At 63.4% G+C, this 56,143-nt stretch carries 54 protein-coding genes, 1 tRNA gene and 1 pseudogene (2 of these 56 running past the window's edge); 19 read left to right on the plus strand and 37 right to left on the minus strand.

Annotated elements, in window-relative coordinates; genetic code table 11:
• On the plus strand, positions 1-236 hold the end of the coding sequence (gene hmgA, locus QU596_RS11375) for a homogentisate 1,2-dioxygenase (protein ID WP_308515626.1). It extends 1,039 nt beyond the left edge of the window; 236 of the gene's 1,275 nt are visible here — the last part of the coding sequence; the start codon falls outside the window, past its left edge; it ends in the stop codon at positions 234-236.
• Positions 233-1,516, plus strand: a complete 1,284-nt coding sequence (gene fahA / locus QU596_RS11380) for a fumarylacetoacetase (RefSeq protein WP_308515627.1) — start codon at positions 233-235, stop codon at positions 1,514-1,516. Before hmgA ends, fahA begins: the two co-directional genes overlap by 4 nt.
• Here fahA and QU596_RS11385 read toward each other — a convergent pair.
• From QU596_RS11385 to lptF, 4 genes are all read right to left on the minus strand, one after another.
• Positions 1,508-2,425 carry a ketopantoate reductase family protein gene (locus QU596_RS11385; RefSeq protein WP_308515628.1) on the minus strand — a complete coding sequence of 306 codons (918 nt, stop codon included), beginning with the start codon at positions 2,423-2,425 and terminating at the stop codon, positions 1,508-1,510. The two genes, fahA and QU596_RS11385, sit on opposite strands and share 9 nt — an antisense overlap.
• A 59-nt stretch (positions 2,426-2,484) precedes the next feature.
• The gene (locus tag QU596_RS11390; protein ID WP_308515629.1) at positions 2,485-2,895 is read right to left on the minus strand and encodes a hypothetical protein; all 411 of its coding nucleotides are present in this window, start codon (positions 2,893-2,895) and stop codon (positions 2,485-2,487) included.
• 267 nt (positions 2,896-3,162) lie between these two features.
• Positions 3,163-4,260, minus strand: coding sequence for an LPS export ABC transporter permease LptG (gene lptG, locus QU596_RS11395; protein ID WP_308515630.1), 1,098 nt, complete (start codon positions 4,258-4,260; stop codon positions 3,163-3,165).
• Positions 4,257-5,471 carry an LPS export ABC transporter permease LptF gene (gene lptF / locus QU596_RS11400; RefSeq protein ID WP_308515631.1) on the minus strand — a complete coding sequence of 405 codons (1,215 nt, stop codon included), beginning with the start codon at positions 5,469-5,471 and terminating at the stop codon, positions 4,257-4,259. Before lptF ends, lptG begins: the two co-directional genes overlap by 4 nt.
• 80 nt (positions 5,472-5,551) lie before the next feature.
• Here lptF and QU596_RS11405 point away from each other — a divergent pair, with 80 nt between their 5' ends.
• The gene (locus QU596_RS11405; protein ID WP_308515632.1) at positions 5,552-6,640 is read left to right on the plus strand and encodes a diacylglycerol/lipid kinase family protein; all 1,089 of its coding nucleotides are present in this window, start codon (positions 5,552-5,554) and stop codon (positions 6,638-6,640) included.
• Between the two features lie 10 nt (positions 6,641-6,650).
• Entirely contained in the window at positions 6,651-7,511 is an 861-nt protein-coding gene (locus tag QU596_RS11410) for a hypothetical protein (protein WP_308515633.1), read from the plus strand.
• Here QU596_RS11410 and QU596_RS11415 read toward each other — a convergent pair.
• From QU596_RS11415 to obgE, 5 genes are all read right to left on the minus strand, one after another.
• Positions 7,468-9,468: an ATP-binding protein gene (locus QU596_RS11415; protein ID WP_308515634.1), complete on the minus strand. Its 2,001-nt coding sequence runs from the start codon at positions 9,466-9,468 to the stop codon at positions 7,468-7,470. The genes QU596_RS11410 and QU596_RS11415 overlap by 44 nt on opposite strands.
• 67 nt (positions 9,469-9,535) lie before the next feature.
• Positions 9,536-10,738 (minus strand): serine palmitoyltransferase, encoded by a 1,203-nt coding sequence (spt, locus tag QU596_RS11420; RefSeq protein WP_308515635.1) that lies wholly within the window; start codon positions 10,736-10,738, stop codon positions 9,536-9,538.
• Positions 10,735-10,977 carry an acyl carrier protein gene (locus QU596_RS11425; protein WP_308515636.1) on the minus strand — a complete coding sequence of 81 codons (243 nt, stop codon included), beginning with the start codon at positions 10,975-10,977 and terminating at the stop codon, positions 10,735-10,737. The genes spt and QU596_RS11425 overlap by 4 nt, the downstream gene beginning before the upstream one ends.
• A 62-nt stretch (positions 10,978-11,039) precedes the next feature.
• A complete protein-coding gene (locus QU596_RS11430) occupies positions 11,040-11,945 on the minus strand; it encodes an NAD-dependent epimerase/dehydratase family protein (protein WP_308515637.1) in 906 nt (301 codons plus the stop codon).
• Complete coding sequence (obgE, locus tag QU596_RS11435) at positions 11,942-12,985, minus strand: GTPase ObgE (RefSeq protein ID WP_308515638.1); 1,044 nt, start codon at positions 12,983-12,985, stop codon at positions 11,942-11,944. The genes QU596_RS11430 and obgE overlap by 4 nt, the downstream gene beginning before the upstream one ends.
• A 130-nt stretch (positions 12,986-13,115) precedes the next feature.
• Between obgE and QU596_RS11440 the strand changes: the two genes are divergently transcribed.
• Positions 13,116-13,283, plus strand: a complete 168-nt coding sequence (locus QU596_RS11440) for a hypothetical protein (RefSeq protein WP_308515639.1) — start codon at positions 13,116-13,118, stop codon at positions 13,281-13,283.
• A 4-nt stretch (positions 13,284-13,287) separates the two neighbouring features.
• Here QU596_RS11440 and QU596_RS11445 read toward each other — a convergent pair whose 3' ends face one another.
• Together QU596_RS11445 and QU596_RS11450 are read right to left on the minus strand one after the other, a co-directional pair.
• Positions 13,288-13,698 (minus strand): low affinity iron permease family protein, encoded by a 411-nt coding sequence (locus tag QU596_RS11445; protein ID WP_308515640.1) that lies wholly within the window; start codon positions 13,696-13,698, stop codon positions 13,288-13,290.
• A gap of 68 nt (positions 13,699-13,766) precedes the next feature.
• Positions 13,767-14,354: a TetR/AcrR family transcriptional regulator gene (locus tag QU596_RS11450; RefSeq protein ID WP_308515641.1), complete on the minus strand. Its 588-nt coding sequence runs from the start codon at positions 14,352-14,354 to the stop codon at positions 13,767-13,769.
• A 27-nt stretch (positions 14,355-14,381) separates the two neighbouring features.
• Here QU596_RS11450 and QU596_RS11455 point away from each other — a divergent pair, with 27 nt between their 5' ends.
• The gene (locus tag QU596_RS11455; RefSeq protein WP_308515642.1) at positions 14,382-15,254 is read left to right on the plus strand and encodes a metal-dependent hydrolase; all 873 of its coding nucleotides are present in this window, start codon (positions 14,382-14,384) and stop codon (positions 15,252-15,254) included.
• On the opposite strand, the gene QU596_RS11460 is transcribed toward QU596_RS11455, so the two are convergent.
• From QU596_RS11460 to rplU, 3 genes and pseudogenes are all read right to left on the minus strand, one after another.
• Positions 15,251-15,808 carry a GNAT family N-acetyltransferase gene (locus QU596_RS11460; protein WP_308515643.1) on the minus strand — a complete coding sequence of 186 codons (558 nt, stop codon included), beginning with the start codon at positions 15,806-15,808 and terminating at the stop codon, positions 15,251-15,253. The two genes, QU596_RS11455 and QU596_RS11460, sit on opposite strands and share 4 nt — an antisense overlap.
• 166 nt (positions 15,809-15,974) lie before the next feature.
• A complete protein-coding gene (gene rpmA, locus QU596_RS11465; RefSeq protein WP_308515644.1) occupies positions 15,975-16,244 on the minus strand; it encodes a 50S ribosomal protein L27 in 270 nt (89 codons plus the stop codon).
• Between the two features lie 203 nt (positions 16,245-16,447).
• A pseudogene (gene rplU / locus QU596_RS11470) lies at positions 16,448-16,807 on the minus strand (50S ribosomal protein L21); the annotation flags it as partial.
• A 258-nt stretch (positions 16,808-17,065) separates the two neighbouring features.
• Between rplU and QU596_RS11475 the strand changes: the two are divergent.
• Positions 17,066-19,912: a TonB-dependent receptor plug domain-containing protein gene (locus QU596_RS11475; protein WP_308515646.1), complete on the plus strand. Its 2,847-nt coding sequence runs from the start codon at positions 17,066-17,068 to the stop codon at positions 19,910-19,912.
• Positions 19,913-19,967: 55 nt separating this feature from the next.
• On the opposite strand, the gene hspQ is transcribed toward QU596_RS11475, so the two are convergent.
• Entirely contained in the window at positions 19,968-20,342 is a 375-nt protein-coding gene (gene hspQ / locus QU596_RS11480; protein WP_308515647.1) for a heat shock protein HspQ, read from the minus strand.
• 87 nt (positions 20,343-20,429) lie between these two features.
• Here hspQ and QU596_RS11485 point away from each other — a divergent pair.
• Positions 20,430-20,519 (plus strand) — tRNA-Ser (locus tag QU596_RS11485).
• Between the two features lie 15 nt (positions 20,520-20,534).
• On the opposite strand, the gene QU596_RS11490 is transcribed toward QU596_RS11485, so the two are convergent.
• From QU596_RS11490 to QU596_RS11515, 6 genes are all read right to left on the minus strand, one after another.
• Complete coding sequence (locus QU596_RS11490) at positions 20,535-20,966, minus strand: PilZ domain-containing protein (RefSeq protein ID WP_308515648.1); 432 nt, start codon at positions 20,964-20,966, stop codon at positions 20,535-20,537.
• A 62-nt stretch (positions 20,967-21,028) separates the two neighbouring features.
• Complete coding sequence (locus QU596_RS11495; protein ID WP_308515649.1) at positions 21,029-22,078, minus strand: PrsW family glutamic-type intramembrane protease; 1,050 nt, start codon at positions 22,076-22,078, stop codon at positions 21,029-21,031.
• A gap of 10 nt (positions 22,079-22,088) precedes the next feature.
• Positions 22,089-25,226 (minus strand): hypothetical protein, encoded by a 3,138-nt coding sequence (locus tag QU596_RS11500; RefSeq protein ID WP_308515650.1) that lies wholly within the window; start codon positions 25,224-25,226, stop codon positions 22,089-22,091.
• A 23-nt stretch (positions 25,227-25,249) separates the two neighbouring features.
• Positions 25,250-26,779 carry a hypothetical protein gene (locus tag QU596_RS11505; RefSeq protein ID WP_308515651.1) on the minus strand — a complete coding sequence of 510 codons (1,530 nt, stop codon included), beginning with the start codon at positions 26,777-26,779 and terminating at the stop codon, positions 25,250-25,252.
• Positions 26,780-27,303: 524 nt separating this feature from the next.
• A complete protein-coding gene (locus QU596_RS11510) occupies positions 27,304-30,390 on the minus strand; it encodes a CHAT domain-containing protein (RefSeq protein WP_308515652.1) in 3,087 nt (1,028 codons plus the stop codon).
• Positions 30,391-30,421: 31 nt separating this feature from the next.
• On the minus strand, positions 30,422-32,221 hold the full coding sequence (locus QU596_RS11515; protein ID WP_308515653.1) for a ShlB/FhaC/HecB family hemolysin secretion/activation protein: 1,800 nt from the start codon (positions 32,219-32,221) through the stop codon (positions 30,422-30,424).
• Positions 32,222-32,475: 254 nt separating this feature from the next.
• Here QU596_RS11515 and QU596_RS13700 point away from each other — a divergent pair, with 254 nt between their 5' ends.
• The 3 genes from QU596_RS13700 to pgl all read left to right on the plus strand — a co-directional run bounded on the left by QU596_RS13700 (position 32,476) and on the right by pgl (position 34,112).
• A complete protein-coding gene (locus QU596_RS13700) occupies positions 32,476-32,577 on the plus strand; it encodes a KGG domain-containing protein (protein ID WP_420030981.1) in 102 nt (33 codons plus the stop codon).
• Positions 32,578-32,656: 79 nt separating this feature from the next.
• Positions 32,657-33,394 (plus strand): energy transducer TonB, encoded by a 738-nt coding sequence (locus QU596_RS11520; RefSeq protein ID WP_308515654.1) that lies wholly within the window; start codon positions 32,657-32,659, stop codon positions 33,392-33,394.
• A 16-nt stretch (positions 33,395-33,410) separates the two neighbouring features.
• Positions 33,411-34,112 carry a 6-phosphogluconolactonase gene (gene pgl, locus QU596_RS11525; RefSeq protein WP_308515655.1) on the plus strand — a complete coding sequence of 234 codons (702 nt, stop codon included), beginning with the start codon at positions 33,411-33,413 and terminating at the stop codon, positions 34,110-34,112.
• A 4-nt stretch (positions 34,113-34,116) separates the two neighbouring features.
• Here pgl and QU596_RS11530 read toward each other — a convergent pair whose 3' ends face one another.
• From QU596_RS11530 to QU596_RS11540, 3 genes are all read right to left on the minus strand, one after another.
• Positions 34,117-35,772 carry an MFS transporter gene (locus tag QU596_RS11530; RefSeq protein WP_308515656.1) on the minus strand — a complete coding sequence of 552 codons (1,656 nt, stop codon included), beginning with the start codon at positions 35,770-35,772 and terminating at the stop codon, positions 34,117-34,119.
• Between the two features lie 142 nt (positions 35,773-35,914).
• Positions 35,915-36,445 (minus strand): hypothetical protein, encoded by a 531-nt coding sequence (locus tag QU596_RS11535; protein WP_308515657.1) that lies wholly within the window; start codon positions 36,443-36,445, stop codon positions 35,915-35,917.
• Positions 36,446-36,545: 100 nt separating this feature from the next.
• Positions 36,546-36,956 (minus strand): hypothetical protein, encoded by a 411-nt coding sequence (locus QU596_RS11540; RefSeq protein ID WP_308515658.1) that lies wholly within the window; start codon positions 36,954-36,956, stop codon positions 36,546-36,548.
• 92 nt (positions 36,957-37,048) lie between these two features.
• On the opposite strand from QU596_RS11540, the gene QU596_RS11545 reads away from it, so the two are divergent.
• The 3 genes from QU596_RS11545 (at position 37,049) to QU596_RS11555 (ending at position 38,365) form a co-directional block, all read left to right on the plus strand.
• Positions 37,049-37,384 (plus strand): hypothetical protein, encoded by a 336-nt coding sequence (locus tag QU596_RS11545; protein ID WP_308515659.1) that lies wholly within the window; start codon positions 37,049-37,051, stop codon positions 37,382-37,384.
• A 120-nt stretch (positions 37,385-37,504) separates the two neighbouring features.
• Positions 37,505-38,050 (plus strand): hypothetical protein, encoded by a 546-nt coding sequence (locus tag QU596_RS11550; RefSeq protein WP_308515660.1) that lies wholly within the window; start codon positions 37,505-37,507, stop codon positions 38,048-38,050.
• A gap of 162 nt (positions 38,051-38,212) precedes the next feature.
• Positions 38,213-38,365: a hypothetical protein gene (locus QU596_RS11555; protein WP_308515661.1), complete on the plus strand. Its 153-nt coding sequence runs from the start codon at positions 38,213-38,215 to the stop codon at positions 38,363-38,365.
• A 120-nt stretch (positions 38,366-38,485) separates the two neighbouring features.
• Here the strand turns inward: QU596_RS11555 and QU596_RS11560 are convergent, their stop codons facing one another.
• The 7 genes from QU596_RS11560 to QU596_RS11590 all read right to left on the minus strand — a co-directional run bounded on the left by QU596_RS11560 (position 38,486) and on the right by QU596_RS11590 (position 46,780).
• Positions 38,486-39,526, minus strand: coding sequence for an aspartyl protease family protein (locus QU596_RS11560; RefSeq protein ID WP_308515662.1), 1,041 nt, complete (start codon positions 39,524-39,526; stop codon positions 38,486-38,488).
• A gap of 110 nt (positions 39,527-39,636) precedes the next feature.
• Complete coding sequence (locus tag QU596_RS11565; RefSeq protein ID WP_308515663.1) at positions 39,637-40,113, minus strand: DUF3833 family protein; 477 nt, start codon at positions 40,111-40,113, stop codon at positions 39,637-39,639.
• 45 nt (positions 40,114-40,158) lie between these two features.
• Positions 40,159-42,081 (minus strand): acetate--CoA ligase, encoded by a 1,923-nt coding sequence (gene acs / locus QU596_RS11570; protein ID WP_308515664.1) that lies wholly within the window; start codon positions 42,079-42,081, stop codon positions 40,159-40,161.
• Complete coding sequence (locus QU596_RS11575) at positions 42,078-43,166, minus strand: NAD(P)-dependent alcohol dehydrogenase (RefSeq protein ID WP_308515665.1); 1,089 nt, start codon at positions 43,164-43,166, stop codon at positions 42,078-42,080. The genes acs and QU596_RS11575 overlap by 4 nt, the downstream gene beginning before the upstream one ends.
• Positions 43,167-43,178: 12 nt before the next feature.
• Positions 43,179-44,009, minus strand: a complete 831-nt coding sequence (locus tag QU596_RS11580) for an HpcH/HpaI aldolase/citrate lyase family protein (protein WP_308515666.1) — start codon at positions 44,007-44,009, stop codon at positions 43,179-43,181.
• Positions 44,006-44,458 carry a MaoC family dehydratase gene (locus QU596_RS11585; protein WP_308515667.1) on the minus strand — a complete coding sequence of 151 codons (453 nt, stop codon included), beginning with the start codon at positions 44,456-44,458 and terminating at the stop codon, positions 44,006-44,008. Before QU596_RS11585 ends, QU596_RS11580 begins: the two co-directional genes overlap by 4 nt.
• A 9-nt stretch (positions 44,459-44,467) precedes the next feature.
• Positions 44,468-46,780 (minus strand): transketolase, encoded by a 2,313-nt coding sequence (locus QU596_RS11590; protein ID WP_308515668.1) that lies wholly within the window; start codon positions 46,778-46,780, stop codon positions 44,468-44,470.
• A gap of 462 nt (positions 46,781-47,242) precedes the next feature.
• Between QU596_RS11590 and QU596_RS11595 the strand changes: the two genes are divergently transcribed.
• Positions 47,243-47,791 (plus strand): hypothetical protein, encoded by a 549-nt coding sequence (locus tag QU596_RS11595; protein WP_308515669.1) that lies wholly within the window; start codon positions 47,243-47,245, stop codon positions 47,789-47,791.
• A 17-nt stretch (positions 47,792-47,808) separates the two neighbouring features.
• Here the strand turns inward: QU596_RS11595 and QU596_RS11600 are convergent, their stop codons facing one another.
• The gene (locus QU596_RS11600) at positions 47,809-48,084 is read right to left on the minus strand and encodes a hypothetical protein (RefSeq protein WP_308515670.1); all 276 of its coding nucleotides are present in this window, start codon (positions 48,082-48,084) and stop codon (positions 47,809-47,811) included.
• Between the two features lie 56 nt (positions 48,085-48,140).
• Entirely contained in the window at positions 48,141-48,515 is a 375-nt protein-coding gene (locus tag QU596_RS11605; RefSeq protein WP_308515671.1) for a winged helix-turn-helix transcriptional regulator, read from the minus strand.
• A gap of 128 nt (positions 48,516-48,643) precedes the next feature.
• On the opposite strand from QU596_RS11605, the gene QU596_RS11610 reads away from it, so the two are divergent.
• The 3 genes from QU596_RS11610 to QU596_RS11620 all read left to right on the plus strand — a co-directional run bounded on the left by QU596_RS11610 (position 48,644) and on the right by QU596_RS11620 (position 50,173).
• A complete protein-coding gene (locus QU596_RS11610) occupies positions 48,644-49,195 on the plus strand; it encodes an FMN-dependent NADH-azoreductase (protein WP_308515672.1) in 552 nt (183 codons plus the stop codon).
• 176 nt (positions 49,196-49,371) lie between these two features.
• Positions 49,372-49,617: a DUF6582 domain-containing protein gene (locus QU596_RS11615; RefSeq protein ID WP_308515673.1), complete on the plus strand. Its 246-nt coding sequence runs from the start codon at positions 49,372-49,374 to the stop codon at positions 49,615-49,617.
• A gap of 85 nt (positions 49,618-49,702) precedes the next feature.
• Positions 49,703-50,173 (plus strand): nuclear transport factor 2 family protein, encoded by a 471-nt coding sequence (locus QU596_RS11620; RefSeq protein ID WP_308515674.1) that lies wholly within the window; start codon positions 49,703-49,705, stop codon positions 50,171-50,173.
• Here QU596_RS11620 and QU596_RS11625 read toward each other — a convergent pair whose 3' ends face one another.
• From QU596_RS11625 to QU596_RS11635, 3 genes are read right to left on the minus strand one after another with little or no spacing between them, the layout of a single operon-like run.
• Entirely contained in the window at positions 50,174-51,463 is a 1,290-nt protein-coding gene (locus QU596_RS11625) for a dihydrolipoamide acetyltransferase family protein (protein WP_308515675.1), read from the minus strand.
• Entirely contained in the window at positions 51,463-52,476 is a 1,014-nt protein-coding gene (locus tag QU596_RS11630) for an alpha-ketoacid dehydrogenase subunit beta (RefSeq protein WP_308515676.1), read from the minus strand. The genes QU596_RS11625 and QU596_RS11630 overlap by 1 nt, the downstream gene beginning before the upstream one ends.
• Positions 52,476-53,744, minus strand: a complete 1,269-nt coding sequence (locus tag QU596_RS11635) for a thiamine pyrophosphate-dependent enzyme (RefSeq protein WP_308515677.1) — start codon at positions 53,742-53,744, stop codon at positions 52,476-52,478. The genes QU596_RS11630 and QU596_RS11635 overlap by 1 nt, the downstream gene beginning before the upstream one ends.
• Positions 53,745-54,100: 356 nt before the next feature.
• On the opposite strand from QU596_RS11635, the gene QU596_RS11640 reads away from it, so the two are divergent.
• Positions 54,101-54,586, plus strand: a complete 486-nt coding sequence (locus tag QU596_RS11640) for a SixA phosphatase family protein (RefSeq protein WP_308515678.1) — start codon at positions 54,101-54,103, stop codon at positions 54,584-54,586.
• A gap of 1 nt (position 54,587) precedes the next feature.
• Here the strand turns inward: QU596_RS11640 and QU596_RS11645 are convergent, their stop codons facing one another.
• Positions 54,588-56,143: the end of an amidohydrolase family protein gene (locus QU596_RS11645; RefSeq protein WP_308515679.1), read on the minus strand. 1,768 nt of this gene lie beyond the right edge of the window; only the last 1,556 of its 3,324 coding nucleotides appear in the window; the start codon falls outside the window, past its right edge; its stop codon occupies positions 54,588-54,590.

The following is a 56,143-nucleotide window of genomic DNA, read 5'->3' on the forward strand; positions in this document are numbered from 1 at the left end:
ACGGCTTTCAGCCCGGCGGCCTGTCGCTGCACAATTTGATGAGCGGGCACGGCCCCGACGTCGAGAGCTGGCGCAAGGCCAGCGAGGCGGAACTAAAGCCGGTCAAGATCGACGGCACGATGGCATTCATGGTCGAGACCTGCTGGCCATATCGGCCAACGCATTACGCGCTCGATCGCGCGCAGCCCGATTACGATCTTGCGTGGAACGGCTTTCCGAAGGCGCAACTACCATGAATGACGCAACCAACGATCCCGCCCTGTCCAGCTGGTGCGAAAGCGCGCAAGGCAGCGACTTTCCGATCCAGAACCTCCCACTTGGAATTTTCTCCGTCGGCGAGCGCCGTCGACGTATCGGTGTCGCCATCGGCGATTTCGTGCTGGACCTTCGTGAACTGCTGGATTTGTTCGACGAGGATTGGCGCGAGGATTTGTCGCAGCCGGTATTGAACGCCTGGCTGTCCCGCGGACCGGCGGCGCAGGATGCATTGCGGGAGCGGCTGCAGGAAATTCTATCAGATGAGCGTTATCGCGACGAGGTAGAGCCGGAGCTGATCGGGCAAACCGAGGTGCGGCTGCACGTGCCGTGCCTGATTGGTGACTACACCGATTTCTACGTCGGCATTCACCACGCGACCAATGTGGGCAAGCAGTTCCGCCCCGACAATCCGCTGCTGCCGAACTATAAATATGTCCCCATCGGTTATCACGGGCGCGCAAGCTCGGTCCGCGCTTCAGGCGAGCCGGTGATCCGCCCATCAGGGCAGCGCAAGGCACCGGACGCCGACGCTCCTGAATATGGGCCGAGCCGGCGGCTCGATTATGAGCTCGAGCTTGGGATCTGGATCGGCGCGGGCAACGAGTTGGGGAGCCCAATCCCGATCGCCGAGGCTGCCGATCACATCGCGGGCTACTGCCTGCTCAATGATTGGTCGGCGCGCGACCTTCAGGCGTGGGAGTATCAGCCGCTCGGTCCATTCCTCGCGAAAAACTTCCTGACGAGCGTCTCCGCATGGGTGGTCAGCCCGCAGGCGTTGGCGCCGTTCCGCAAGGCCATGCCGCCACGGCCGGAAGGTGATCCCGCGCCGTTGCCCTATCTCTCAGATGCCGTGGACCAGGCGAGCGGCGGGTTGCAAATCCAGTTGGAAGTTACGCTGACGACCGGGCGAATGCGCGCCGAAGGGACAGCGCCGCACGTGCTTTCCCGAGGTTCGGCGGATGCAGCCATGTACTGGAGCGCCGCACAGATCGTCGCGCATCACAGCGCCAACGGATGCAATCTTCAGCCCGGTGATTTGATTGGCACGGGGACGCTTTCAACCGACAGTGAAAACGGCCTGGGATCGCTGCTGGAAATTAGTCAGGGCGGCAAGCGACCGGTTGATCTGCCGACCGGTGAAACACGCACGTTTCTCGAGAATGGGGACGAAATCACGCTGAAGGCCTGGTGCGAGAGCGACGGCGCGGTACGGATCGGCTTCGGTGAGTGCGTAGGACGGGTGGTCGCGTCAGCTTAGGCTTTCGCCGAGCAATTTGGTCGTCGCGTACAGCCGGTCGAGGGCGGGTGTCGCAATGCCGCGCTCCCTGGCGATTTCCCGCGGCGCGCCGAGCAGCGCTTCGAGTTCGAGGGGCCGCCGGGCCTCGATATCCTGCAGCATCGAGGTCTTGAATGCCCCGAGCTTCGCGGTGACCGCCATTCGGTCTTCGCCGCTTTCCTCGATCGGGCAGCCAATGGCCGCGCCGATCGCTGCCAGTTCCATCATTCCTTCGAGCATCCATTGCCGGCATTCGGCGTTCGCCAGGATTCGATCACAGGTCGCACGGGTCAGCGCCGAAAGCGGGTTGATCGTGGCGTTGCCCCACAGCTTGTACCAGATCGCGCGCCGAATATTGCTGGTGGGGTCAGGATTGAGGCCCGCGCGAGCGAACAGGGCATTCAGATTCGCCAGCTGCTCGCTGGCTTCGCCGTCGGGGTTTCCGATGATGAGTCTGTCTGCATGCTTCACGACTACCTGCCCGAGGCTGTCGCGGCTGCACGCTGCGTGGACAACGCAACCTATGACTTGGTCGATTGGGAGGGCCGAGCCGATCGCGCCGTCCGGGTCGACGGAAGCAAGCGGCTCTCCGTTGATAAACCACCAAGGCACGCCGTTTAGCATCGGCAAGATTGTCGTGTGGCGCCTGATCCATGGGGCCGCGGCTTTCGATGCGGCACTGAGCGCTGTTGCTTTGGTGGCAAGGATGAGCAGATCCGCGACTTCATCGTCTCTGGAGAAGCCCACCTCGCTCGGCCGGCCTCGTTCGACCAGCGTCAAGCTCTCCAGCGGCCCGTTTCTGCCTACCGCCCTCACGGTTTCGCCAGCCGCGACGAGTTTCGCCGCCACCCAGCCGCCGATTGCACCAGCGCCCACGACACGAATTTTCATGCAAAGCCCGATGGGCGATCTATTGGCGGTTGGGCAATAGTTGGACCGTGCAGCGGTACCTAACGTTCGTTGTCCCAGATCATGTGAATGATGCGCCAGCCGTGATGGGAATCCTTGAAAAGCTGGATCGAATTGACACCCCGGCGCTCGGGCAATGCATCATCGAGTGAATGGCGGGCTTCGTAGTGGCTCCAGACGTGCGCCACGTTGCCGAAGCAGTCGATGCGCCGATCGGTCTCCACCTCAAAGAACGGATTGGCGGCAAAGAATGGCGTTGTGTCAGCCCTATACTCATCGAGCGTCATCGATTTCTTCGTGGCTCGGCCGTCCTGATCGATCCACGTGCGAACCTGCCTCGCTTCGGGGAGGAAAATGTCGAGTTGCCGCGACCAGTCTCGTGGCCCGGCAGGGCCGGAAATCATGGCGTACATCGCGTCGATCACCGCGCCGATCGCGGCTTCGTCGCTCATGAGTGGGTGGGAATAGCCATCTGATCGGCGCGACGACGGTAGTCATCCGCAAGCGCCAGATGCCGTTCCCGGGCGGCGTCGGTCAGTGCGCGCATAGCCGCCTGACGCTCCCGTGCCGCCTGTCGATTGAAGAAATGTACGCTGGGGTACACCGCGATCCTCCCCTTCGGTCCCGCGCACAATCGAACCCGAAAATTGCCAGACTGCAAGTTTTATTGTCCGTTGAATCGCGGCCGGAAAATGCGCTGTGAACGGGTCTCGCTCCGGCTATTCCTCAGTCCTGATCAGGACGGTCTCGCCAATAAGCAGGAATAGCACGAACGGCGCCCAGGCGGCGATCAGCGGCGGGTAGGTGCCCGCGTTTCCCATCGCCAGACTGAAGTTATCGACGACGAAGTAAGCGAATCCGAGTGCCATGCCGATCACCGCGCGAACCATCACCTGGCCGCTACGCGCAAGGCCGAATGCAGCGACGGCAGCGAGCAGCGGCATGAGTACGGTTGAGAGCGGGCTCGCGATCTTGTGCGCAAGGCCCGAGCGCGCTTCTTCCGCGGGCCTTCCTGCCACCTCAAGTTCGCCGATGCGGTTCTTCAAAGTCCAATAGTCGAGCTCGGTCGGATCGACCTTGGCAAGGGTTAGTTGAGCGGGCGTGATGCCGTTCATTGCCCTCAAGGCCGGCAGGTCGCGCTCGACATTCATCGTGGCGTCGTAGACTTTCACGTCCTGCAGCAGCCAGTCATTCCGGCCAGGGTCAGGGATAGCTCGTGCTGCGTCGATCTTGCGCTGAAGTACGCCGCCGCCGCGATCGTAGATCGTTACGCGTTGCGCCGTGAAAGGGCGGCCGCCGACGGTACCGGCGCGGATCAGATCATCGCCATTCAGCACCCAAACGTTACCCATAATCCCGCTGGCCGGGGGGATCGGCTTATAATCGTTGTCGCTCCACGCAGTAACCGTTCGCGTCGAGTTCACGACGACACCTTCGTTGAAGGCGAACAGTAGCCCTGCGATGCCGATGCTGGCGACCACCAGCGGCGCAAGAATCTGGTGCGCCGAAAGTCCCGCCGCTTTCATCGCGACGACTTCGCTGTTTTGATTGAGCCCGACGAACGCAATGAGCGCGCCGAGCAGAACCGCGAACGGCAGGAAGCGGGAAATGAGCATCGGTATTCGAAGGGCGACGTAGCGCCAAAGGTCGGCATCGCCGTTGCCCGGAACAGCAAGAATTTTGCCGGATTCACCAAGCAGATCGAGCGTCATCAGGATGAGCACGAGTGCGAAAAGCACCGCCAGGCTGCGAGTCAGAAACAGCCTCACCATGTAGAAGGCAAGGCGGCGCGACGGGAAAAAGCCAAAGTTGATCATGCCGCGGGGGTCGCTTGCCTGGGCTTCGGCAGGAGGTTGCGGAGCCGCTTGGCGAACCCGGCGAAGAACCATTCGAGCGCGCCGATCGGTTGCCCTCCCGGACGATGAGCAAGCACGTGATACATCCAGTATATCAGCCCAGCTAGGACGAAGAGCGGTAACCAAAGGCCCAGCGTCGGATCGAGCCGGCCGCTGGCGGCGGCGGCCTCAGCATATTGATTGACCTTGTGGTAGGCGACCACGATCAAGATCGAAATGAAGATGCCCAGACCCGACGAACTGCGCTTCGGGGGCACGGCGAGGGCAATGGCCAGCAGCGGCAGCATCAGCATCATGACAACTTCGACCATGCGAAAATTGAAATGCGCTTCGGCGGCGATGCGCTGCGCATGGGTTTTGCCGCCGCCGCCGTAGCCGAGCTGCCACAGCTCGTGCAGGTAAAGCTCCTCGGTTTCGCCGACGGCGCGTCGACGGAATTGATCGATCGCTGGCAAGCTCACCGGAAGGTCGTAACTATCGAAGGCGAGCGTGCGCGGTGTCGCGAACTTGGGGCTGTCCTGAACCAGCCGCCCCTTGGTGAGCCGGAAGAGGATCTTGTCGGGGTCGTCGGTAGCCAAAAACCGTCCATGTTCGGCAGTGGCCGCGACCGACATGCCCTTACTGTCCTCGCTTTGCACGAATATGCCGTGGAGCTGCGTCCCCTTATTCTCACTGCGATCGATGCGGAGGGTCAGATGCTTGCCGAGCTGGTTGAACTCTCCAACCTTGATCGCCGCTCCGAGCGCGCCCGACTTAAGGTCGAAGCGAAGGCCCTCGTAGCGATAATGCGTGAAGGGCTCGAGATAGCCGACGATGAACAGGTTCAGCGCCGCGAGCGGGATCGCATAGGCGAACGGCACCCGCAGGAGCCTTCCGTAACCAATGCCGATGCCGCGAAGTGCGTCCAGCTCAGAGGACAAGGCCAGCTTCCGGAAGGCAAGCAAGATGCCGAGCATAAGCCCGATGGGAATGCCGAGGGACAGATATTCCGGCAGCAGGTTTGCAAGCATCCGCCAGACCACGCTGACTGGCCCGCCGGCGTCGACGACATATTGGAACAGCCGCAGCATCTTATCGAGCACGAGCAGCATTGCCGCCAGAACGAGCGAGCCGAGCAAGGGCACGGCAATCGATCTGGCGAGATAGCGGTCAATCAGGCCGATCTGCGGCAAATTCGGTCGTCCCCGCACCATCATTTGGCCGCAAAGGCAGCCGATATTGCACCTTGGGACGGATACAGCCGGCTTGCCGGATGCGCCGTTCCGCTGGTCCCTATAGCGAAACGGTGCGCGGATTCATGTCGAAAGTGGAATTGCTTTCGGGAGACATTGCGGAAGGGCAGGGATGCCCACCGCAAGGTCGCCGATCGCGCCCGCGTATCGCGCTGCTTTCAAACCCGAAGTCGACCGGCAATCTCGCCCAGTTGCCGCGGATCCGGGAATTCTGCGCCGAGCATCCTGACCTGTTCCACTACGAAGTTGAGCATGCCAACCAGATTGGAGAGGCGATCAAGTCGATTGCCCGTGTTCGACCGCGGGTGCTGGTCATCAACGGCGGCGATGGCACCGTCCAGGCGACGCTGACCGAACTTCACAACGGCGGACATTTTGGGGACGAGGTCCCGCCGGTGGCAGTTCTGCCGAGCGGCAAGACGAACCTCATTGCGCTCGACCTTGGCGCGCGCGGCGATCCGGTTGAAGCGCTGGAGCAATTGCTGCGACTAGCGCGCGAGAACAAACTCGCTGAGTACACGGTTGCCCGGGAACTGATCGCGCTTCGCCACGGCACGAACGATCGACCGGTGATCGGCATGTTCATGGGCGGTGCGGGCCTCGCGGACACCATGCTGTATTGCCGCGACAAGATTTACCCGCTGGGGCTGCCCAACGGCATAGCGCACGTGATTACCGCCTTTGCGCTTCTGATGAAGCTCATGCTGCGGCTCAAAGCGAGCTTCCTTCCTCCGGACCCGGCTCCGTTGAGCGTTTCGCTGCGGGAGAATGGGCATCGGCTCGATGGCCGCTTCTCGCTGCTGGCGGTCACGACGCTGGAAAAATTGCTGCTGGCGAGCAATCTGGGCATGCAGCGTGGCGGTGCTTTGAAGATTCTGGCGGTCGAAGAGCGCCCGTCATCAATCCTGCGCGGCTTGTTCGCCGGCTTCTTCGGACGGCTTGGTCGCGACAAAGTCAGTGGCGTTCATTTCGAGTCGACCGACAGGATCACTATTGAAGGCGACAATTCGAACGTCATTCTTGACGGCGAGATGTTTCGCGCGGAGCGGGGGTTTCCGATCAACCTGACGCCAGCTCAGCCTTTGTCATTCGTCAAACTGGCTGCCTGAACTCGTTCTCGTGACCGAATTGCAAACCCTTGTCGCCGAGGAACTCGGCCTGCCGGTCGACGCGCGAGTAACAGCCATGGCAGAGGCGATTGCGAAAGAGCATGCTGAGGCGTCGCGTGCCGTACTGTTTTACGGCTCGTGCCTAAGGCAGCGGCAGCTCGAAGGCCTGATGCTGGATTTCTATCTGATCGTTTCCGATTATCCCGCGGCTTACGCCAAATCGTGGCTTGCGACCGCAAATCGCCTGATCCCACCGAACGTTTTTTATTTCGAGCACGCTGGTTTGGTGTCGAAGTACGCCGTGCTGAGCGAGGCGGACTTTCACCGTCTTTGCGGGCCTGAAACCGCAAACGTTTCGGTTTGGGCGCGATTTGCCCAGCCATCGCGTCTGGTGTGGGCATCCAGCGAAACGTCGCGTGAACGCGCGATCGGCGCCGTGGCGCGTGCGGCGCCCACCCTGCTAGCTGCGGCGGGCGTCAAGCCCGGTGAACCTGGCCTGGACCTTTGGCGCCGCGCATTCGCCTTGACCTATTCAGCCGAGCTGCGAGCCGAGCGGGCAGGCCGCGCGAGCTCGGTGGTCGATCTGGAGCCTGAACGATATGAGCGGTTCACTGGCCCGGCGTTGTCGATCGCGAAGACGACGCGTCCATCAGCGAGTTGGGCTCGGCGGCGGATTGAGGGCAAAGCATTGTCCGTCCTGCGCCTTGCCAAAGCGAGCCTGACGTTTGCCGGCGGCGCTGATTACATCATCTGGAAGATCAATCGGCACGCGGGGACCGATATTCGCCTCAAGCCATGGCAGCAGCGCCATCCGCTACTGGCAGGGATCAGCCTGCTACCCCGGCTGCTGAAGAGCGGGGCGATCCGCTAGAGCGGGCCAAGGCCGCAGCTACAGCGCTCGCGAGTGCGCCCACTGTGAATGGCTTGCGTAGCAATTCGTAACCGCGAAGATCGTCAGTCTCTCCCTCACCGACGTAGCCTGTGACGAAGAGCACGGCGAAATCGTGCCGGCTGGTCTCCTTGAGGTATTTGATGAGTTCCGGCCCCGACATTTCAGGCATGATGACGTCGGTGATTACGAGATCGAACAACTGCGAGTTGAATATCTCGATCGCCTCGGCTCCGCTGCCACATGCAATCGGCTCGTAGTCGAGATCCTCAAGTGCCCCGACGGTCGCTGTGCGGACGCGGGGGTCGTCCTCGACCAGGAGGATGCGCGCACCCGCGACGTGCAAATCGGCAGTTTCCGTCCGCTGGGCGGCCGGGTGCAATCGCACTGGCGCCGCCGCCTCGGTCCGCGGGAGGTAGATAGAGACGGTAGTTCCGCGTCCGACTTGGCTGTCGATGCCAACCTCGCCGCCTGACTCGTGCGCGAAACCGAAGATCTGGCTGAGGCCCAAGCCGGTGCCCTTGCCAACCGGCTTGGTGGTGAAGAACGGCTCAAATGCCCGCTCAAGGACCTTCGGAGGCATGCCACAGCCGGTGTCGGTGACACTGATGCGCACGTAATCGCCAGCGCGGATGTCGCCGATCTGGCTAGAGGTCACTGTCACATTTTCGGCGGCAATCCGCATGTGGCCCTCGCCATCCATCGCATCGCGCGCGTTCACCGCGAGGTTCACGATGGCGTTCTCTAGCTGATGCGGATCGACGTAGGTCGGCCAGGCATCGGCCTTGGCGTCCACGTCAATGCGGATGCGCTCGCCGAGGGTGCGGTCGAGGAGGTCCGACATGCCCGCGATCAGTTCGGCCGGCTCGACGCGTTCGGGCAGTAAGGGCTCGGACCGGGCGAAGGACAGGAGCCTGCGAGTCAGCGCGGCCGCTCGGGTGGCGCCCTCCATCGCATTGTTGAGGTGCATCATCACCTCGCGTCGCGGGCCGTTCAGACGCCGCAGGGCAAGATCAATGCCGCCGACGACCACGGCCAGCATGTTGTTGAAATCGTGCGCAATGCCGCCCGTCAGCTGACCGACCGCTTCCATCTTTTGGACCTGGCGGAGCTGCGCTTCTGCAGCCTCGCGCTCCTTGGCCTCTTCTTTCAGAGCTTGGTTGGCATCCCACAGCTCCTGCGTGCGCTCCCGAACCGCCATCTCCAGGATTTCAGCGCGCTCTGCCTCACTTTCCGCCTGGCGCCGCGCCGCGGCGTTTTGGCGAAGCGCCTGAACGGCGACCACGCCCAGGAAAACTGCGCCGACGCCAACCACGATTCCAAGCCAGCTCAGATAATCGGTGAGCCGGTCCGCTTGAGCAGTGAAAAACTGACTTTGCACCATCCGCGAACGCAGCGATTGTCTTTCACTCCGGATGATCTCCTCAAGCTTGTTATCGAGCAGGCGTCCGGTGCTCGGATGCCCCTTCTCCTCACGGGCAGCAGCATAGAAATAGCTGATTCCCGCATCGCCCTGCTTTTCGAGGGCGGCGCGCGCGGCTAACGCGAGTTCGCCGCCGCGCTTTTCGTAAAGCCGTTGGACCTCCGCCGCCCGGACTTGCTGTTCCGGATTGTTCCGCTCAAGCGCCCTTAACTGCCCAATCTGGTAGCCGGCATCCCGCCACGCGCTGACGTAGATATTGCCGTTGGGATCGATCTTCTCGTCGAGTACGAAACGGGCCAGTGCTGCTTCAGCTCTAGCGACGTTCGCGCTGACGTTACGAACAACCAACGCAACTTGGTTCGCTTGACGCTCTGCCCCGAGGGCGCGTTCACGCGCGTCATTCGCCAATTTGACCAGGAACACCATGGCGACGAGGATGAGGGCCGCAACCAGACCTGCGGCCGCAGCACCACCGCGGCGCCAGTCAAACCTGACGTCCTCCCCATCGCCCACCATCAGGCCTATGTAGCCGTGTTAACCTTTGGGTGAAAGCCGCTGCCGAGGAAGTTCCGCGAGAAGCGCCTCAGTTGATGCAACCCGTTGCACGGCCCGCCGCAGCGAACATGCCGAGAATTTCCTCGACCTGCTCGCTGCTGTGAAGGGCGCAAAGCGAGCATCGAAGCAGCGTCATGCCGGCAGGCGTCGCCGGCGGACGGGCCAAATTGACGTACAGGCCCTCGTTCAGCAGCGCTTCCCACATCGCCGCGCCGGTCTCCAGATCCGGCATGATGACGGCGATGATGGCCGACTGCGGCTCTTCGGTTCCGAGCTTGAAGCCAAGCTCGCGAAGGCCAGCGTGCAGGCGCTTGCTGTTTTCCCACAAGTGCGCGCGCTTGTCGGCGCTGGTCATCAGTTTGCGGATCGACGTTGCCGCCGTGGCGACGACGGAAGGCGGCAGCGACGCGGTGAACACATAGGGCCGGCACACCAACCGCAGTATCTCGAACTTCGGATGGTTCGAAACACAGAACCCGCCGACCGTGCCGACCGATTTCGAGAAGGTGCCGATGATGAAGTCGACATCATCGATCACACCTTGGGCCTCCGCGACTCCCCGGCCGTGCTCCCCGATGAAGCCCATCGAATGCGCTTCATCGACCAGCACCATCGCACCGTTCGCCTTGGAGATTGCGATCATTTCCCTGAGTGGTGCGATGTCGCCGAGCATCGAATAGACGCCCTCGAGGACGACTAGCTTGCCGGCACCCTCGGGAATCCGCTTCAGGCGCTTTTCGAGCGCGTCGAGATCATTGTGGCGGAAGGGCACGATTTGCGCGTTACCGAGCGCGCAGCCGTCGTAAATCGACGCATGGCTGTCGATGTCGAGGACGATGTAGTCGTCCTTCCCGGCGATGGTCGAAATGATGCCGAGATTGGCCTGATAGCCGGTCGAAAACACCATGGCGTGATCCATGGCGTAAAAGTCCTTGAGCGCGTCCTCGCACGCCTTGTGGCCGGCGTAGGTGCCGTTAAGGACGCGGCTTCCGGTAGTGCCGGATCCATAATCATCAAGCGCTTGCTTGCCCGCGGCGATGACGTCCGGATCGAACGTCATGCCCATGTAATTGTAGGTGCCGAGCAGGATAGTCCGCTTGCCGTTGCAGATTGCGACGGTGGGGCTTTCGACCCGCTCCATGACGAGTCCGAACGGGTCCGCCCCGCCACTGGCGAGCAGTCCCTCGCGAAGCGCGATGACGTCGTCGAACTTGCTGAACAGGTCGCTCACGCCTGGAGCTTCTCCAGTGCGTCGACGAGCTGGCCGACGGTCTCGATCTCGGCCTGCATGTTCATGCTGATGATGACATCGAATTCGTCTTCGATGTTCGCCACGAAATCGAGCACGGTCAGGCTGTCCCACTCCAGATCCTGCGCGAAGCGCGTGGCTTCGGTCACGGCGACGCCTTTCTTATTGAAGGGCTCGATCTGCTCGAGGACTTTGGCGAAGGTTTGGCTGCGGTCGGGCATGGCGCTCGTCGTTAATGTTCCGGCGCCGCTTAAGCAACGCAATGGGGCGCGATTGCGGCGCTTTAGAGCCAGCCCTGGGCGCGGTACCATGCGGCGGTCTCGGCGAGCCCCTGCGGCGTCGCGATCCGCGGTCGCCACAAGGATGGTGGAGCCGCACGATCGGGGCTCGCAACCCAGTCCCGGTGACTGAAATAGGCGGCGCGGTCGACCGTCAGCTTCGCCTTACTTCCTCGAAACCATTGGTCGGCGCGGGCGGCGACGCGCAGCAAGGGTCCAGGTGACGAGATCACGGCTGCTTTAGTGCCCACCGCCGCAGCAAGCGTCTGTGCGAATTCGCGATGAGTCCATCCGCGCCCTCGACCATCGTCGGGTTCCAGGACGACCCCGACAGGTGCCGCTGGCTCGGCCAGGGCGAGGAGCAGCCGCCCAAGGTCATCGACGTGAATGACCGACAGCTTTCCCTTCGGCGGCATGAGCATCAGGCCGAGCTTTGCCATCCGAAACAGTTCCAGCGTTTCCTTGTCGCCCGGGCCGTACACGGCAGGCGGTCTGACGATTGACCAATCGAGTCCCGAGCTCTGAACCAAATCTTCCGCGCGCGCCTTTGACCCGCCGTAGAGAGACAGCTCGGGCTCTCGGGCTGCAAGCGACGAAACATGGACGAACTTGTGGATTCCCCCCGCGGTGGCGGCGGCCAACATCGCCAGCGTTCCCGAAACATTGCCGGCGTCAAATTCTGCGGCGTCGCGGGCGCTGATCGTGCCGGCGATATGGATCAGGGTATCCGCGCCTTCGACGAGGCGCTTCAGCGCATCACGGTTGGCCAGATCGCCGGGGATCCAGGTCAGGCCGGTCCGTACCGGCTGATCGCGGCGGGTGAGCGCCTGGATTTCGTGCCCGCCGGCCAGCGCCGCGTCGATGACATGCGAACCGACGAAGCCCGTGCCGCCGGTGACCGCCAGCCTCATAGCGGCGACCAAGGCCTCTTGTCGGGCGCTTCCACCGCTTCATTGACGACAGGATCGGCCAAGCGCTGAATGATGGCATCGAGCAACGGCTCCATTCCCTCTTCCAGCGGGGCGGAAATTGGAAAGACGGTCGCCCTGCTCTCATCGGAAAGCTCGCGAACGAGTTCGGCACGCCGCTGCTCGTCGAGCAAGTCGGCCTTGGTCAGTCCAATGATCTCGGCCTTGTCCTCCAGGCCCTCGCCGTAAGATTCAATCTCACCCCGCACGATCCGCCATGCGGCGAGCGGGTCTTCGGCCGACCCATCGATCAGGTGAAGAAGCAGACGCGTCCGCTCGACGTGGCCCAGGAACCGGTCGCCAATTCCGGCGCCTTCGGCCGCCCCTTCGATAAGACCCGGGATGTCCGCAACGACGAACTCCCGACCTTTGTGGCGAACGACGCCAAGCTGGGGTCGGAGCGTCGTGAATGGGTAATCGCCAACCTTTGCTGCAGCATTGCTGACCGAATTGAGGAAGGTCGATTTGCCCGCGTTCGGCAGACCCACCAGGCCGACGTCCGCAAGCAGTTTCAGCCGCAGCCACACCCACATTTCCTCGCCGTCCTGGCCGGTCTGGTGCTGGCGGGGCGCGCGATTGGTGGAGGTTTTGTAGCTCGCGTTGCCGCGTCCGCCCATTCCGCCTTCGAGAAAAACCTGACGCTGGCCGACCTTGGTCAGGTCAACCAGCAGGCTGCGGTCTTCGTCGTCGGCCAACACCTGCGTCCCAACTGGAACCTTGATGACCAAGTCTCTGCCGCCCGCGCCGGTGCGGTTCGACCCGGAACCGCCCTTTCCCCGAGGAGCGCGGAAGTGTTGCGTGTAACGAAAGTCGATCAGCGTATTGAGCCCGGGGACGGCCTCAAACACGATATCTCCGCCTTTGCCGCCGTCGCCGCCGTCCGGGCCGCCGAACTCGACGAACTTCTCGCGTCGGAAACTGACGGCGCCGGGGCCCCCGGCACCGGAGCGAACGTATATCTTGGCCTGATCGAGAAAATGCATTGCGCGCCGCCTAGGACATTCGGGGACGCCCCGCCAGTTCGCGGGGAATCACCGTTATTGTGGCGAAACTATAGGCACTAAGGCTGTATGTCGGCGTTTAGCTCGCAAAACATGGTTACGGAGCCTTGGAATGAACGAGCGCATCGTGGCCGTCGGCCTGCTTACCAGGCACGATCTCAACCTGTTAGGCCCGACCTTCAATCGGGTCTGGCCGGTGGAGGACGCGCCATCGTTCAACCAATTGCTCCGCGCGATCGACGACGCGGACAATCGGTTACAGCAGGATCGGCGGCGCTGAAGTTCTAAAAACGATCCAGAAGGCGGTCGACGGTGTCGTCGGCCGTCTTCTGCTTGCCGTTTTCGGCCTTTGCGTGACGCTCCAGCGCCGTCCGGATGAGTTCAATCTGTTTGTCGCTTAGATGCTCGATGCCGATGAACTGGGATCGGGCCTTGTCGACGGCGCGCAGCAATTCATCGAGCTTCGCCTGAATGGCGGCGCCGTCGCGGTTTTGGCTGTTCTGAATCAGGAACACGGCAAGGAACGTCAGAACCGTGGTCGCGGTGTTAATGACCAATTGCCAAGTGTCCGAATAGTGGAAAACCGGACCCGACACTGCCCAGATGATGCAGAACAGCAGGGATCCGATGAATGCACCGGGCTGGCCCATCCAAATGGCGGTTTTGGTGGCAATAGTCGAAAACAGCTTTCGCATAGTCGCACGGAAACGCGTGACTACGGCCTTAGTGCCGTAGGCGTAATATTCTCCAGCAGACCGGTGTGTCAGCCGCCGTGGTGCTCTATTTCGAGCCGATGACGGAGGCGCTGCGCGGCGAGTTCGCGTGCCGCATCGCGCGGTAGGCCGAGGGCTTCGGCAATTGGCGGTCCCAGCAGTGAATCGCCGAGCGCATTCAAAACGAGGGACAAGGTGCTTTCGGCGACATGATGTTGATCGTGTCCGGCCGACAATTGCGAGACAAGCCGACGGATTGAATCGAGGATCGGATTAAGTGCGTCGCGATTGCCGGTGATGATCATCCAGGCGGCGAGCGCGCCAGCACCTTCTCGACCAAAAGCATCGAAGCACTGGTCGACGATGATGCGCGCATCGGCCTCGCCTGCGCGCGCTTGCTCGACGGCCTCGGCGATACTGGCGTTGACGTTGTCGGCAATCGATTTCGCCAGTTCGCCTTGCAGTCCTGCGGCCGATCCGAAGTGATGAAGGAGGTTGGCGTGTGTACGCCCGATCTCGGCGGCGACGGCCTTCAACGTTACCGCTTGCGGGCCCTGGTCGAGCAGCAGCTTGCGCGCCGCTGTCAGCGCGACGGAACGGCTCTCCTCGGGGCTAAGGCGGGTACGTCTTATTGACACAGGTGTAAGTTAGTCTATCTTCCCAGTATGACCGCGACAATTCTGCCGACCCCGGCCGACCTTACCATCACGCCGCGCGACCGGCGCTTTGGACGCGAAACGGCGGCGCCTCGCTTGTGGCACGGTGGCCGCGTCGAAGCGACCGCAATCTACAACGCGCTATCTACGACGTTTCCGGAAGGGGAGGCTTTCTTTGTCGAGAGCGTTCGCAAGTTCCGCCACAACGCGCCGCCCAAGCTAGCCGAAGATATCAAGGGCTTCACCACCCAGGAAGCTATTCACAGTCGCGAGCATGACGCATTCAACAAGCGCGCGACCGACAGCGGTTACGCGCTGGGCAGGCTCGAAGCGCAAGTTCTCAAGCGGCTCGCGGTGACCAAGGGACGACCGCCGATTGTCAGTTTGGCGGCGACCATGGCGCTTGAGCATTTCACCGCTATCCTTGCCCATGAATTGCTTGCCGACCCACGGCATCTGGCGGGAGCGGAACAGGCTACCGCGGACCTCTGGCGATGGCATGCGGTCGAGGAGATCGAGCATAAAGGCGTCGCCTACGACACCTGGCTCCACGCAACTCAGGACTGGTCGCGGTGGAAGCGATGGAAGGTCAAGGCTAAGGTCATGCTGTACGTGACCCGGAACTTCGTCGTCGACCGAACCGCGGGCGCGCTTGACCTCATGCGTCAGGACGGAGTTACCGGACTGCGCGCCTGGAGTTCTCTGCTTTGGTATCTCTGGGTGCGCCCGGGCATGTTTCGCAAAATCGGCGGCGCGTGGCTCAAGTTCTTCCTTCCGGGCTTCCATCCCTGGAATGAAGACGACCGACATCTGCTGCGCGACTACGAAGCGAATGTTGTGCCGGGCTCAGCGCCCGCCCGAAAGGTGCGCCACGCGGCTTAGGCCGCGAGCGCTTCCTCTTCGCCTTCGAGCATCGTCGTTGCGGCACTGAGTTCCAGGCGCATCAGCCGTGCCGGCGCCTCGGCGCCGCGCGCACAGCTATACCTCGGCGCTACGATCCCGAGCGGCTCGAAGCCCAGCTTTTCGAGGACCCGGGCCGATGCCGGATTGTCCACGAAGTGAGATCCTTCGAGGCTTTGGAATCCGAGCGTGCGGGCAATGTCGACCAGTGCCGTGCAAGCCTCCGTCGCGAAACCGCGGTTCCAGAACGGCTGCGCAACCCAGTAGCCGAGTTCGACCGTTCCCGACGGCCGCCTGCCAAGCCCGCATGCGCCGACCAACTGCGGGGCACCCGCGCCACGTTCGAAAATGAGCAGTGATGGCAAGACCGGATCGCGCGGCTTCGCGAGATAGGCCTCGGCATCACGGATGGAGTAGGGCCACGGCGCTGTTGCAAGGTTACGGACAACCGATTCATCGGCAATCGCGCTCATCAGCGCCATTGCGTCTTCGGGAAACCCGGGCCGCAGCAACAATCTCGGCGTTCTCGCGAACATCACCCTTCTCCTCGTCGGGCCCCTAACGGCGGCCCATGACAGTTTCGGGAGAAGGCAAAGAAAAAGGGGAGACCCCTTCCGGGGCTCCCCTTCTCCCTTTTTGGTCTCGATCCTTAGGATCTCGTCCGGGCCGCCCCTTTCGGGAACGGTCCCTTTATGACCGTTCCTATGCTTGGTTCTCGCTAATCGGCATCACGTGGACGTATTTGCGGCCAAGCTTGCCGTCGCGGAACGCGACTTGCCCGTCGGTAAGTGCAAAAAGCGTGTGATCCTTGCCCAGGCCGACGTTGTCGCCCGGGTGCCACTTCGTACCGCGCTGACGCACGATGATATTGCCGGCAACAGCCGTCTGGCCGCCGAACAGCTTCACGCCGAGCCGCTTGCTCTCGCTGTCACGTCCGTTGCGGGACGAGCCGCCTGCTTTCTTATGTGCCATGACGAATAAACTACCTGATAAATCTGAAAGTCTGATTACTTGGCTTTCGGAGCCTTCTTGGCTTCCTTAGCGGGTGCAGCATTTTCTGTCGACCCGGATTCGGCCCTGGCCTTGGCGGGTTTAGCCGCCTTTTCCGCACCGGCCGCCTTCTGATCGGCGGGCGCCGGGTTCTCGGTCGGCTTGTCAGCCGCGGGCGCAGCCTTCGCAGGCGCAGCAGCCTTGGGAGCAGCTTCGGCCTTCGGCGCCGCCTTCTTCTGTTCCTTGTGATCGCCGATCGATACGATCTTCAGGATCGTATGCTGCTGGCGATGGCCCTTCTTACGGCGGTAATTGTGGCGACGGCGCTTCTTGAACACCGTAACCTTTTCGCCCTTGGCCTGGGCAACGATCTCGGCCGCGACGGTCAAGCCGTCAGTCGACTTGAGATCCGACCCGTCACCGGCGAGCACGATGTCGCCCAGCGTGATGCGGTCGCCCGCGTTGCCGTCGAGCTTCTCGACGACGATCTTGTCTCCGGCGGCGACGCGATATTGCTTGCCGCCCGTGCGCACGACTGCGAACATTGGCTTTGTCTCTTTCAAACGAATTTCGGTCCCACGCGCGAGCGGGCGCAAGCCGGGACAAGCGCGGGGAAGGCGTGCCGCCTATGGCAGCGGCCCCATGCTGTCAACCGCCGGGCGGTACTCTGTACGATGTGGCGCGGGCGCAACAGCACTGACACATTTCTGTAAAGCGACGTAGCAAGTGCTTGCTTCGAAGCGCTTTTAATCTTTCCCTGCAGCGCTTGGGCCGTGTTCTCGGCCGTAGGGGGATTCGCTGTCATGAAAATCGGTATTCGTTCGACCCTGCTTGCCGGCCTTAGCGGGCTTGCAATCTCCGCTTCCGCCCAGGCTCAGACCAGCCCCGCGGCACAGGAGAATGCACAGGCGCAGGAGCAGGCTCAGGTCGCGGCCCAGGGCCAGACGCCGGTGAGTAACGAACAGACCATCGTTGTTACGGGGACGCGCACGGCCAACCGCACCGTCGCCAACAGCCCGGTTCCTGTGGACGTCATCGGCGCCGACCAGATCGCGACGACCGGCCAGACCGAGACCAACCGCATCCTCAATCAGCTGGTGCCGTCGTTCAACTTCCCGCAGCCGTCCATCGCCGACGGCTCGGACACGCTCCGCCCCGCCACGCTGCGCGGCCTGGCGCCCGACCAGACTTTGGTGCTGGTCAATGGCAAACGCCGCCACGTCGCCGCCCTGCTGAATGTTAACGGCACCGTCGGCCGCGGCAGCGCAGCCGTCGACATGAACCTTATCCCCGGCATCGCTATCGGGCGCGTCGAAGTGCTGCGGGACGGCGCCGCCGCGCAATATGGCTCGGACGCGATCGCGGGCGTCATCAACATCCAGCTGAAAAGCCAGAACCACGGCGGTCGCGCCAGCGCCACCTGGGGCGAGTACATTACGACGATCAACGACGTCGCGCAGGTCACCGGTCTGCAGCTGAACTCGGCGGGTCAGCCGCAGCTCAACCCAACCGACCCGCGCTATTTCCTCGCCAACACCGACGGGGACCGTAAGGTTCAGGATGGCGCGCAGCTGACGCTGGCCGCCAACCTTGGTCTGCCATTGGGCGGCAAGGGGTTCGTCAACCTCAGCGCGGAATTCCGTCATCGCGACGACACCAACCGCGCCGGTTACGACCTTCGCCCGAACTACACGCTGGGCGTCACCTCAGCGACGACCACGTTCGATTCGCGCGAAATCGGTTTCGATCGGCTTGAGTTCCGGTTCGGCGATCCGCGCTCCAAGGATTACAACCTTGTCCTCAACAGCGGCTTCGACATCACGCCGGATTGGCAGCTCTATGCGTTCGGCACCTACGGTCACCGCAACGCGACCAGCGCCGCCAACTGGCGCCAGTACAACAATACGTCGGCCAACCGCGACTTCAGCGTCCTTGCGCCCAACCAGGTGCCCAGCAACGCCAACTTCGTTCCGCTGACGCCGAACGGGTTCCTTCCGCTGATCGAAACGACGCTCAAGGATTATGCGGGAACGGTGGGGTTCCGGGGCTCGCTCGCCGGCTGGAACGTAGACCTGTCCGCCGGTCATGGTCAGGACCAGTTCGACTACCAGGTCCACAATACGCTGAACGCGTCGTTTGGCCCGCAAAGTCAGCACGATTTCGATGCCGGCGGTCTGAAGTACGCGCAGAACCTCGTGAACCTCGACCTCACGCGCGACTATCAGGTCGGCTTCGCGAAGCCGCTGACGATCGCCGCAGGCGCAGAGTATCGCCACGAGCAGTTCAAGGAGCGGCCGGGCGACACGCAATCCTATGCCATCGGTCCGTATTTCCGCCCGGCGGTCACGAACACGACGGCGGCCAACTGCACGGCGCTCGGCGGCCGGTACGGCTCCGTTGCAGCGACGACTTGCGATTTTCCGGGACGCGCGGCGCCGGCCGGCGCCCAGGGCTTCCCCGGCATTCCCGAAAATAGCCGCACGAACGCCAAGCGTCACAGCTATGCCGTTTACGCTGAACTCGACACCGATCCGGTGCAGGGCCTGACGACGACGGTCGCTGGGCGTTACGAACACTTCTCCGACTTCGGCTCGACATGGAATGGCAAGCTCGCGGCCCGCTACGAGTTCATTCCGGGCTATGCGGTCCGCGGCGCCATTTCGAACGGCTTCCGCGCGCCGTCGCTGCAGCAGCAGTACTTCACGACCACGTCGACGAACTTCATCGGCGGCGTGCCCGTGGACATTGCGACGCTGGCGGTGAATGCGCCGGCAGCGGTCGCCATCGGGGCGAAGCCGCTGAAGCCCGAGAAGTCGGTCAACATGAGCGTTGGCGTGACCGCCAACCCGCTCCGCGGCCTGACATTCACCGCCGACTATTACCACATCAAGATCAAGGACCGGATCGTTCTGACCGAGACCTTGGGCAATGGCGGGACGGGCAACACCTCGACCGTTCAGTCGGCGGTTACCAACTTGCTGGCCGCCTCGGGCTTCCCGCAGGTTGCTGCAGCCCGGTTCTTCATCAACGGTCTCGACACCACCACGCAGGGTATCGACATCGTCGCGGCCTACCGGCTCGGCCTCGGTTCCTACGGCAAGTGGAACCTCACCGCCGCCTACAACCATAACAAGACGAGCATCGACAAGCGGCTCAACGCCGTCGGTTCGCTCTCGCAGATTCCGGGCATCGTCCTCTTCGGCCGTGTCGAAGGAATCCGCTTCACCGACGGTCAGCCGCACGACAAGGTCGTGCTCAGCGCGGACGGCGACATCGGCAAGTTCGGCATCACCGCGCGGACGACGCGTTACGGCAAGGTCATCTCGCCTGGCTCGGCCAATCCGCTGGCGCCGAATGCGGCGAGCCTGACGGCGCTGGGTCCGGACGACATCATGCTGGGCGCCAAGTGGATCACGGATCTTGAGGTCCGCCTCCACAGCGGCAGCAGCGCTGGCGGCAAGGGCGTGGAATTCGCGATCGGCGCGAACAACCTGTTCGACGTCTATCCGGATCGTTCGCCTTATGGCGCGCGTCCATCGACGGTGGGAGGCAGCTATCCGGCCAACCAGATCTACATCCCCTACTCGATCTTCTCGCCGTTCGGTTTCAACGGCCGGTTTGTCTACGGCCGCGCGTCGATCAACTTCTAAGGTCCGACAGGTTCAACAGGGGGAGGGGAGGGCCGTCACGGCTCTCCCTTTTCTGTTAGTTCCGGAGGTCTGGACGTAGCCGGTACCGACCGTCTTCGCGGTTGAACATGGTGGCGATCGCGGGATGGTCGATCGGCTCCTCGCTATCGTCGAGCAGCAGGTTTTGCTGGCTGACATAGGCGACGTAGTTCGTCTCCGCATTTTCGGCGAGCAGGTGATAGAAGGGCTGATCCTTCGAGGGCCGCAGGTCTTCCGGGATCGCCTGGTACCATTCTTCGCTGTTCGCAAACTGGGGGTCGACGTCGAAGATGACGCCGCGAAAGTCGAACAGGCGGTGCCGAACGACCTCACCAATGGCGAAACGAGCGACGGGAATGTCGAATTGCGGTGTCACGGCACCGGAACGCGCGACGGAGTGAAATGGGGTCATGCTTATTATCTAGGCAAGGCCAATGCCCGCTGCTAGAGCGCCGCGTCCGACCGGGCCGGTTTCATTCGGCCGTCACGACTCTCGAGCGGAGAGGTGGCTGAGTGGTCGAAAGCACCGCACTCGAAATGCGGCGTACGGGCAACCGTACCGTGGGTTCGAATCCCACCCTCTCCGCCAGTTCTTCTTGCTCGATTACTTCCGCGTCAGGCGGGCGAGCGCACTTTCCATGCGGAGAGCGAGCCGTTCGACTTCGGTGTTCAGGTCGCGCAGTTCCGCCAAGGGATCCGCCGGCACGGACTCGCTCGTCTGCGGCTGGGCCTGGAGTTGCGCAGCGCTCAAGGCAGCGGGCGCGATGGGCAGCTCGAACTGGCAGCCATAGAATTCGCCGCTGTTCCAGACGACCGTGGCTTCGACGCTGCCTGCATGCGGCAACTCGATCTCGAAGATGGCACCGACCAGCATGGGAACCGATGTTTCGAGCAACGCGCCCGTCAAAGAAAGGTCGTGAACCGTGACCTGCTCACCGCCGGCGCTTGCGCCGGCACCAAGCCGGAGGGCGCGGCGCAGGTAGCGACGCCGCTCGTGCTTGGCCGTGACATCCTCGAAATACGCCGGCATCGCCATCGCAACGTCTCCTGCCTTGAAGGCAGTGGGCGCCGATGGTTAAGAAAGTGTAACCGTTTCGGTCACCGCCCGACCAAGCGTTGCTTCAGTTCGGCGACCTCCCAAAAATCGTTCTTGCTGAAGGGGAGCAGGGACTGCAGCGCAGCAAAGGTGCTGGGGCCGAGTGCGCGCTTGAGACCGTCCAGTTCGGCAAAGGCTGAACGCACCTCGGCAGAGTCGAATTCGGCATCGCCAGCTGCTTCTTCCAAGAGGGTCTCTTCCGCTTCAGCCACCAGCCAGGCCTGCAATTCCCAGTAGCGGCGCACCCGGGCGACCGACTGATCGTCGAGGCGCGACGCGAGCTTTGAGATCCGGTCGCCGGCGGGCCCGTTCGGCCACAAGCCCTTTCGAAGCGCCTGCACCTGCGCACGATGCTCCGCGCACTCCGACGCCAGCCAGCCTTGTGCCTCGGAAGTGCCGAAATTGAGGATGGCGATCAGCGCAATTGGGGCGATGACCAGCGCGCCCATCATCGCAGCCATCGGTTGGTTGGGAAATTGGTTGAAGGCGGTGTGCAGCGCGACGGCGACGCCGTAGCCGGGAATGAACCAGAGCAAGTTGAAGTCGTAGTCGGCGGCGGCGCTGCGCGTTTCACGCTCGGCAAACTCGTGTGCAATCGCGGCGAGCAGGGCCAATGTCGTTCCGTGCATGATGGCCGTGCCAAACCCGCGGACGAGCCAGGTACCGGTGCCGTAGTTGGGAAAGATGGTCAGGTAGAAGATATTCTCGACGACCGAGAAACCCGCGCCGATGGCGAAACCGGAGATGACCGCGTCGAGCTTGTAGCCGATGCGGTTGAAGCGGAACAACGCGATCATGATCGCGGCCTTGATCGCCTCCTCGATCCACGGCGCGATGAAGCGGCTGTAGAGCGAGAAGCCGATCGGCAGGGTGTCGAGCATGCGGCCGCTGATCGGCCAGGCAATGAGCGCGCCGAGCGCGCCGAGCAGGAGCAGGCCGCCGATTTCGCGCAGGCTCATGAGCGCGAAGGCGTCCAGCCAGACGAAGATACCGAGCAGCACCAGCACCGGGGTCAGCGCGATCGCCCAATGGAGGCTTTCGACCAATAACAAGCTCAGCGCCTCACAGGATCTTCAGCGAGGCAAGCCATTCGGTCTTGCGATAATGGCCGTCGCGCCAACCGGCGGCGGCACCGACCGAGAACACCATCGGCAAGCGAAGCGCGACGGTGAAGTTCAGATCGAGCTGGGCACCCAGGTCGGCGTAGCGGTGATTGCTGCGATCCGGCTCGTGCGTCTGCATGATGCCGGCGAAGACCGCGGGCCGGATGTAGCTGAGATAGAAAGCGGGCGTGCCGACTTCCGCGAATCTGAGCGGCGGCAGATTGATCTCGCCGGTCAACCGCGCGAATCGCCGCGCGGCGATTTCATCGATGGCGAAGCCCGGAAAACTTTCCATTTCGCGATACCGCTTCTCGGAGCGGTCATCGACATAATTGTTGCGGAATGCGCCGAAATAATAGGCGCCGAGCGGGCTCTTGCGCTCGCCGCCTGCCCAGCCCGCGTGCGCGTAAAGCCAAGCCGAGCTGTTTCCCCAGGGGAGCGCGGTCCCGACATCGACGCCGCCGTAAAGCTTCGGAAAGAGTTCGCCCTGCGCGTGATCCGCAGCAGCGACGATCTTGCCGTTGAAACCCTTCTCATGGTCCACGCCGCCGAGCGCCTTCGTGGTGTTGGTGTAGCGGATTCCGATGTCGGCCGATTGAATCTCCTTGGGGCTGGCGATGTTTTGCGCTCCGGGAAGTTCACGCAATCCGAAATAAGCCGCAGCCGAGCCGAACACGTCGAGCTGGCGCGGCGGGTCGTATATCAGCGGCTTCGAATAATTGGCGATGAAGGCATCGCCCTTGCGGCTGCGCAGCACGGGTCCGGCGAGATCGTAAACGTCGGCGAGATTGTGCCAGTAGGTCAGCTTCCAGATTGGAGTCTGATATTCGACGTTGACGTGCAGCCGCTCTGACCCGTGCACCTTGTTGAACGGTGATACCGCGACGCTCGCGCTTAACTGCCGGAACTGCAGCGGATCAGCGACGTGAACGTAATAGCCGAACGCCGGCGAGCGATTGTAGCCCGAGACGATCGGATAGTGGGCGTCGAACCGCATCCGCTTACCCGGCTCGTAGGTGCCGCGCTCGGTGATCAACTCGTCCAGCGGGACTTTTGCCGGCGAGCCGACGCCCCATTGCTTCAGCTCCGGGCGCGCCTTGACAACTTCCGTGCCGAGCAGCCGCACGGTCGCCAGATCCTCGCGCACCTCGGGCCGGACAATCGCCGGATTGAAGCCGTCGCCGGTGTAATCGTAGACGAACAGCGACCCGTCCGGCCGAAGCTGCGGCCTGAAGAAGCCCGTCGCCGCATTGGTGAGAACGTCGTACTTTCCGCTGGCGATGTCGAACCGGAAGACGTTGGACACGCCCGTATAATAGGAATTGCCGAGCAGCGCCTTTCCGTCCGGCGTGAACGTGAAGTTTTCAGGCACCGATGGCGGCAGCGAGAGCTTGGCGACCGGTTCGTCGGCAAAGCCTTGCTCGAGGTCCGCGCGCTTCCAGACGCGCACCGATTGCTTGCCGTCGACGGTGCCATAGGATGCCGAAATCAGCTCGCCGTCCGGCGAAACGTCGAGGTCGAACAATATCTCGCCATAGCGGAAGGTCTTGATCTGGTTGAAGCTCGTGTAGGGCGGCGGAATCCGGACCAGGGTCACGAAGCCGTTCTGGTGGCGAATGCCCCACAGGCTCTTGTCGGCGCGGTTGAAGGCGAGGTCGCCGATCCGCGCATCGGTCAGCAGGCGGCGCTTCTTCCCAGTATCCACATCGATCGCGTTGAGGTCACGGTAAGCGTAGTTCTGGTCGGTGTAGAAAGCGGTCCGCGAGGCCGGATCGAACGCCAGGCTGGTGACCTTGTACAGCATCATGCCGTTGAGGTCGGTCAGCGGCGTGAGCTTTCCGGTCGCCAGGTCCATCCGCCCGAGGAAGCCAATGCGGCCCGGATAGCGGAAGGCGGCGATCAGGCTGTTCGTGCGCTCATCAATGAACCCGCGCGACATCGAACCGAGGCCGCGTGGGGAAAGGTGGCGGGGTTCGCTGAGTGGGTATTTCGCCAACGCGGCGAGATTGGCCTCCTGAAAGCGGTGCTCGAAGGCGATCCAGTCCGCCCAGACAGAGTCCAGCGACTTGCCGAACACGTGCTTGAACTGGCTGGCGTAGAAGGCTTTGGAATCGTCAGACCGACGCAACCAGTCGAGCACCGGCTCCACGCCGTATGTCAGCGCCAGGTAGGAGTAAAAGCGCGTTCCGTAGAGATAGGAATTGGCGCCGACCTGGAAGTCGATCTGCGTGCCTTCGCTCTCTAAGCCGAGCGGCGAGAAGAACCGCTTATGGTCGCGGACTTTCGCCCGGAAGACCATCTCGTCATACCCGCCCTGCGCGCGACCGAGTCCGCCGGCCATCCACGTCTCGAAGAAGACCGCGCTGCCTTCCATGTACCAGCGCGGCGTCAGGTTCCGCGGCGTGGTGAGGAAGTTGTAGAGGATGGATTCCGGATGCTTCTGTAACGGCATCGGCTTGCCGCCGAGGAAGCGGCGCCAAAAGGCGTCGCGCTTGTTCCACACGTCGATGGCGGCGACGTGCGCGAGCTCATGGTTGTTGAGCGTGAAGAAGCGCTCGCCCGGCGAGAAGGTCTCCATCGATAGCGAGAGTGGCGCGACGTCAAGCATGACCATGTTGCTCGGCGAACCGAGGGCCGCTGCGTTGCCGTAATCCGAGAAGTCCTTGAGCAGGATCGTCGTGCGGTCCCACGGCTTCCAGCGGAACTTCTGCTCGTGAAAGGCGAGGGCGTTCTCGAAGGCGCGGCCCAGATAGGGCGTGAGGTAGGTCTGGACAGGGTCGAGATAGAGCAAAGAGAGGTTGCGCGTTTCGAGCGTCGACAGGTGGAAGCCTGAAGCGTCCTGCGGCACGTGTTCCGTGCCGGTTGAGGCGGGCGCGTTCGACCGGGTCGGCGCCGGCTGGACCGGCTCGCCGGCAGGCTGCTCCGGCGGTGGCGGAACCACGTCCGGCTTCTCGACAACAGATGTCGTATCGGGGGGAGTTGGCAGCGGTGCGGGCTTGGCCGGGGTCTGTGCCAGCGATGGGCTGGACGAGAGGAGCAAAGCAACCGCCAGGGTGCCCGACGCACCCCGGCGCTTACGATACGCTTGTACCCCCATTCGCGGCCCCCGCGACCGCAGCGTTAGTCGTTGCGGGCCTGCATCACGCCGGCTTGATTGGCGGCAGCAGCGAAGCTTGGATTCGCCATCACTGCTGCAAGGTTCGGATGCGCGGCGAGCGCCGCGAACGCCTTGGAGCTGGATGCCACCGTGGCCATTGCCGAGGCCTGACGGCTGACCGCGGCGAAAGCGGCCGGATTGGCCATCATCGCCGAAAAGGCCTGCGGGCTGGCCAGTGCGGCCCGCGATGCGACGGCATCGAGCCGGCCGGCAGCAGCGGCCGATGCCGTAGCAGCCTGTGCATTGAACGATTGGGCGGCGCGGGCCGCCGAGCTCAGCTGCGAGGCATTGCTTGCGAGCTTCGAAAATGCCGACGCATTCTGCCCGATGGTCGCCGCGAGTTGGGCATTCATCAAATGAGCACTGCTCGCCAGGCCGCCAAAGGCGACCGCGCTGCGGCCCATCGCCGAGAAGACTTGCGGATCAGCGGCAAGCGCCTTCATCGCCGCATTGTCGCTCGCCAGGCGCTGAAAGGCCGCCGCATTGGCCGACATTCGGGCATCCGCGGCGGCCTTCGATGCCGCGGCCTGGAAGGCACTGGCGTTTGAGGCGAAGCTGCTAAAGGCCGAAGCATTAGCCATGATCGCGGCTAGCGCTTGCGGATGCGAAGCCAGAGCCGCGAAAGCGTCACCATGGGCGGCGACCGCCGCCATGGCCTGAGGTTGGCTGGCGAGCGCCGCGAATCCGGCGCTGTTCGACGCGATCGACGCCATTGCGGCGTCGGACACGCCAGCCAGGCGCAGCTGGCTCGCCATACTGGCGGCGCTGTTCGCGGCGGCAGCCAGGGCTGCAGGCTGACTCGCGAAGGACTTAAGCGATGCGGCGTTCGCGGCCAGCGAGGCGAAGACGCCCGGGTCCGCTGCCAATGCGTTCATTGCCGCATTGTCGCTCGCCAATTGGCGGAAAGCGGCGGCGTTGCTCGCAAGCCTCGCATCGGCGGCAGCGTTGGCTGCGGCCGACCGGAACGCGCTCGCGCTTGAAGCGAAGCTGCCGAATGCGCTGGCATTGTTCGCAATCGATGCAAAAGCATCGGGGTGCGAGGCCAGCGCCTGGATCGCCGCCGAGTGGCCGGCGACCGCGTTCATCATCGACGCACTGGCTTGCCGCGATTGTGCATTGGAGGCTGCAGTGTTCTGCGCCGCCTTCGCCATGCTGGCAAACGCCTGCGGATTTGCCGCTAGCGCCGCGAATGCCTGCGGATCGGCCAGCAGCGCGGCCATTACCTGCGGCTGCGATGCCAGCGCCTGGAAGCCGGGGCTGGCGGCGAGCGCGCGGAAATTGGGATCCTTGACCATCAATTCGAAGGCATCCGTCTGCATCAGTTCGGGGACGGCGGTATCGCCGAGCTGAACGTCGCTTTCGCCAACCTGGGCGGAAACATATCGGTCCGCCGGTGCAATGGTGCCTGCGCTCGGGCCCAGTGGCGGGTATACGCGGCCAAGCCCGTAAGCGCCTGCAGCAACCGCAAGGATTGCAGCAGAAGTGAAAATCATTTTGCGATTGTTATTGGAAGTCGAAAGACGCGTAGCCATCGATTTTGCCCCCTTGACCCAGTCAAGGCTGGGCAAGTTGCGCCTTTGTTAACCAGAAGTCAACGAATGTCCCGAAGCCGACACACTCACATTACAGCTCTAAGCCATTGAAAAAGGCGACCTTTTTGAAGGCAGTTGAACTGCACGGGTAACCCATTCGGCTGAAAAAAAATTTTCCGGCAAAGGTTCCGTAACCATGCCTTGCTAGTCCGTGCGCATGGTTCTCGCGCTTGTGATTCTGGCGACCCTCGGCGGTCCGACAGCGGATGTTGCACGGCAACCTGACCTCCCTGCTGCGGTTTCGTTCCCAGCAACTCGCAGAGAGGGCGAGGATGTCCTGCTCGCTTCCGCGGATACCGCTCGTTCGGTTCCCGAAGGGGCGCGGGATCGCGCCGCGCAACTCCCGCGTCCCAGGCCTCGGGTGACGACCTGCCGGTGCGGTGACCCTGTGCCCGAGCCAAATGCCAATCAGGAATGAGAGCTAGCTAATTGTGCGCCTGGGCAATTCGAGCCGGCATTGGCCGAACAATGGGAATGTCGCCGTCACCCACCGCCGCAAACGCTGACCAGTAGAATGGGTGCGACGTTTGAACGTCGTCCATCAATTGCCGCTGCGATAAGCGAAGCGCAGTGACTGTCGGCGTACCAGGAGGCGCGGAGAACAGGCCGGTCATCAGCCGTTGGGTCGCGTTATAGTCGTCCGGGACCGGCCAGTGGCTGGCGATGACCAGACGCCCACCCGCGCCGACGAAGGCGCGCACGAGACCGTCGAGCGCCACATCGCCGCCTGTCGATAAGCCCGCCTGCTGGGTGGCCGCCGCGCTGGCTTTCCCCGCGGTATCGCACGCGGAAAGGATCACGACGTCGGCATCCAGATGAAGGTCGAAAATATCACGGAAGGTCAGCAACCCGTCCGACCCTGTTCCGCCGAAGCTGGTCAGCAATGCCGGTTGCGCGGGGCATTTGGCCGCCCGAGACGTCACCACGCCGTGCGTGGCGAAGTGGATGATGCGGTACTGATCGAGATTACCGCGCGCCTCCAGCGCCGTATCCGTGAACTGGTCGCCGGTCACGATATCGACACCGTTTGGATCGAATTGCTTCAGGATGGATGCCGCCACTTGCAGTTCGCGTGCGGAAATCGGGTGATTCCACGACGATAGCGGCAGCAGACAATCGCGGTCGGCAGTTGCCGGCACAGCGCTCTCGTTGGCCGACGGTGGAGTATTCTGCCCTAGGCCGAGATACTCCTTCCGCCCCGCGGACGGCCGTGCCGCGCGTAGTTGCGCGAACGCGCGCGGACTGACTGCCGTGCTGATGTCGCGATCGCGCCCAAGCCACGCGATGCCGCGGAAATCGTAAGCTGCATCCTCGCTCGTCTTTGCACGGGTTGCGTAGGCATCGACCGACGCCTGATCCATCACCAACAGGTTGACCGGCAAGCGCAGCATTGCGCCGTCCGGTTCGAAAATCAGATGCCTGACCGATGGAATCGCCGCCGCGAACGGGGCGAACAGTTCTTCGTAAAGCTGATGGGACAAGGCGACGTCGAACGGATAGGTCGTGCGCTGCCCACCTTCGACCTTGGAAATGGTGTCTCGCAGCGCGCTTACTTGTGCATCCAACTGCTTCGCCGACACCGCGAGCTTTACCGCGCGCCCTCCGGACGGCGTGACCAGCATTGCGTAGACGTGGTCGCCGACGATGGTCATCCGGTAATAGGCTTCGCCCGCGCGAAGAATCTTCTGAAGGTCGGCCAGCGAGATCGTATCGCTAGACACGGCCCGATAGCGGGGGAAACTCGCCAAAGCCGCCTGGGTCGTCAGCTGCTCTTTTTGCGTCGAATCCAAGGACGCGCGCAGGATGCGCGTTCGTGCGGCTTCCATCGGTGAGGGCTTGGGCAAATCGAGTAGTCGAGCAAGCTCGATGCGGTTGCGTTCGACCTGCCGGGTCAAGGTCACGGATTGGCGGAACAAGCGTGACGCCTCGTCGGTGCCGCCAGTCAGCTCCCGCGCTAGGACCGCTTGCGTCTGTGCAAGGCCGGGCCTGACCATAAGCTGCGTCGCCGCGAATATTTCCGCCTCCGCCGCTGGGTCGTCACCCTTCTTTAAAAGCAGATCCACGTAGGGCCGCAGCACATTCGCAAAGCTGGGTGGCAGGCTGCTGGTGTCGCCTTGCGAATGGACAATGTCGCTGAACATCTTTTCGGCGACCGGAAGTTGGCCGCTGCGCGCCAGATATCCAGCGAGCCGAGCGCGCGAATTAAGCAGGACGGCGGTCCCGGGATAGTTGACCTCGAGCAAGGTGACTGCCGACCGGTAGAGCCGGCTTGCTTCGGCCTGCTGGCCGTCATCTTCGGCAATCGCTCCCAAGTCTCCGAAGATTTGCGCTCGCATCCAAAGGATCGAAGCCACCTTTCCCGCGCGAACCGCCAGCAACTCGCCATCCGCCCGACGAAGAGCGTCGCGCGCTCCCTTGGTGTCACCGAGCAAGCGCAGAGACGTGCCGCGCAATTGCAGCGCCTGCCCGTCGAGGATGGCCGCTTTCTCCTCAGGCAGGAGCTCATCCGTTTGCGATCGAAGCTGCTGGCCGAAGCGGGAGTCGGCGTTGAGACGTCGCGACAATGCTTCGTCGATCTCCAATTTTGCGCTGGCATTGCGCTGACTATCGACAACCGATTTCGGCAGCGGTTTGTCGAGCTCATCAAGCGCCTTTTGGGGATCGCCCTGGTTCAGGTCGTGAATCGCGCGGTAATTGCGAAGCCGTCGAGCGACGATCGGATCATTACTCACCAACTGGGCAGCGCGGGAAAACAGCGCGTCTGCCTCCGCGAACCGGCCAAGATTGGACTTCTGGAGTGCTTCGTTGACCAAGGCTTCACCTTGGCTGACCGGCGTGTCGCCGCCGTTCGTGCTCGCGGCCGCGAAGAATTCCGCAGCCTCGGCATAGCTGCCCGCATTGTTGCGGCGATAGGCTTCCTCCAGCGCCTTGTCGGCCGCAAGCGTGCCAGCCTGCACACGGGCAAAGGCAGCGGGATCGCCGGCGCCGGTCGTCGCAATCGAGATTTCGCCTTTGACCGGCTGGTCGGCGACAAGGCTCCGCAGGCCAAGCTGCAACGCACTGTCGTAGCCAGCGAGTCCCTGCGCCGAATAGAGGATCTTACCGCGCAGGAAGTGATAGGCGCGGTAAGCGACATTCGCGTCTTTAAGGCGGCATTCGGTGACTTCGACCGCGCCAATTCCCTGCATGCCGCCCCGCTGAGGACGTTGGCAGTTCGCAACCGTCGCAATGTCGGCCGCAATTCTCTTCGGCGCGTCCGCTGTCTCGCGCAGCTTGTATAGCTTGCCGACAGGCAGAGCAGCATCCCGGCAAGTGACGGAATAGCCGGCGTCGAACATCCCCGTGAGCGCTTTATCGACCGTTAGGCTTTGGGCCGAGCAGAAGCTCGTCCCGCTGTTGCCGATCCGCCAGCTGTCGCGGATGCTCAATGGCGTCGCGGCCCAGGAACTCGCGCTGCCAGCAACGAGCATTCCGATTCCGATGAGAGCGGCAGTAACTGCTGATTTGCTCATCTCAACCTCCGACAGGTTCCTGGCATCGCCGCTAATATTTCCACGGCCAAAGACGGGTTGTCAGTGAGACGAGGAAGCGCGGTCCGGGACGCCGGTCCAGCGGTCCGACCCGGCTCAGCGGGTAGGCCATGGTGCTGTCCAGCAGGAAACGGTTCCAGCTGATCCGAGCGCCCGCGCCGACCGACGTGAGATGCAAGCGACCGGGCGTCGTTGTGACGTCGTCGAGATTGCGAACCCGAGCCTGGTCCCAGAAAGCGTAGACTTCCATCGCCGGCTTCTTCGCGCTGATCGGGACGCGGCTGCCGTAGCGAATTTCCGCCTGACTGCCGAAGCCGCGATCGCCAAGGACAGCACCCGGATCATAGCCTCTTCCCACCGTGTAATTGCCCGCGGCGAATTCTTCGAAGCTGAAGAGGGGCTTCCACGCATATTGCGCACGTAAACCCAGCGCCAATGTCAGTTTCGGAATCGGGCGGAACTCTCCGAAACCAGTCCACCGAACAATGGTCGCGTCGGCTCGACCCTCAATTCGTGTGGGCGGGACGAAACCTGCACCAAGGCAATTAACTCCTCCGGTACCGCAGCGTCTGGTGGCACCCAGGCCGTTCAGACCTTGCCGAATCTCGAGCAAGCTCGTGGCTCGCCAAGGCGGCTCGGCGCTCGAGAAGTCGGAGCTGAAATCGGTGTCGACCGCATCAAGGCCAAACCGCAGGAATGCTGTCCGCAGCCTGTCCTGTGTCAATTTGGCGTGGTTATACCAAACGTCCTGGTTGATGACATCCAGACCGATCGATCCGCGCACCGTCCGAGATTGGCGCCGGACGAAGGGGTAACCGACTTCAACCGTCCCGAGCATCGTTTTTGCAAGGACATCGGCGCCGGCAACCGTTGGCTTCGCCCAGGCGTAGGTGAAGGCGCCGGCAAGGCTCAGGCCTTGGGGCCCGATACGCATGTCGTGGCTGAGCTGAACCGTTTGCTGCTTTTTGAAGTCAGCGGTGGTGAAGACGGACAACGAAGTACGGTCGCCCATTCCAGTCAGTCCGAACATCTGACCGCGTAGCAATCCGCCCCACCGGCCCAGCGTTTTCGATCCGCCGTTCTGCAGGATGAAATCCGCATAGGCTGGCAAACGCTGAACAGTGACGTCGCCGATGACATCGCCAGGGGCGGTGCCTGCCGGCCGCAGCGTCAGCCGGACCGTGTAGCCGGGCAGATCGCTGGCGAGCAGCAGGTAGCGTTCGGCTTCGAACCTGTTGAATAGCGGGCGCTTCGTGAGTTGGCTCAGGTAGCCGGCCAAAGCCGATTCAGCACCTTTGGCTTCGCCGCGCACGCGAACCTGCGTCAGTCTCGCCATCAGCACGCGGAATCGGACGATGCCATCTCCGATGCGCTGTTCCGGGACTTGGACCGCGGCGATGTATCCGGCGTCGCGCAAGATCGTCGCTGCACGGTCACGGATTTCACAGACCGTGGAGATTGGCACGTCCTGTCCCAGCATGGACTGAAATGCTGGGGCGAGATCGGCGCGGGTCAGGCCGTCCAGCCCTTCAAACTCGGCACCACGCAGGACGAAGTGGATCGAGCGATACTCCGGTCCGTCCAGCGCACATGGGGGCCGAGCGATGCCCCCCTCGATCTGCAGGCGGCTCCGGGGTGGTGGCGTTGGCGCCACCGGACGAGTCACTTCTTCGCGAGTTGGCGGCAGCGGAACTGGCGCCGTCGTTTGGCCCGACGCCGCGACCGGCATCGCGAGGAGCGCTGAACAGAGGGCGCTGCCCACCGCTTGGCGAACAACGCGCCAACTTAGTTTAGCAGTTTCGTCGTCCAGCATCCCGGGGAGCCCCCTCCCGGATAAGTTTCGAGTCGAACCCTACCAATAGTGGAAGTCGGCAGATTCACCCAATTTTCGTCAACTTTTCCTTAACCACAACGCCGATGTCGGTTGTGGGGTCTCTTCTTCAAACAGTCTAACCTCCATCAACTTCGTGAACTGGCAGTTTGGGTCATCGTTGCCCCAATGTTGTTCCAGAGGAGAGCGAGATGGCTACTGCCAAGACAAGCACTGCAAAGAGGGGGTTTGCAGCGATGGATCCCGCGAAGCAGCGGGAAATCGCTAGCAAGGGCGGCAAAGCCAGTCATGGAGGCGGGCGTCCGCCGTCGAGCAGTCGGCGGTCCGCCAGCGCCTGAAGTGTCGCGGTCGAAACGTCCCGTAGCATAACGACGTTTCGGCTGCGCAACGCACGGGGGTTGCCGGCGTTATATGCCGGTGGCCTATCGTACTGACATTGGTGCACGGGATCGCGGCGGCGCCATCGCGGCAGTCGTTGGCATTCATGCGCTTTTGCTCTTTGCGCTTCTTCACCTTTCCGGGCGCATCGACCTGACCGATCCGCAAAGCGCGCTGCGTACGTTCGATTTTTCCGAGGTGCCGCCACCACCTCCGCCGCCGCCACCAAAGCAAAAACCTGCCAAGCCCAAGGAGCGGGAAGGCGGGTCGGCGCCGAAGAACATCAAGAGCGAGGCGACGCCGGTCGTCGCGCCCAAGCCGCGAATCGTGACGCCGCCTGTCCAGACGATCGCTGCCGCCGAAACGCCGCGGCAGGGGACCGCGCCGACCCAAGGAGCATCCGACGTGCGGGGACCCGGCACCGGCGCCGGCGGCTTCGGCAATGGAACTGGAAGTGGGAACGGCGGCGATGGGCCGGGCGGCGGTGGGGGAATTGCCGATCCGCCGCATCTCATCTCGCCGGTGCTTCGGGGCCGGGACTTCCCTCCCCAGATCACCAATGCCTGGCCCGGCGGCGCCACGGTCTTCATGCGTCTGCGGGTCGATGCCCGCGGTGCCGTCAGCGAGTGCACCGTCGACCGCGGCACCGGACTCCCTTTCATCGACAACACGCTTTGCAACGTCGTCCATGACCGGCTTCGCTTCCGTCCTGCGGTCAACCGAAACGGTCAAGCGGTTGCAGGATGGTTCGGATACGCGCAACCAGCGCCGCGATAGCCTAAAAGGGATTCGCATGATCGAAGTCGAATGGTGGGAATATGATTCCCTGGACGAACTCGCCGACGCCGTTGCCGGCGACGTGGGATTCATCATCGAGAGCGCAATCGACGCTCGTGGTTCCTCGCTCATCGCGGTGCCCGGCGGGTCGACCGGCCCGGCGATCTTCCCCAAGCTCGCCAAGCAGTCGCTGCCGTGGAAGAAGCTGACCATCGTCCCCACCGACGACCGGCTGGTCCCTATGGACGATGAGCGCAGCAACATCCGCGGTATCGCCAAGACCTTCCTTCCGCTCGGCGCCCGGGTCGTCCCCATCGCCGCCGACATCCAGGACCCCAAGCTCGCCGGCAATTCGGCCGACGCCCGGCTGCAGGACCTGCCCTGGCCGCCGGACCTCGTCTGGCTCGGCATGGGCAGCGATGGGCACACCGCTTCGATCTTCGCCGGGCCCGACATGCAGGACGCGCTCGATGCGCCCAAGGCCCGCCGCGCGGTCGGCGTGACGCCGGACCCGATGCCCGCCGACATGCCGGTGCCCCGGGTGACGCTGACCCGTGCCGCGATCCTGTCGGCCCGGACGGTGACAATCACCATCACCGGCCAGCAAAAGCGCGATCTCCTCGAGCAGGCGATCGCCGACGGTCAGAGCTCGAAGTTGCCGATCGGCCGGGTGCTCGCCGAGGCTGAGCAGCCGATCGACATTCACTGGTGCCCGTGAGGCGCTAGACCTCGCGGAGGTGCTTGCCCGCGGTCTCCTTGACGAAGAACAGGGAGACCACGACCGAGATTGCGGTGAAAATCACCGAGTACCACAGGCCCGAATAGATGTTGCCGGTGATGGCGCCGATGGCGAAGCTCGTCACCGGCAGGAAGCCGCCAACCCAGCCGGTCCCGACATGGTAAGGAAAGGACATCGCCGTGTAGCGCACGCGGGTCGGGAACATCTCGACCAGTGCCGCGGCCTGCGGACCGTAGAGCGCCGTGGCCGCGACGACGAAAACAAGCAGCAGCAGGACAAGCAAGGTCAGGTTGGCGTGCGCCCGATCGGCCTGCTTGGGATAGCCCGCGGCGTGGAGCTCATTCCCGATGTCGGTTCCGGTCTTGGCCTTCAGCGCTTTCAGGTCGGGACCGTTCAGCGCTTCGCCGTCGGCAATCGGAACCTGCTCCGTCCCGACGATCACGTAAGTCCGGCCGTCGTTCGACGTCCGCGTCGTGAAGTTGATGCCCTTGGACACCAGGCTCGACTTCGCGATGTCGCAGGCGCTGGCATATTTCGCGGTGCCGACGGGATCGAACTGAACGCTGCAGGTGGCGGGGTTGGTATCGACGAAAATCGGCGTGTTCTGCTGCGCCTCGACCAGCTGCGGGTTCGCGGCGGAGGCGATCCAGTGCGAGGCGGGGAAGTAGAGCACCAGCGCGAGCAGCATGCCGCCGATCATCACCGGTTTGCGCCCGATCCGGTCGCTGAGCCAGCCGAAGTATACGTAGAGCGGCGCGCTGACGAGCGTCATCACGATCAGCAGCATGTCCTTCATGCCCGCGGGCACGCCGAGCGAGCGTTCGAGGAACACCTGCATGTAAAAGAAGGTGAAGTACCAGACGGCGCCCTGGGCACACATGATGCCGAAGAAGGCGATCAAAACGCGCTGGATGCTCTTGCGCTCACCGAACGCCTCGCGGAGCGGCGCCTTGGCGATCTCGCCTTCTTCACGGAGACGCGCGAATTCCGGGCTTTCGGCCAGCTTGGCGCGCATCCAGACCGAGATGGCCAGCAGGACGGCGGAGACTAGGAAGGGGATGCGCCAGCCCCAGTCGCTGAACGCGACTTCGCCGACCGACTGACGCGTAACAACAATCACCAGCAGCGCGGCGAGCAGGCCGAAAGATGCGGACGACTGGATCCAACCGGTGGCCGCGCCGCGCTTGTTCGCTGGGGCGTGCTCGGCGACGTAAATCGCCGCGCCGCCATATTCGCCGCCGAGCGCGACGCCCTGGCAAATGCGGAGGAAGATGAGCAGCACCGCGGCCAGCGATCCGGCCTGCGCGTAGGTGGGCAGCAGGCCGATCAAGAAGGTGGAGGCGCCCATCAGACTGACGGTGACGAGAAACGCGCCTTTGCGCCCCAGCTTGTCGCCGACCACGCCGAAAATCAGCGCGCCCAGCGGACGGAAAGCGAAACCGACGGCGAACAAGGCGAGCGCGGCGATGAGCGCGGCCGTGGGGTCCAGCCCTGCAAAGAACACCTTGGAGATGACCGGTGCGAGGCTGCCGAAGATGAAGAAATCGTACCATTCGAACGCGGTGCCCGCGGATGAGGCGACGATGATCCGCGCCATCGTGCCGCGACTGTTTTCCTGCTGTTCTGTTGCGCTGGCCATCACCTCTCCCCTTGGAGGCAGGGATAGCCGAAGTTGTCCGCCCCGCAAGGGAGGCGCGAGGCAGGCGCACACCCGCCGGAAGTTTGCCAAGTTTGCGCCTCAACGCGCGTAGCGTGCGCGCGTGTACGCGCGAAGGGCGACGTCACGCGCACTCCTCGCCGAACCAGTCCTCTGGCAGGTTGCCATCCTCCTGCGGCGCATATTCGGCGATTTCTTCGATTTCGCTATCGAGCACCGTCGCCGGGTCCTCGACATAATCTTCCTCGATCCCCGGAGGTCTGGGCCCGATGCGGTGAGCGAGGCGGCGGTTCTGTCGGCTGAGCATGTAGATGGTCAGCCGCTCGTCGAAGTGGCGCCATTCGCCGACCTGCTCACCCTTGTAGAAGACGGGCCGGGCGACTCCGTGGATCATCCGGTCGCGCGCGGCCTCATACCCGCGGTGCTCGGAATATTCGATGGCCGCGTCCCACGCCCGACGGAAATGCTCTCCGCACGGTCGTCGGCGGAGCGCGTAGGCCGCGGTGTCGGACATGCCGACCCGCCGGCACGCCTCATCGACGATGCCGCATTCGGCCAGCGCTTCGATAAAGGCGATCTGCCGACGCGCGGTCCAGCCGTCGTGCCGCGTGCGCGCCTGGGCGGGCTCGAATGGAATCAGCGGTTGGTGGGTCATCTGCGCCTCCGTTTTGGAAAAAGAAGGCGCGCCAGTTATCGCAATGCGGGGGCTGTAGGACAGCAGTTTGCCAGTGTCTGCTTTCGACCCATTGCTGCCATTAAGGAGTTGCTGCGGCCTCGAACTGTGGGACTAGCGGTCGCGCCTTCTCGATGAGGCCCGCAAACTCTGCTCGAAACTGTGCATCGCCAGCCAGCGCCTTCCCGCACGCCAAACCGAGCGCATCCATCTGCTTGCTGTCTTTCACATGACCGACGGAGAACTGCTTAGCCTCCGCCAAAACCTCAGCCTGAGACCCGCCGCCTGACTTCACCTTTTCCAGTACGTAGAGGCCGCGTGCTGTGTACTCGGCCACTTTCTCCGGCTGGTTGTCTACCTTGAACCAATAGGCATCGTAATTGAACGCGGCGAGGCAGTGCGCCGGATTGTTGCTGTCGGCACCTGCGGCCGTCGCATTGCTGCAACCCGCCAGTGCAATCGATGCCGCCGCAACCACAACTCGGATACGCATAACACCCTCCATTTGAGGCTACTTGCAGCAGTCGAGTTAATGTCTGCTTTCCACCCATTGCGGACGTTGGCGTGTCGTGGGAGCATTGCCGGGTGTTCCTGCTGTCCGTGTTCCTGTTAGCTGCCGCTCAACCAAACAAAGCCCCGCAACCGACGCGTGACCTAGTCGTGATCGGGCGACTCAAGAATCTGGACTACGAGCTCATCAGCGACCCTGATGACTTGCTTGGTCACGGCTGGATCACCGCGGAGATGAGCATCGAGCGGGTCTTACGCGGGAAGGCCCCGTCGCGGGTCATCCAAATCCGTTACCTCGCGCATACCTTCCGCGGCGAAGGCGTGCCGCTCCGCTACAGGCTCAGGAGGGACGAGGACGGGACCTACATGATCTGCGTCAAACCCGGCGAAACGGGAGTGCGGTGCCGCTAGTCGCGGCTAGGACCAAAGCTCGACCCAAAGTTGAGGTCAGCTTTCGACCCTAAGCAGATATCAGGTAGCGTCCACATTCGACCCATTGCGGACACAAGGATGATGTCGCAATCGTAGGCGATGTTCAAATTGGGACCGCTCGTCTTCACGCTCATAGCGATCTGCGCATGTGAGAGGCAGCAAGAAGCCCCGGTCAGTCTTGCTGGCTCTTCAAAGCTCCCTAGTATCTCCGAACTATCGCGTGAAACGATACTGATTGAACTAACCCAGCCGGTCGAAAATCAGCGTTCTTACGATAATCTGCACGTGACATTGCGGCCAAGCGATGTGGTCGAAGTGAAAAGGCTGCGATCGGAACTTTGGCCCTCAGAGTCCAAGCCAAAGATTCTCTCGCAACGAACATTTAAAATCGCTCAGTCCCATGCTGAGCAAGCCCGGAATGTCTTGGCTGTTCTCCATCCTCAACGACTGGACAAACCAGATGCGCCGGTGGTTTTACCAGAAGGCTGTCCAGCCATAGCGGACGGCAGCAGTGACGCTCTGGTGCTTTTCAGTGGAAGCGATGGCAGATTTGGCATCTTTGAGCTGCCAACCGGGTGCAAAGTCCTTCCCGCCTTACGCGCCAAGGAAGCAGTCGCCCAAGCTCTCCGACTGCTGCAAGACTAATGCTTTCCACCCATTGCAGACATTAGGCTCTTGGGCGCAATGTCGTGCCGTGGCATAGTCCGGCTCCTCAGAAAGGTTTCACTCAACCTTGTCTTGATCGGCGGGGGCGTCGGCTTGTCCTCTCTCTTGGCGATCTTAATCGCGAGGCATTCCTCGATATGGGTGGGTGAGGGCTTCATCCCGACGCTCGGCCCAAGCGGCCTTTACACGACGCGGTTGCTCGGCACTGCCTGGTATCTTGGCGTATCCTCGTTCCTGCTCGGAGGCCTGATCTGGGTGGTGACGGCGATCGTCAACCGCCAGGCCAGCCGTTAGCGCCCCACTTCCTACCCATCCCCGATCCTCAGCACATCATTCGACGTTCATCATCATTCCGCTTGCGCGCGGTTCGCTGAAAGTCGGGGATCGCGGGAATGGAGTCTGGCGACAGGCTGATCAGCGAATGCACGCTTCGGTCGACTTGTCCGGCAGCAGGGTAGCCGGACGCTCGTTGAGCGTGGCGGTGGTGTAGAAATGGTCGGCCGTGCATTTGCGCAGCTGGAAGCGGACCTTGCGCGAGCGGAAATCGAGCGAGACCCGGCGGAAGTTTTCGAGGATGTCGGTGCCAAGCAGGAGCGCGGGCTGCTTCGATAGGCCGAAGACGTCGAACGGTGGAAGGTCGGCGAAACCGATGGGCACGTCGCGGAGGATCACCGGGCCCAGCTGAAGCTCGGGGACATAGGCCATCGACATTTCGATGGGGACGCCGGTGACGCCGATCGCGACGACCTTGCGCAGGCGGTCCGGGTGCTTGCGGAACAGCTTCTCGCGCAGGGCCATGTTGCCGATGGTGAGGTCTGATCCGGTATCGATTACCGCGTCGAGCGAGGTGCCGCCGGCGCGGACGTGGGCGAGGATCAACTGGCCGCGCTGACGCTTGGCGGTAATGACGATCGAGCCGGGCATCGACTTTGCCGGCAGGCTGGCGTCCTCGACGCGGACGGTGCGGGTCTCGAAATCCATCATCAGCCGCTGGCGGGCTAGCGCGTCGATGCCAATCAGGCCGTCGCCGCCCACATGCGCCTCCCGCAGGGCGGGAAGCTCCAGATCGTGGGTGGTAACGGGGCCGAGGGTGAGCTTGTCCACGCGGACGCGGTCGACTTCGTTCCGCGCCGTCATGCCGTTGAGGATCGCGGGGCTGGTCAGCGGGAGTTGGAGGCTTTCGGCGAGGCGAGTGCCTACCACCGACGTATCGGCGCCGCTGTCGACGATGAAGCGGTAAGGGCCACGTCCATTGACGAGGACATCGACGCCGAGGCGGGTGTCGAGCAGGCGCGCCTTCACATCCTGGCCGGCGATGGCGAGCTGACTGTCGAACTGCGCTGGCGGCAGCGGCATGACCGGAGGCGGACCTGGCGGCGCGGGACGGGGCTTGCCGATGCGCGGTGCCTGCGCGGCCGCGGCGACGGCGCAGGCTGCTAGCACCAAACCGAACAAGACCCGTGGCAAGTCAATCGCCTCCCATGCCGGTAGGACCACGATTGTACACCGAGGGCAGGCTGGCTGCCATTGGGCCGAAGAGACCCGGCCGACCGACTGTCGAAAATTCAATCCAGTTTGCGGATGCGTTCCTCGAAGTGCGCGACGGTGATTCCGAAGCGCTTGACCTTCATGCGATTACGGACTTCGCGCGGGCCGGCGGGAGTGAGGCGCTGGTCGAAGTCGAGATTGTCCTTGCCCTTGTAGCGGATGCGGACTGCTTCGCCTTTGACATCCACGCGGACCGGGCTGGCGGCGTCGGTGAGGGTGCCGGAGAAGGCACTGGGCCCTTCCTGCCGCATGCGCCAATAGCGGGTGCGCGGCGGTTTGCCGGGCTCGTGAATGACCTGCTTGAGGAGCAGCGAACCGTCCTTTTCGTCGCTTCCGAAGCTGTCGACGCGGATGGTCTTGGACGATTGGAAGATGACTTTGAGCGTGCCTTCGCCATGCGTTTGGCCCCGGAAGAATTCGACGGGATTGAACGGGGCGGCGGCGAGCGGCGCGGCTAATGCGAGCAGGGCAAGGAACAGGATCGGACGCTTCACTCGGCTTCCTTCTGACGGGTTCGGTCGGGCAACGCGCGAGGCTTGCTATTGGCGCCCGGCGAGCAGCGCATCGACTACGTTTGGGTCCGCGAGCGTGGACGTATCGCCGAAGCCGTCGGTCGCCCCTTCCGCGATCTTGCGCAGGATGCGGCGCATGATCTTGCCCGAGCGGGTCTTTGGCAAGGCGGGTGTGAACTGGATTTTCTCCGGCGCCGCGAGGGCGCCGATGTCGTGGCGGACCTCCTGCACGAGTTCCTTGCGCATCGCGTCGTCGCCTTCCTCGCCGGCGTTCAAGGTTACGAAGGCATAGATCGCCTGCCCCTTGATGTCGTGCGGAAAGCCTACGACTGCGGCTTCGGCCACCTTGGGGTGGGAGACGAGCGAGCTTTCGACTTCGGCCGAGCCGACGCGGTGCCCGGAGACGTTGATCACATCGTCGACGCGCCCGGTAATCCAGTAATAGCCGTCCTCGTCGCGTCGGCAGCCGTCGCCGGTGAAATACTTGCCGGGGTAGGTAGTGAAGTAGGTTTCGAAGAAGCGCTGGTGATCACCCCAGACGGTGCGCATCTGGCCGGGCCAGGACGAGGTCAGGCAGAGGTTTCCGCTGACTGCGCCGTCGAGGTGTTGGCCCTCGGCATCGACGAGTTCGGGGTGGATGCCCGGGAGCGGCCTCGTGGCGGAGCCGGGCTTGGCCGGGACGGCGCCGGGGAGGGGTGAAATGAGCGCACCGCCCGTCTCGGTCTGCCACCAGGTGTCGACGATCGGGCAACGGCCGTCGCCGACGACGCGCCAGTACCATTCCCAGGCGTCGGGGTTGATCGGCTCACCGACGGTACCGAGCAGGCGGAGGGACTGACGCGAGTAGCGCGTGACCCAATCATCGCCCTCGCGTTCGAGCGAGCGGATGGCGGTGGGCGCGGTGTAGAAGATGGTGACACCGAGCCGGTCGATCGTCTCCCAGAATCGCCCGAAGTTCGGATAGTTGGGCACGCCGTCGAACATGACGCTGCGCGCGCCCATCATCAGCGGACCGTAGACCACGTAGGTGTGGCCCGTGATCCAGCCGATGTCGGCGGTGCACCAGAAGATGTCGTCGGGCCGGACGTCGAAGATCCAGTCGAAGGTCGTCGCGGCCCACACCGCGTAGCCGCCGGTCGTGTGGACGACGCCCTTGGGCTTCCCGGTCGAGCCCGAGGTGTAGAGGATGAACAGCGGATCTTCCGCATTCATCGTTTCCGGTGGGCATTCGGTCGCCAATGTGTCGCGGACGTCGGCGTAACGGATGTCGCGGCCGTCTTTCATCGGCACGTCGGCGCCGGTGCGGGTGATGACGACGACCGTGGGAACGTCGCCTTCCTCAAGCGCCGTGTCGACGTTGCGCTTGAGGGGTATGTGCTTGCCGCCACGACGCCCTTCGTCAGCGGTAATGACCGCCACAGCGCCGCAGTCGGCGATGCGGCCGGCGAGGCTGTCGGGCGAGAAGCCGCCGAATACGACCGAGTGCACCGCACCGATGCGCGCGCAGGCGAGCATGGCCGCCGCGGCTTCGGGGATCATCGGCATGTAAATCATGACGCGGTCGCCGCGGCCGATGCCGCGCTGCTTCAGGAGGTTGGCGAAGCGGCAGGTCTCTTCGTACAACTCGCGGTAAGTCCAGGCGTGGCCCTGGCCTGGCTCGTCAGGTTCGAAGATGAGCGCCGTGCGGTCGCCGTGTTCGTCGAGGTGGCGATCGAGGCAATTGACCGAAAGGTTGAGCTGGCCATCTTCGTACCAGCGGATGTGGAAGTCGGCCTTGTCATAGGACCAGTCGCCGGCCTTGGTCGGGAACTTGTCCCAGGTCAGTCGTCGCGCCTGGTCGAGCCAGAAGCGGTCGGGATCGCTTTCCGCCAGATGATTGAGGTCGGCCAGTTCACGGGGCCCGATGCGCGCATCGAAGCCCTCGGGAACCGGATAGACCTCCTGCGTCACAGACCTTTGCTCATGTCGATGACGAAGCGGTAGCGGACGTCGTTCTTGAGCAGGCGCTCGTAGGCCTCGTTGACCTGATTCATCCGGATGAACTCGACGTCGGGGTAGATGTCCTTCTCGGCGCAGAAATCGAGCATCTCCTGCGTTTCCGGAATGCCGCCGATGGCCGAGCCGCCGACCGCGCGGTTCCACCAGATCAGCTGGAAGCCGGTGAAGCCGGGCATGGGCGTCAGCGCTCCGACGATAACCATCCGGCCCGAGCGGCCGAGCAAGTTCAGATAGCCATCGATCTCGTGGCTGACCGGGATGGTATTGAGGATGAAGCCGAACCGCGTCGCCGCGTCAGCCATCTGCTGCGCGTCGGTCGAGATGATGACGTCGTGAGCGCCAAGCTCGCGGGCGTCGTTGCCCTTGCTTGGCGTGGTGGTGATCATTGTCACGTGCGCACCCAGTGCTGCCCCGAGCTTCACGCCCATGTGGCCGAGTCCGCCGAGGCCGACGACGGCCATCTTCGTGCCCGGCCCGACATTATACTGGCGTAGCGGCGAGTAGGTGGTGATGCCGGCGCACAGCAGGGGTGCAACGCGGCTGACATCCATGCCCTGCGGCACCTTCAGGCAGAAATGATCGCGAACAACGATATGGTCGGTGTAGCCGCCCTTGCTGATCGTGTGATCGTGATAGTCGGCGCTGTTGTAGGTCTGGACGCAGCCCTTGCGGCAAAAAACTTCCCAGCCTTCTAGGCACTGGTCGCATTCCATGCAGCTGTCGACCATGCAGCCGACCGCGACCGTGTCGCCGACGCGGTGTCGCGTGACCTCGTCGCCGATTGCGGTGACGGTGCCGACGATCTCATGACCGGGAATGACCGGATATTGCGATCCGCCCCAGTCGTTGCGGCAGGTGTGCAGGTCGCTGTGGCAGATGCCGGCGTAGGTGATCTTGATGGCAACGTCGTTCGGCCGGAGCGCGCGGCGCTCGAACTCCATGGGACGGAGGGGCTGGTCGGGCGCATCGGTGCCCCAGCCCTTGGCGGTCGTCGGCCCGTTGGTCTGCTGCTGGGTGGGTTCCGCCGTCGTCGCCATGTTCGTATCTCCTTATCTTGATCGTTCCAGAACGCGCTGTGCCTGCACGAGGTGCGGGCGGTCGACCATCTTGCCGCCAACCGAGAGCACTCCAGCGTTCGGCTCCGCTTCGAAGGCCGCGACGATGGCTGCAGCGTGCGCGACGTCGTCGTCGGACGGCGTGAAGGCCGCGTTGATCACCGGCACCTGCGCCGGGTGGATGGCGAGCTTGCCGGTGAAGCCTTCGCGGCGTGCGGCCTCGGCTTCGGCGCGCAGGCCATCGTCGTCGCGAAAGTCGGCGAAGACGCCGTCGACCGGCTGGACGCCGGCGGCAACCGCGCCGGCGAGGCACAGGGAGCGCGCCATCTTGTAGGTGAAGCTGAGCTCGCCGTTCGCGTCATACTTCGACGCTGCGCCGAGCGCGGCCGACAGATCCTCAGCGCCCCAGCTCATGGCGGCGAGCGGGGATTTGGGATCGCGATAGGACAGGAGGCCGAACAGGCTGGCCGCGGTCTCGGTGACAATGGCGTGGATGGGGATGTTGCCTGTGCGATGCGCAATCTCCGCGATGTCCGCACCACTTTCGGTCTTGGGTAGGACGACGCCGTAGATGTCGGGGATGCCGAGCATCTCGAGGTCGAGCCGATGCTCGTCAGTGCGGAGCGGGTTGATGCGAACCCACCATAAAGGGCCGTTTTCTCGCTTCGACAGGCTCTTAAGGATTTCGCGTGCCGCAGCCTTCTGTGCCGGCGCGACACTGTCCTCGAGGTCGAAGATGATCGCGTCGGCTTCGCTATCCAGCGCCTTGGCGATCTTGCGCTCGCTGTCGGCCGGGACGAACAGCCAGGAGCGCGGCTCGCTCACTGCGGCCTTTTCTGCAGCAGCGCCGTGCGCGTGCATTCGCACACCAGCTGGTCGCGCTGGTTGAAGCTGCGGTGAGCCCAGGTGACGATGCCGGCGTTCGGCCGCGACTTGCTTTCGCGCACTTCGAGGCACTCGCTCTCGCTGCGCAGGGTGTCACCCGCGAAGACGGGGTTGGGGAAGACCAGCTTATCGTAACCGAGGTTGGCGATGAGCGTGCCGAGCGTCGTGTCGTGAACACTGACGCCGACCATCAAGCTGAAGGTGAAGCAGCTGTTGACCAGCGGCTTGCCGAACTCGGTCTTCGCCGCCGCCTCATGGTCGAGGTGAAGCGGCTGTGGATTGTGCGTCAGCGTGGTGATGAGGACGTTGTCGGTCTCGGTGACGGTGCGCGTGATCGCGTGCTGCACGCGATCGCCGACCTGCCATTCGTCGAAATACCGTCCGGCCATGGCCGCTCCCTAGGCAGGCAGCAGCAGTTCGGCAACGGCTTCGGTGATGGCGTCGCCGTCGAGGCGGTAGGCGGCGTACAGGTCGGCGAGGTTGCCGGTCTGGCCGAAGCGTTCGACGCCGAGCGGCGCGACGCGCTGTCCAAGGACGCCGCCAAGCCACGACAGCGAGGCAGGTGCGGCGTCGGCGAGGGTGACGAGGCCAGCGTTTGGCGAGAGCCGCGAGAGTAGTTGTTCGATGTGGCTGGTGTTGCGTTCGGCTTTCCAGCGCGCTGCCTGCGCGGCGGTCCATCCGCGATGGAGCAGGTCGGGGGAGGTGACTGCAAGGAGGCCGAGGCCGGGCACGTCCTGGCTCAGTTCCTCCCAGGCAGCGAGCGCTTCCGGCATGACGGCGCCCATGGCGACGATCGCCGCTTCGGCGCCTTCGGCAGGTTCGCGAAGCCAGTAGCCGCCGGCGAGCGCGCCCTCGCGCCAGCCGTCGCCGTCGCGCTCGACCTGCCGGATGCTGCGTGTCGACAGGCGGAGGTAGGTGCTTTCGCCATTGGGATCGTCGATGAGGCGAAAGGCTTCCTGCATCATCGCTGCAAGTTCGTCGGCGAAGGCGGGCTCGTAATGGCGCAGGCCGGGCTGGCCGAGCGCGATCAGCGGCGGGTTGATTGATTGGTGCGCGCCGCCTTCAGGCCCGAGCGTGATGCCGCTCGGCGTGGCCACCAGCAGGAAGCGGGCGTCCTGGTAGCAGGCGTAGTTGAGGCTATCGAGACCGCGGGCGATGAAAGGGTCGTAGAGCGTGCCGATCGGGAAGAGGCGCGTGCCGAACAGGTCGCCGGAAAGGCCGGCCGCGGCGAGCATCAGGAACAGGTTGCTTTCAGCGATGCCCAATTCGATGTGCTGGCCATTGTTGTTTCCGCTCCATTTTTGCGCGGAGGCAATCTTTGCTTTTGCGAAGACGTCGGGCGTGTCGGCGCGGCGGAACAGCCCGCGCTGGTTTACCCAGGCGCCGAGGTTGGTCGAGACGGTCACATCCGGCGAAGTTGTGACGACGCGGTCGGAGAGGTCGCCGCCGGCCTTGGACAGGTCGAGCAGGATGCGGCCGAACGCGGCTTGGGTCGACTGCTCCTCACCCGCGGGGGCGGGGAGGTCGGGAATGGCGGCGGTGCCGAAGCTGCGGCTCCTCTTCTCGCGTGCGATCCGGCTGCGCTCGATCAGTGCTTCGACGCCGGTGCGGGCGTTGTCGCCGATGCCTTCGAGCGGCTCCCACTCCTGGCCCTCGCGGACGCCCATGGCGTCGCGCAGCGCGGCGAGCTGGGTCGGATTCATCAGGCCAGCATGATTGTCCTTGTGACCAGCGAATGGGAGGCCAAAGCCCTTGATCGTCCAGGCGATGAACAGGGTCGGGACATCGTCCTGCGCGGCGTCGAACGCTTCGACCAAAGTCTCCATGCAATGGCCACCGAGGTCGGTGAACAGCGACGCCAGCGCATCGTCGTCATGCTGCTTCAGGAAGTAGGCGGCCCTATTGCCCAGCTCGGCATCGATGCGCGTCCGCCATGCCGCGCCGCCTTGGTAATGTAGCGCCGAAAGGTCCGCGTTAGGCAGCTGTTCGAACCATGAAGCGAGCGCGGGATGTTGGCCGAGCGCGGCCTGCAGGCGCTTGCCGTAGCGGATCTCGACCACGCGCCACCCGCAACTCTGGAAGATCTCGTCGAACCGTTCGAACATGCGGTCGGCGCTCGTCGCGTCGAGGCTTTGGCGGTTGTAGTCGATGATCCACCAAAGGTTGCGAACGTCGTGCTTCGCGCCCTCGATGATCGCTTCGTAGACATTGCCTTCGTCGAGCTCGGCATCGCCGATCAATGCAACGAAGCGGCCGCGATCCTGATCCTGCAGCCAGCCGTGGGCAGACAGATAGTCCTGCACCAGGCTGGCAAAGAGCGTGATCGCGACACCGAGGCCTACTGAGCCGGTCGAAAAGTCGACGGGGATGCGGTCCTTGGTCCGGCTGGGATAGCTCTGTGCACCGCCGAAACCGCGGAAATTCTCCAGCATCTCGCGCGACTGTGAGCCGAGCAGATAGTGGATCGCGTGGAGTACCGGTCCGGCGTGGGGCTTCACCGCGACGCGGTCGTTGGACCCGAGCGCGTGGAAATAGAGCGCGGTCATGATCGCGGTCATCGAGGCGCAGCTCGCCTGATGGCCGCCGACCTTCAGGCCGTCATTGTTCTCGCGAATGTGGTTGGCGTGGTGGATCGTCCAGGCGGACAGCCAGCGCAGCCGCTCGTCGATCGTCTTGAGGGCTTCAATATCGGTGGCGACTGGCTTGAGCATCGCCGGCGATTAGCCGAGCAGCGCGACGCCGCAAAGCCGTGCGAGCACCGCCTAACTTTCGATAATTTCCGCTTGTAATTTTCGCAAAATTTCGCAACGTTTCGAACCGGACCGCAGCATTTGTTCGGTCTACTGCGATAGCAAAGTCCGTATAGCTCGGAAAACAGACGGTCTTTGCAAGTATCGGCGTCAGTCAACCAGCATGACCGAGCAAATGATGTGATTATTGCAACTATTTCGACGCAGCGTTCAGGTACGAAATTATTGGGAAGCTGCTTTCAGAGCGGGACAGCAGTAACGCCTTTCGGCGAAGTCTTTAATCCCGACGTTCAGCAAGTCGCTTCGTTCTCCGAGTTCATGCGCGCGCGCGGATGGCAGGAAACACACCTCGGCAACCAAGTGCTCCTCGACAGATATTTCAGACAATTTGAGCACGTCTGCACAGTCGCATCCGTCGATATAATGTTCAATCAAATCGAAATCCCATGCGTGTCGTGGAACGATGCTGGTACGAACTACGCCTTATATGCTTACTTGCGGCAATCGGGCGCGATCATTTTGTCGCTGGAGAGAGATCCGTTCGAGACTTTCGTCTCGATGAAGCATTTGTCGATCGCCGGGGGGCGGGCCCATCCAGGCGACGGCGAAGAGATGCGCCGACTTAGCGAGACCCGCCGGCTCGAGGAGGTCGAGCTCCAGACGTATCTCAATTTCGTGGGGCGGCACCGCGCCGCCCTGTACAGCGACATGGGCGATTACGACGGTTTCTTCCGGCTGGACTTCAGCGAGCTGGCGGCGGCAGGCGGGCTGCCGCAGCGCCTGATCAAGGATATCGTGGCTGCCGCGGGCAGAAGGGGGGTCGGCATGAACGCGGAGCGCATTCAGATCCACGCGCCGCCGATGCAGGCCGGCGGGATCGACTACGGCCGTGCTTTTGAGAATTACGAGGTCCTGAAGGCGAGGTATGGCGCCAGCAAGATTAGCGATCTTCCAATGCGCAGGTTTGGCTAAGGCAGAATGCGGGCGGACTAAGAATCGACGGCGTCGAGCAACTCCTGAAATTCGTCCGATCTCACAACCGGGAATGCACTTCGCAGCGAGTGTCCCAAATCGTCGCGGGCATTATCATTGTGACCGTAAAGCGCATTGATCTCGCGGAGGCCGTTCGCGGGCTCGGTCGCGACTTTGACCAATCGAAGGGCCATCTCGAGATGCGCGGTCCGTGCTTCGGATGAGGCAGCGTCGAGGGCGCTCGTTCGTTCCTCGCGGGCCCGGCGGGTGAAGTAAGTGCTGGCCGTTTCCATCCGCCCAAAATCGGCCAGTATGGTTAATAAAGTCCTAACTGTGCTCTTCTTCGGGCTCAGGCGGCGCGCGCTTCGTCCTGCTGCGCGTCGAACTTCGCCTGCGCCATGTGGATGGCTTCGACGTTCTCAGTTGCCCAGGTCGCCAAGCCGCAAATCGGCCTCTGCAGCGACTGGCCAAGCTCGGTAAGCTCATAGTCAACGCGAGGCGGGATCGTCGGCGTCACGGTGCGATTGACGATGCCGTCGCGTTCCAGATTGCGCAGCGTCAGGGTCAGCATCCGCTGCGACACGCTCGGGATTTCGCGGCGAAGCTCGTTGAACCGCTTCGACCCTTCGCCGAGCGTCTGGACGACCAGCACGGTCCATTTGTCGCCGATGCGCGAGAGCAGGGTGCTGATCGTGCGGCAGACCGGATTGGTCGGGTCTTTCATGGGCGGTTCCTTCGCTGTTCCCGTCGCACAAATTTGTTCGTGAGAACCAAAAAAGTGCGTTCTTGTGAGCCAATTGCTGGTGGTTATTTAGGGTGCCTCAGTAACAAATCCATACTTAGGAGGCAATAGTGACCATTCTGCATATCGACAGCAGCATCAGCGGCGAGCAGAGCGCCAGCCGCGCCATCACCCGCTCGATCGTCGATCAGCTTCGCATTGCCGACGGCGGCGGCGATGTCATCATTCGCGATCTCGTCTCCGCGCCACTGCCGCACCTGACGCTGGACGCCTTTGCTGACACTTCGGTGCTGGACGAATTCCTAGACGCCGACACGGTGGTGATCGGCGCGCCGATGTACAATTTCACGCTTCCAAGCCAGCTGAAGGCGTGGCTCGACCGAATCCTCGTTGCGGGAAAAACCTTCCGGTACACCGAGAATGGGCCAGAGGGCCTGGCCGGCGGCAAGCGGGTAATCGTCGCGCTGGCGCGTGGCGGCTTCTACGACCAGGGGTCGCCAGCGGCGGCACTCGAGCATCTGGAGAGTTACTTGCGCGGCGTGTTCGGCTTCATCGGCATCGAGCCGGAATTCGTGGCCGCGGACGGTCTGGCGATCGGTCCGGAGCAGCGTGAACAGTCCATCAAGCAGGCTTTGGGTCAGACGACACGTCTCGCCGCCTGAAACGCTCAACGAAGAAGCGCTCCGCAGTTAAGGGAGCGCTTCTTCGGGCGAGTCAGGGGCAACTGCCTCGCGGCGGCCGACATACCGGAAAGTATGGCACTGCCAAATGAACTCTCGTTCAACTTTTCGAACGTCGAGCGGCCTCGGGCGTTGTCATCTCCGGAAGGAGCATCACCATGTCCGAGTTGAGCGAAAACCAGCGCGACCATATCGACAGTGACAAGTTTGCGTTCCCAGAGGAGCGCAAGGAGCCGATTCACGACGCCGAGCATGTGCGGAATGCCATTGCGCGCTTCAATCAGGTGAAAGGCGTTAGCGACAAGGAGCGCGATGCCGCCTGGCGCCGCATCAAGACCGCCGCGAAAAAGCACGGCGTCGAAGTCGACGAGGACAGCTGGCACGACCTCAAGGCCAAGAAATAGCCGTCACTTGACGGTAACGCGATAGGCGCGCAGCAGGTTGCTGCGCGTCGCGGTCCGCGTTTCCAATGATCGTCGAGGAGGGGGCATGCGGACATTCGCCGTACTCAGCGTAGTCACTTCGCTGTTGTCATCGACACCGGCCGTCGCAGGCCCGGCCGAAGACGCGACCAAGGCGATCACCACGGTGCTCGACAAGTTCAACGGCGGCGATGTCGCGGCATTCCAGGCAGCACATCGCGACGGCGCTATCATCATCGATGAAGTTCCGCCTTACAGCTGGGCCGGGGCCGGATCGGTCAAGCGCTGGCTCGATGCCTATGGCGCGGACGCGGCCAAGCGCGGGGTCACCGGCGGACGAGTCGATTATGGCGCGCCGCTGCAAGCCAGCAGCGACGGGACGTCAGCCTACATCGTGCTGCCAACGACCTACAGCTTCTTGCAGAACGGCAAGAAGATGGCCGGCAAGGGCAGCATGACCTTCGTCATGGCCAAGACCGGCGCCGACTGGAAGATCGCGAGCTGGACCTACTCCGGCGCCACCGCGACGCCGCAGTAATCAGGCGGACAAAAGCCGTATTGGGTTTTCGATGTAGGTCTTGAGGTCCTGCATGAAGCTGGCGGCGTCCCAGCCGTCGACGACGCGGTGGTCGCAGCTGAGCGACAGGTTCATGCGCTTGCGAACCTCGATCTCGCCATCGAGCACGACGACCTTTTCTTCGACCTTGTTGACGGCGATGATCGCGACTTCCGGACGATTGATGACCGGCGTCGAGGTGATGCCGCCCATCGGGCCAAGGCTCGACAGGGTGATCGACGAGCCCGACAGCTCCTCGCGCGTCGCCTTGCCGGTGCGGGCGGCGTCGGCGAGACGGGAAATCTCGCGGGCGAGATCCCACACGCTCTTGTTCTGCGCGTCGCGGATGACGGCGACCATCAGGCCGTTGGGCGTCTGCGTCGCCATGCCGAGGTTCAGCGATCCGTGGCGCGTGATGACGCCGGCATCGTCGTCATAGGTCGCGTTGAGCATCGGCCAGTTCGGCAGCGCCTTGCCCATCGCGGTAATGAGGAAGGGCAGCAGCGTCAGCTTGGGGTTTTGGCCGCGGTCGCGGTTCATCATCGCGCGGGTGTCTTCGAGGTCGGTGACATCGAACTCTTCGACGAGCGTGAAATGCGGGATGCGGCGCTTCGCCTCCTGCATGTTCTCGGCGATCTTGCGGCGCAGGCCGACGACCTTGATCGTCTCGTCGGCGCGCGGCGTGGCGCCGCGGCCGGAGACGCTGCCGCCGTTATAAAGCAGGTAGGCGTCGAGGTCAGAATGGCGGATGCGGTCGCCGGCGGTGCGGACCTGACCGAGGTCGATGCCGAGGTCGCGGGCGCGAGCGCGTACCGCAGGGGAGGCGAGAACCTGCGCGTGCGCGGCGGGCTCCTTTTCGGCGACTTCCGGCTCGACGCGCGGGGTAGGCGCTGGCTTCGCGGCTTCTGGTTCGCTTGCCGTGGCGGCGACTGGGATTTCCCTGGCTTGCTCGGGCGTCGCCTCGACGGCGCCGTCGGCAAGCGGCTGCTCTTCGGTGCTGTCCGCCGCTGTTTCTTCGGTCCGATCCGCGCCTTCGGTCTCGATAACCGCGAGCACGGCGCCGATCGACACCTGGTCGCCGACTTCGCCCGCCAGCTCGACCACCTTGCCGGCGACCGGGCTTTCCATCTCGACGGTAGCCTTGTCGGTCATCATGTCGGCGATCTGCTGATCTTCGCCGATCGTGTCGCCAACCTTGACGTGCCAGGCGACGATCTCCGCCTCGGCAATGCCTTCACCAATGTCGGGCAGCTTGAATTTATACAATCCCATCAGTCAGCCATGACCTTTCCAAGCGCCGTCTTGATGCGCTTCGGGCCGGGGAAATAGGCCCATTCATATGCGTGGGGGTAGGGCGTGTCCCAGCCGGTGACGCGCTCGACCGGGGCTTCGAGGTGATAGAAGCAGCGCTCCTGCACCAGCGCGACCAGCTCGGCGCCGAAGCCGCTGGTGCGCGGCGCTTCGTGCGCGACAAGACAGCGGCCGGTCTTCTTCACCGATTGCTCGATGGTGTCGAGATCGAGCGGGACGAGCGTACGCAGGTCGATCACCTCCGCGTCGATGCCCTGCTCCTCGACCGCGGCCAGGGCAACATGGACCATGGTGCCGTAAGCCAGAACGGTCAGGTCTTCGCCCTCGCGGACGACCGACGCCTTGCCGATCGGCACGGTATAATGGCCCTCGGGGACTTCGCTGGCGGGGTGCTTCGACCAGGGTCTTACCGGGCGATCGTGGTGGCCGTCGAACGGGCCGTTGTAGATGCGCTTGGGCTCGAAGAAGATGACGGGGTCGGGGTCCTCGATCGCCGCGATCAGCAGGCCCTTGGCGTCGTAAGGTGTCGAGGGGATGACGACCTTCAGCCCTGCGATGTGCGTGAACAGGCTTTCGGGCGACTGGCTATGCGTTTGCCCGCCGAAGATGCCGCCGCCGTAGGGCGTGCGGATGACCATCGGCATCGTCCACTCGGCCGCGGTGCGGTAGCGCATCTTGGCGACTTCGCTGACGATCTGGTCGTAGCCGGGGTAGATATAGTCGGCGAACTGGATCTCGATCACCGGCTTCAGGCCATAGGCGGCCATGCCGACCGCGGTGGAGACGATGCCGCCCTCGCTGATCGGCGCGTCGAACACGCGGGTCTTGCCGAATTCCTTTTGCAGGCCCTCGGTAACGCGGAAGACGCCGCCGAAATAGCCGATGTCCTCGCCGAACACGACGATGTCGTCGTCGGCGCGCATCATCACCTTGTGGGCGTCGTTGAGCGCCTGGATCATGTTGAGGGTCGGCATTATTCGCCTCCCTCAGCAAGCGCCTGCTCGCGCTGCTCGGCCAGATGCCAAGGCACGTCGGCATAGACGTCGGTGAACACCGAGCCGATGTCGTCCTTGCCCTGCTCCGGCAGGATGCCGAGTTTTTCGGATTCCTTCTGCGCGGCGCGGACGGCGGCATCGCATTCGGCGGTCATCGCGGCGTGCCGTTCCTCGTCCCACTCGCGGATCGCCAGCAAATGCGCCTTCAGCCGCTCGATCGGGTCGCCCAGCGGCCATAGCTTCGCTTCGTTGGTCGGCCGGTAGCCTGACGGGTCGTCCGACGTGGAATGACCCTCGGCGCGATAGGTGAAGAACTCGATCAGCGTTGGGCCGCCATTGGCGCGCGCACGCTCGGCCGCCCAATTGACCGCAGCGTATACGGCGAGCGCGTCATTGCCGTCGACGCGGAGCGTTGCAACGCCATAGCCCACCGCGCGCTGCGCAAAGGTGGCGCGCTCGGCGCCGGCGATGCCCGAAAAGCTGGAGATCGCCCACTGGTTGTTGACCACCGCCAGGATGACCGGCGCGTTGTATACGGCGGCGAAGGTCAAGGCGCTGTGGAAGTCGCCTTCTGCGGTCGCACCGTCGCCGACCCAGCCCATCGCAATGCGGCTGTCGCCCTTGATCGCCGCACCCATCGCCCAGCCGACGGCCTGCGGGAATTGCGTGGCGAGGTTGCCGGAGATGGAGAAGAAGCCGTGCGCCTTGTCCGAATACATGATCGGCAGCTGGCGCCCCTTCAACTTGTCGCCGCGGTTGGAGTAGATCTGGTTCATCATCTCCGTCAGCGGATAGCCGCGCGCGACGAGCAGCCCCTGCTGGCGGTAGGTCGGAAAATGCATGTCGTCCCGGTCGAGCGCCGTCTGGGCGGCGACGGCGATCGCCTCCTCGCCCGTGCACTTCATGTAGAAGCTCGTCTTCCCCTGCCGCTGCGAGCGGTACATGCGGTCGTCGAAGATGCGGACGGTGACCATGTCGCGCAGCATCTTGCGCAGGGTGTCGGGCGCGAGCTTGGGGTCCCATGGGCCGACCGCCTGATTGTCCTCGCCGAGCACCCGGACGAGTTGCGTCGCGAGCGGATGCGTATCCGCTGCGGCGGCCGTCGTATCGGGCCGTGCCGCGCTGCCGGCCGCAGGAACTTGAACCGAGGAAAAATCGGGCGTGTCGCCGGGGCGGAACGCGGGTTCGGGAACGTGCAGGGCAAGGCGCGGGGCGTTGCGGCGCAGTGATGGATCTTTGTCGCTCATATCTCTCCCGCGCCGCGCTTAGTCCGGACTCGGCGAAGCGGCAAATCTGGGAGACAAGGAGACTTTACATTTAAGCTGGCACCGCTTCGAATCAACTAGGCCGGGCCGCGAAACGAGGATATGGAGTGTGGCGTGGTAGATGGGTTGTTCGTGGCGGTATTCGTTGCGTTTATGGCTAGTTATTGTGTTGCCGTCGGCGAGATTCCAAGCAGGTGGCCCTTCAATCCAATCCGATCATCCGAAAGCCCGCGCAAGTTCTGGGGCATCATCGGCATGTGGTATGTGGTGAGCCTCTGTGGTCTGGCATACGCAATCATGTTCGCGGGACGATAATCCTCAACAGCGGAACAGTATTTATGCGCAAACTTGTCTTGGCATTGGCAATCGCGTCGGTCGCGGTAGCATCGCAGCCGGCGATGGCGGCGAGCAAAATTTACGTGATGCGCCATTTGCAAAAGGCTGATGGCAACGATCCGCCCTTGTCAGCCGAAGGCGCTGCCAATGCGCAGAAGCTCGTCACGATTCTCGGCAAGCGGAAAATCAAGGCGATCTTTGCGACGCCGACCAGGCGCGCGGTGGAAACCGGCCAGCCGCTGGCGAAGGCGCTCAAGCTGACCGTTGCCAGCTATGATCCGCGCGATCCGGCGGCGCTGAAGAAGGCGGTGGATGCGATCAAGGGCGCGGCGCTGATTATCGGGCACAGCAACACGGTGCCCGACATCGTCGCGCAGTTTGGCGGCGAGCGGGTGGGTCCGCTCGCCGACACGGACTATGGCACTGTCTTCATCGTGACGCCGGGCAAGACCAAGGTCGAGCGGATCGAGGTCGCGCCGAAGCGCTAGATCAATCTTCGTGGGGCACGCCGATGGTGAGGCCTTGCGAGTAGTTGCCGCCCGCCATTTGCTGGAACCAGAACGGCCGGGCGCGGAAGGTGCCGCCGGCGACCGCGTTGAGGTTGCTGTCGAGGAGCTGGCCGTTGATCATCGTGTAGCGGACGCTGATCGTGTTGTGGATGTCCTCCAGCGGGTTCTTGTCGAGCACGACGAGGTCGGCGAGCTTGCCTGGCTCGATCGAGCCGAGGTCGCGGTCGAGGCCGTGTGCGCGGGCGGGATTGATGGTGGCGGTGCGTAGCGCCTCCAAGTTGCTCATGCCACCGAGCGCCATGCCCCAGATTTCCCAGTGCGCGCCAAGGCTCTCGCGCTGGCCGTGCGCGCCGATCGAGACGGGGATGCCGAGGTCGCTGATCTGCTTCGCCTGGCGCGCGATATTCGGCAGATTGTCCTCGTCGTCCGGGATGATGGTCGGCCGGCGGGCGCGGGCGTCGACCAGGCCGCGCGGTGCCCATTTGGCCTCGATCGGCTCGGCCCAGGCGGGGTTATGCTGGTACCAGTGATATTCGCCGAATGGGCCACCGTAGGCGACGACGAGCGTCGGCGTCCACGCGGTCTTCGACCCGCGCCACAGCTGGATCACGTCATCGTAGATGTGCTGGACGGGCAGCGAGTGCTCGATGGTCGTGTGCCCATCGACGATCTGCGACATGTTCATGTTGAACAGCGAGCCGCCCTCGGGGACGACTTCCATCTGCAGCTGGCGCGCGGCCTCGATGATCATCTGGCGCTGCTCGCGGCGCGGCTGGTTGTAGCTCTTGACCGACCAGGCGCCGGACGCTTTCAGGCGGCGGAGATTGGTGACCGCGTCGTCGAGCGACCCGACCTCGACCATGAACGGCGTCTCGGCGCCGTAGAGGATGGTGCCGGTCGAGAACACGCGCGGGCCGAGCTGCTTGCCCGCCTGCTGAAGCTCGGACGAGGCGAACACTTCGTGCGTGTCGGCGGACGGATCGTGGATGGTCGTCACGCCGTGCGCGAGCGCGTTGAAGTAGACCCAGTTCTGGTCGGTCACGATCTGATCCGAGGCGTGCGGGCCATGCCAGTGCGCGTCGAAGAAGCCGGGTACGATGGTCTTGCCAGTGGCGTCGATGGTCTTCGCGCCGGCGGGGATCGCGACGCTGCCGGCGGGGCCGACCGCGGCGATGCGGTTGCCGTTGATGACGACGGTGCCGTTCTCGATCACGCTGTCACCGTTCATGGTGACGATGCGCGCGTTGGTCAGCGTGATGGAGCCGGATGCGTGCGGCGCGCTGGCGGTGAAACCGAGGTGCGTGATCGGTGGGACGGCGCCCGCCTTGGCGCCGTCGAAAGCGGCGAGGTCGACGCGGCGCGCGAACAGGTCCGCGCCTTGCGTCCAATAGAGCGTGCTGCCGTCGCCGGACCAGTGGAGATAGTCGCCGGCGTCGGCACTGACCCGCGTCTGCGGCAGCGCCTTGCCCTCGGCGGCGATGTCGATGGCGCGGCCGCTGCGCACGAACGGCATGACATAGGCCTGGTAGCGTTCGG

This window comes from Sphingomonas flavescens (genome assembly GCF_030866745.1).
GTDB classification, from domain to species: domain Bacteria; phylum Pseudomonadota; class Alphaproteobacteria; order Sphingomonadales; family Sphingomonadaceae; genus Sphingomicrobium; species Sphingomicrobium flavescens.

What these genes read in the sequence shown, in the direction of transcription:
- QU596_RS11490 (WP_308515648.1), bottom strand. Translation starts at nt 20,966, where the DNA reads ATGGCGATGCCGGCGTATTTCGAGGATGTCACGGCCAAGCACGAGCGG.
- QU596_RS11530 (WP_308515656.1), bottom strand. Translation starts at nt 35,772, where the DNA reads ATGGCCAGCGCAACAGAACAGCAGGAAAACAGTCGCGGCACGATGGCG.
- hspQ (WP_308515647.1), bottom strand. Translation starts at nt 20,342, where the DNA reads ATGACCCCATTTCACTCCGTCGCGCGTTCCGGTGCCGTGACACCGCAA.
- QU596_RS11590 (WP_308515668.1), bottom strand. Translation starts at nt 46,780, where the DNA reads ATGCTCAAGCCAGTCGCCACCGATATTGAAGCCCTCAAGACGATCGAC.
- lptG (WP_308515630.1), bottom strand. Translation starts at nt 4,260, where the DNA reads ATGATCAACTTTGGCTTTTTCCCGTCGCGCCGCCTTGCCTTCTACATG.
- QU596_RS11620 (WP_308515674.1), top strand. Translation starts at nt 49,703, where the DNA reads ATGCGGACATTCGCCGTACTCAGCGTAGTCACTTCGCTGTTGTCATCG.
- QU596_RS11385 (WP_308515628.1), bottom strand. Translation starts at nt 2,425, where the DNA reads ATGAAAATTCGTGTCGTGGGCGCTGGTGCAATCGGCGGCTGGGTGGCG.
- obgE (WP_308515638.1), bottom strand. Translation starts at nt 12,985, where the DNA reads ATGCATTTTCTCGATCAGGCCAAGATATACGTTCGCTCCGGTGCCGGG.
- QU596_RS11635 (WP_308515677.1), bottom strand. Translation starts at nt 53,744, where the DNA reads ATGAGCGACAAAGATCCATCACTGCGCCGCAACGCCCCGCGCCTTGCC.
- QU596_RS11625 (WP_308515675.1), bottom strand. Translation starts at nt 51,463, where the DNA reads ATGGGATTGTATAAATTCAAGCTGCCCGACATTGGTGAAGGCATTGCC.
- QU596_RS11510 (WP_308515652.1), bottom strand. Translation starts at nt 30,390, where the DNA reads ATGAGCAAATCAGCAGTTACTGCCGCTCTCATCGGAATCGGAATGCTC.
- QU596_RS11415 (WP_308515634.1), bottom strand. Translation starts at nt 9,468, where the DNA reads ATGGTGGGCGATGGGGAGGACGTCAGGTTTGACTGGCGCCGCGGTGGT.
- QU596_RS11550 (WP_308515660.1), top strand. Translation starts at nt 37,505, where the DNA reads ATGTTCAAATTGGGACCGCTCGTCTTCACGCTCATAGCGATCTGCGCA.
- QU596_RS11595 (WP_308515669.1), top strand. Translation starts at nt 47,243, where the DNA reads ATGTTCAATCAAATCGAAATCCCATGCGTGTCGTGGAACGATGCTGGT.
- QU596_RS11575 (WP_308515665.1), bottom strand. Translation starts at nt 43,166, where the DNA reads ATGGCGACGACGGCGGAACCCACCCAGCAGCAGACCAACGGGCCGACG.
- QU596_RS11600 (WP_308515670.1), bottom strand. Translation starts at nt 48,084, where the DNA reads ATGGAAACGGCCAGCACTTACTTCACCCGCCGGGCCCGCGAGGAACGA.
- QU596_RS11430 (WP_308515637.1), bottom strand. Translation starts at nt 11,945, where the DNA reads ATGAGGCTGGCGGTCACCGGCGGCACGGGCTTCGTCGGTTCGCATGTC.
- QU596_RS11500 (WP_308515650.1), bottom strand. Translation starts at nt 25,226, where the DNA reads ATGGGGGTACAAGCGTATCGTAAGCGCCGGGGTGCGTCGGGCACCCTG.
- QU596_RS11405 (WP_308515632.1), top strand. Translation starts at nt 5,552, where the DNA reads ATGCGCCGTTCCGCTGGTCCCTATAGCGAAACGGTGCGCGGATTCATG.
- QU596_RS11445 (WP_308515640.1), bottom strand. Translation starts at nt 13,698, where the DNA reads ATGCGAAAGCTGTTTTCGACTATTGCCACCAAAACCGCCATTTGGATG.
- QU596_RS11640 (WP_308515678.1), top strand. Translation starts at nt 54,101, where the DNA reads ATGCGCAAACTTGTCTTGGCATTGGCAATCGCGTCGGTCGCGGTAGCA.
- QU596_RS11630 (WP_308515676.1), bottom strand. Translation starts at nt 52,476, where the DNA reads ATGCCGACCCTCAACATGATCCAGGCGCTCAACGACGCCCACAAGGTG.
- rpmA (WP_308515644.1), bottom strand. Translation starts at nt 16,244, where the DNA reads ATGGCACATAAGAAAGCAGGCGGCTCGTCCCGCAACGGACGTGACAGC.
- QU596_RS11515 (WP_308515653.1), bottom strand. Translation starts at nt 32,221, where the DNA reads ATGCTGGACGACGAAACTGCTAAACTAAGTTGGCGCGTTGTTCGCCAA.
- QU596_RS11440 (WP_308515639.1), top strand. Translation starts at nt 13,116, where the DNA reads ATGAACGAGCGCATCGTGGCCGTCGGCCTGCTTACCAGGCACGATCTC.
- QU596_RS13700 (WP_420030981.1), top strand. Translation starts at nt 32,476, where the DNA reads ATGGATCCCGCGAAGCAGCGGGAAATCGCTAGCAAGGGCGGCAAAGCC.
- QU596_RS11605 (WP_308515671.1), bottom strand. Translation starts at nt 48,515, where the DNA reads ATGAAAGACCCGACCAATCCGGTCTGCCGCACGATCAGCACCCTGCTC.
- fahA (WP_308515627.1), top strand. Translation starts at nt 233, where the DNA reads ATGAATGACGCAACCAACGATCCCGCCCTGTCCAGCTGGTGCGAAAGC.
- QU596_RS11535 (WP_308515657.1), bottom strand. Translation starts at nt 36,445, where the DNA reads ATGACCCACCAACCGCTGATTCCATTCGAGCCCGCCCAGGCGCGCACG.
- QU596_RS11425 (WP_308515636.1), bottom strand. Translation starts at nt 10,977, where the DNA reads ATGCCCGACCGCAGCCAAACCTTCGCCAAAGTCCTCGAGCAGATCGAG.
- QU596_RS11585 (WP_308515667.1), bottom strand. Translation starts at nt 44,458, where the DNA reads ATGGCCGGACGGTATTTCGACGAATGGCAGGTCGGCGATCGCGTGCAG.
- QU596_RS11475 (WP_308515646.1), top strand. Translation starts at nt 17,066, where the DNA reads ATGAAAATCGGTATTCGTTCGACCCTGCTTGCCGGCCTTAGCGGGCTT.
- QU596_RS11505 (WP_308515651.1), bottom strand. Translation starts at nt 26,779, where the DNA reads ATGATTTTCACTTCTGCTGCAATCCTTGCGGTTGCTGCAGGCGCTTAC.
- QU596_RS11540 (WP_308515658.1), bottom strand. Translation starts at nt 36,956, where the DNA reads ATGCGTATCCGAGTTGTGGTTGCGGCGGCATCGATTGCACTGGCGGGT.
- QU596_RS11615 (WP_308515673.1), top strand. Translation starts at nt 49,372, where the DNA reads ATGTCCGAGTTGAGCGAAAACCAGCGCGACCATATCGACAGTGACAAG.
- QU596_RS11460 (WP_308515643.1), bottom strand. Translation starts at nt 15,808, where the DNA reads ATGTTCGCGAGAACGCCGAGATTGTTGCTGCGGCCCGGGTTTCCCGAA.
- QU596_RS11455 (WP_308515642.1), top strand. Translation starts at nt 14,382, where the DNA reads ATGACCGCGACAATTCTGCCGACCCCGGCCGACCTTACCATCACGCCG.
- QU596_RS11390 (WP_308515629.1), bottom strand. Translation starts at nt 2,895, where the DNA reads ATGAGCGACGAAGCCGCGATCGGCGCGGTGATCGACGCGATGTACGCC.
- pgl (WP_308515655.1), top strand. Translation starts at nt 33,411, where the DNA reads ATGATCGAAGTCGAATGGTGGGAATATGATTCCCTGGACGAACTCGCC.